This window comes from Flexivirga endophytica, from assembly GCF_014640635.1.
GTDB classification, from domain to species: Bacteria; Actinomycetota; Actinomycetes; order Actinomycetales; family Dermatophilaceae; genus Flexivirga; species Flexivirga endophytica.
In genome coordinates, this window is sequence record NZ_BMHI01000009.1 from 56,883 (window position 1) to 113,303 (window position 56,421).

Annotated in this window: 54 protein-coding genes, 2 tRNA genes and 1 pseudogene (1 of these 57 cut by a window edge); 36 read left to right on the plus strand and 21 right to left on the minus strand. The window is 67.8% G+C overall.

Going from position 1 to position 56,421, the window contains the following annotated elements:
- Positions 1-172, minus strand: partial view of a MarR family winged helix-turn-helix transcriptional regulator gene (locus tag IEX71_RS21930; protein ID WP_188839232.1) — the 5' end (the start) only. Its footprint begins 332 nt before the window's first position; 172 of the gene's 504 nt are visible here — the first part of the coding sequence; it begins with the start codon at positions 170-172; the stop codon falls past the left edge of the window.
- 86 nt (positions 173-258) lie between these two features.
- On the opposite strand from IEX71_RS21930, the gene IEX71_RS21935 reads away from it, so the two are divergent.
- Positions 259-1,113, plus strand: a complete 855-nt coding sequence (locus tag IEX71_RS21935; protein ID WP_188839233.1) for a methyltransferase domain-containing protein — start codon at positions 259-261, stop codon at positions 1,111-1,113.
- Between the two features lie 30 nt (positions 1,114-1,143).
- Positions 1,144-1,494, plus strand: coding sequence for a VOC family protein (locus IEX71_RS21940; RefSeq protein WP_229749950.1), 351 nt, complete (start codon positions 1,144-1,146; stop codon positions 1,492-1,494).
- Between the two features lie 51 nt (positions 1,495-1,545).
- Here the strand turns inward: IEX71_RS21940 and IEX71_RS21945 are convergent, their stop codons facing one another.
- On the minus strand, positions 1,546-2,169 hold the full coding sequence (locus tag IEX71_RS21945) for a TetR/AcrR family transcriptional regulator (RefSeq protein WP_188839234.1): 624 nt from the start codon (positions 2,167-2,169) through the stop codon (positions 1,546-1,548).
- A 124-nt stretch (positions 2,170-2,293) separates the two neighbouring features.
- Here IEX71_RS21945 and IEX71_RS21950 point away from each other — a divergent pair.
- Together IEX71_RS21950 and IEX71_RS21955 are read left to right on the plus strand one after the other, a co-directional pair.
- Positions 2,294-2,372: transfer RNA gene (locus IEX71_RS21950), tRNA-Gln, on the plus strand.
- 66 nt (positions 2,373-2,438) lie between these two features.
- Positions 2,439-3,272 (plus strand): SRPBCC family protein, encoded by an 834-nt coding sequence (locus IEX71_RS21955; protein WP_188839235.1) that lies wholly within the window; start codon positions 2,439-2,441, stop codon positions 3,270-3,272.
- A gap of 9 nt (positions 3,273-3,281) precedes the next feature.
- On the opposite strand, the gene IEX71_RS21960 is transcribed toward IEX71_RS21955, so the two are convergent.
- The gene (locus tag IEX71_RS21960; RefSeq protein WP_188839236.1) at positions 3,282-4,424 is read right to left on the minus strand and encodes a sterol desaturase family protein; all 1,143 of its coding nucleotides are present in this window, start codon (positions 4,422-4,424) and stop codon (positions 3,282-3,284) included.
- A gap of 61 nt (positions 4,425-4,485) precedes the next feature.
- Between IEX71_RS21960 and IEX71_RS21965 the strand changes: the two genes are divergently transcribed.
- Positions 4,486-5,277 carry a GNAT family N-acetyltransferase gene (locus tag IEX71_RS21965; RefSeq protein WP_188839237.1) on the plus strand — a complete coding sequence of 264 codons (792 nt, stop codon included), beginning with the start codon at positions 4,486-4,488 and terminating at the stop codon, positions 5,275-5,277.
- A gap of 90 nt (positions 5,278-5,367) precedes the next feature.
- On the opposite strand, the gene IEX71_RS21970 is transcribed toward IEX71_RS21965, so the two are convergent.
- Positions 5,368-5,856, minus strand: a complete 489-nt coding sequence (locus IEX71_RS21970) for a hypothetical protein (protein ID WP_188839238.1) — start codon at positions 5,854-5,856, stop codon at positions 5,368-5,370.
- 376 nt (positions 5,857-6,232) lie between these two features.
- On the opposite strand from IEX71_RS21970, the gene IEX71_RS21975 reads away from it, so the two are divergent.
- Positions 6,233-6,721 carry a hypothetical protein gene (locus IEX71_RS21975; protein WP_188839239.1) on the plus strand — a complete coding sequence of 163 codons (489 nt, stop codon included), beginning with the start codon at positions 6,233-6,235 and terminating at the stop codon, positions 6,719-6,721.
- Positions 6,722-6,899: 178 nt separating this feature from the next.
- Here IEX71_RS21975 and IEX71_RS21980 read toward each other — a convergent pair whose 3' ends face one another.
- Positions 6,900-8,345 (minus strand): HNH endonuclease signature motif containing protein, encoded by a 1,446-nt coding sequence (locus IEX71_RS21980; protein WP_188839240.1) that lies wholly within the window; start codon positions 8,343-8,345, stop codon positions 6,900-6,902.
- 179 nt (positions 8,346-8,524) lie between these two features.
- Positions 8,525-8,983: a GNAT family N-acetyltransferase gene (locus tag IEX71_RS21985; RefSeq protein WP_188839241.1), complete on the minus strand. Its 459-nt coding sequence runs from the start codon at positions 8,981-8,983 to the stop codon at positions 8,525-8,527.
- 124 nt (positions 8,984-9,107) lie between these two features.
- Here IEX71_RS21985 and IEX71_RS21990 point away from each other — a divergent pair, with 124 nt between their 5' ends.
- From IEX71_RS21990 to IEX71_RS22050, 13 genes are all read left to right on the plus strand, one after another.
- Positions 9,108-10,052, plus strand: a complete 945-nt coding sequence (locus IEX71_RS21990) for a phosphotransferase family protein (protein ID WP_188839242.1) — start codon at positions 9,108-9,110, stop codon at positions 10,050-10,052.
- A gap of 126 nt (positions 10,053-10,178) precedes the next feature.
- Positions 10,179-10,535: a YciI family protein gene (locus IEX71_RS21995; RefSeq protein WP_188839243.1), complete on the plus strand. Its 357-nt coding sequence runs from the start codon at positions 10,179-10,181 to the stop codon at positions 10,533-10,535.
- Complete coding sequence (locus tag IEX71_RS22000) at positions 10,532-11,773, plus strand: RNA polymerase sigma factor (protein WP_188839244.1); 1,242 nt, start codon at positions 10,532-10,534, stop codon at positions 11,771-11,773. The genes IEX71_RS21995 and IEX71_RS22000 overlap by 4 nt, the downstream gene beginning before the upstream one ends.
- A gap of 112 nt (positions 11,774-11,885) precedes the next feature.
- Complete coding sequence (gene glmU, locus IEX71_RS22005) at positions 11,886-13,331, plus strand: bifunctional UDP-N-acetylglucosamine diphosphorylase/glucosamine-1-phosphate N-acetyltransferase GlmU (RefSeq protein WP_188839245.1); 1,446 nt, start codon at positions 11,886-11,888, stop codon at positions 13,329-13,331.
- Positions 13,328-14,305, plus strand: coding sequence for a ribose-phosphate diphosphokinase (locus IEX71_RS22010; protein WP_188839246.1), 978 nt, complete (start codon positions 13,328-13,330; stop codon positions 14,303-14,305). Before glmU ends, IEX71_RS22010 begins: the two co-directional genes overlap by 4 nt.
- Positions 14,306-14,545: 240 nt before the next feature.
- Positions 14,546-15,214 carry a 50S ribosomal protein L25/general stress protein Ctc gene (locus IEX71_RS22015; RefSeq protein ID WP_188839283.1) on the plus strand — a complete coding sequence of 223 codons (669 nt, stop codon included), beginning with the start codon at positions 14,546-14,548 and terminating at the stop codon, positions 15,212-15,214.
- Between the two features lie 347 nt (positions 15,215-15,561).
- On the plus strand, positions 15,562-16,146 hold the full coding sequence (gene pth / locus IEX71_RS22020; protein WP_373284668.1) for an aminoacyl-tRNA hydrolase: 585 nt from the start codon (positions 15,562-15,564) through the stop codon (positions 16,144-16,146).
- 46 nt (positions 16,147-16,192) lie between these two features.
- A complete protein-coding gene (locus IEX71_RS22025; RefSeq protein WP_188839248.1) occupies positions 16,193-16,588 on the plus strand; it encodes a VOC family protein in 396 nt (131 codons plus the stop codon).
- A gap of 164 nt (positions 16,589-16,752) precedes the next feature.
- Entirely contained in the window at positions 16,753-20,307 is a 3,555-nt protein-coding gene (gene mfd, locus IEX71_RS22030; RefSeq protein ID WP_188839284.1) for a transcription-repair coupling factor, read from the plus strand.
- 97 nt (positions 20,308-20,404) lie between these two features.
- Positions 20,405-20,956, plus strand: coding sequence for a YgdI/YgdR family lipoprotein (locus tag IEX71_RS22035; RefSeq protein WP_188839249.1), 552 nt, complete (start codon positions 20,405-20,407; stop codon positions 20,954-20,956).
- Entirely contained in the window at positions 20,953-21,930 is a 978-nt protein-coding gene (locus IEX71_RS22040) for a nucleoside triphosphate pyrophosphohydrolase (RefSeq protein ID WP_229749952.1), read from the plus strand. Before IEX71_RS22035 ends, IEX71_RS22040 begins: the two co-directional genes overlap by 4 nt.
- Before the next feature lie 29 nt (positions 21,931-21,959).
- Positions 21,960-22,496 (plus strand): orotate phosphoribosyltransferase, encoded by a 537-nt coding sequence (gene pyrE, locus IEX71_RS22045; protein ID WP_188839250.1) that lies wholly within the window; start codon positions 21,960-21,962, stop codon positions 22,494-22,496.
- A gap of 36 nt (positions 22,497-22,532) precedes the next feature.
- Entirely contained in the window at positions 22,533-23,159 is a 627-nt protein-coding gene (locus IEX71_RS22050) for an FMN-binding negative transcriptional regulator (protein WP_188839251.1), read from the plus strand.
- 143 nt (positions 23,160-23,302) lie between these two features.
- On the opposite strand, the gene IEX71_RS22055 is transcribed toward IEX71_RS22050, so the two are convergent.
- The 5 genes from IEX71_RS22055 to IEX71_RS22075 form a co-directional block, all read right to left on the minus strand.
- On the minus strand, positions 23,303-23,893 hold the full coding sequence (locus IEX71_RS22055; RefSeq protein ID WP_188839252.1) for a GTP-binding protein: 591 nt from the start codon (positions 23,891-23,893) through the stop codon (positions 23,303-23,305).
- Positions 23,874-24,275, minus strand: coding sequence for a DUF742 domain-containing protein (locus IEX71_RS22060; RefSeq protein ID WP_188839253.1), 402 nt, complete (start codon positions 24,273-24,275; stop codon positions 23,874-23,876). Before IEX71_RS22060 ends, IEX71_RS22055 begins: the two co-directional genes overlap by 20 nt.
- Before the next feature lie 9 nt (positions 24,276-24,284).
- Positions 24,285-24,695: a roadblock/LC7 domain-containing protein gene (locus tag IEX71_RS22065; RefSeq protein WP_188839254.1), complete on the minus strand. Its 411-nt coding sequence runs from the start codon at positions 24,693-24,695 to the stop codon at positions 24,285-24,287.
- Complete coding sequence (locus IEX71_RS22070) at positions 24,689-27,430, minus strand: sensor histidine kinase (RefSeq protein ID WP_188839255.1); 2,742 nt, start codon at positions 27,428-27,430, stop codon at positions 24,689-24,691. The genes IEX71_RS22065 and IEX71_RS22070 overlap by 7 nt, the downstream gene beginning before the upstream one ends.
- A 288-nt stretch (positions 27,431-27,718) precedes the next feature.
- Positions 27,719-28,609 carry a LysR family transcriptional regulator gene (locus IEX71_RS22075; protein ID WP_188839256.1) on the minus strand — a complete coding sequence of 297 codons (891 nt, stop codon included), beginning with the start codon at positions 28,607-28,609 and terminating at the stop codon, positions 27,719-27,721.
- Between the two features lie 85 nt (positions 28,610-28,694).
- Between IEX71_RS22075 and IEX71_RS22080 the strand changes: the two genes are divergently transcribed.
- The 6 genes and pseudogenes from IEX71_RS22080 to IEX71_RS22105 form a co-directional block, all read left to right on the plus strand.
- Entirely contained in the window at positions 28,695-29,657 is a 963-nt protein-coding gene (locus IEX71_RS22080; protein ID WP_188839257.1) for a threonine ammonia-lyase, read from the plus strand.
- A 145-nt stretch (positions 29,658-29,802) separates the two neighbouring features.
- On the plus strand, positions 29,803-31,083 hold the full coding sequence (gene eno, locus IEX71_RS22085) for a phosphopyruvate hydratase (RefSeq protein ID WP_188839258.1): 1,281 nt from the start codon (positions 29,803-29,805) through the stop codon (positions 31,081-31,083).
- Between the two features lie 108 nt (positions 31,084-31,191).
- Complete coding sequence (locus IEX71_RS22090; protein ID WP_188839259.1) at positions 31,192-31,737, plus strand: FtsB family cell division protein; 546 nt, start codon at positions 31,192-31,194, stop codon at positions 31,735-31,737.
- Between the two features lie 7 nt (positions 31,738-31,744).
- The gene (locus IEX71_RS22095) at positions 31,745-32,278 is read left to right on the plus strand and encodes a DUF501 domain-containing protein (protein ID WP_188839260.1); all 534 of its coding nucleotides are present in this window, start codon (positions 31,745-31,747) and stop codon (positions 32,276-32,278) included.
- Complete coding sequence (locus IEX71_RS22100) at positions 32,275-33,210, plus strand: Ppx/GppA phosphatase family protein (RefSeq protein ID WP_188839261.1); 936 nt, start codon at positions 32,275-32,277, stop codon at positions 33,208-33,210. Before IEX71_RS22095 ends, IEX71_RS22100 begins: the two co-directional genes overlap by 4 nt.
- Before the next feature lie 148 nt (positions 33,211-33,358).
- Positions 33,359-33,607 (plus strand): annotated as a pseudogene (locus IEX71_RS22105) (WhiB family transcriptional regulator); the annotation flags it as partial.
- A gap of 58 nt (positions 33,608-33,665) precedes the next feature.
- Here the strand turns inward: IEX71_RS22105 and IEX71_RS22110 are convergent.
- Positions 33,666-34,370, minus strand: coding sequence for a helix-turn-helix transcriptional regulator (locus IEX71_RS22110; protein ID WP_188839263.1), 705 nt, complete (start codon positions 34,368-34,370; stop codon positions 33,666-33,668).
- 163 nt (positions 34,371-34,533) lie between these two features.
- Between IEX71_RS22110 and IEX71_RS22115 the strand changes: the two genes are divergently transcribed.
- Positions 34,534-34,607 (plus strand) — tRNA-Leu (locus tag IEX71_RS22115).
- Between the two features lie 116 nt (positions 34,608-34,723).
- On the opposite strand, the gene IEX71_RS22120 is transcribed toward IEX71_RS22115, so the two are convergent.
- The 4 genes from IEX71_RS22120 to uxaC form a co-directional block, all read right to left on the minus strand.
- A complete protein-coding gene (locus tag IEX71_RS22120; RefSeq protein WP_188839264.1) occupies positions 34,724-35,800 on the minus strand; it encodes a ScyD/ScyE family protein in 1,077 nt (358 codons plus the stop codon).
- Between the two features lie 170 nt (positions 35,801-35,970).
- Positions 35,971-37,497, minus strand: coding sequence for a UxaA family hydrolase (locus tag IEX71_RS22125; RefSeq protein WP_188839265.1), 1,527 nt, complete (start codon positions 37,495-37,497; stop codon positions 35,971-35,973).
- Positions 37,494-38,720 carry a D-mannonate dehydratase ManD gene (gene manD / locus IEX71_RS22130; RefSeq protein ID WP_188839266.1) on the minus strand — a complete coding sequence of 409 codons (1,227 nt, stop codon included), beginning with the start codon at positions 38,718-38,720 and terminating at the stop codon, positions 37,494-37,496. Before manD ends, IEX71_RS22125 begins: the two co-directional genes overlap by 4 nt.
- Before the next feature lie 15 nt (positions 38,721-38,735).
- The gene (gene uxaC, locus IEX71_RS22135) at positions 38,736-40,172 is read right to left on the minus strand and encodes a glucuronate isomerase (RefSeq protein ID WP_188839267.1); all 1,437 of its coding nucleotides are present in this window, start codon (positions 40,170-40,172) and stop codon (positions 38,736-38,738) included.
- A 228-nt stretch (positions 40,173-40,400) separates the two neighbouring features.
- Here uxaC and IEX71_RS22140 point away from each other — a divergent pair, with 228 nt between their 5' ends.
- From IEX71_RS22140 to IEX71_RS22175, 8 genes are all read left to right on the plus strand, one after another.
- Complete coding sequence (locus IEX71_RS22140) at positions 40,401-41,399, plus strand: LacI family DNA-binding transcriptional regulator (RefSeq protein WP_188839268.1); 999 nt, start codon at positions 40,401-40,403, stop codon at positions 41,397-41,399.
- 58 nt (positions 41,400-41,457) lie between these two features.
- Positions 41,458-42,681, plus strand: a complete 1,224-nt coding sequence (locus tag IEX71_RS22145; protein ID WP_188839269.1) for an extracellular solute-binding protein — start codon at positions 41,458-41,460, stop codon at positions 42,679-42,681.
- Positions 42,678-43,823, plus strand: a complete 1,146-nt coding sequence (locus tag IEX71_RS22150) for an ABC transporter ATP-binding protein (protein WP_188839270.1) — start codon at positions 42,678-42,680, stop codon at positions 43,821-43,823. The genes IEX71_RS22145 and IEX71_RS22150 overlap by 4 nt, the downstream gene beginning before the upstream one ends.
- Positions 43,820-44,749 carry an ABC transporter permease gene (locus IEX71_RS22155; RefSeq protein ID WP_188839271.1) on the plus strand — a complete coding sequence of 310 codons (930 nt, stop codon included), beginning with the start codon at positions 43,820-43,822 and terminating at the stop codon, positions 44,747-44,749. The genes IEX71_RS22150 and IEX71_RS22155 overlap by 4 nt, the downstream gene beginning before the upstream one ends.
- On the plus strand, positions 44,749-45,624 hold the full coding sequence (locus IEX71_RS22160) for an ABC transporter permease (RefSeq protein WP_188839272.1): 876 nt from the start codon (positions 44,749-44,751) through the stop codon (positions 45,622-45,624). Before IEX71_RS22155 ends, IEX71_RS22160 begins: the two co-directional genes overlap by 1 nt.
- 3 nt (positions 45,625-45,627) lie before the next feature.
- Entirely contained in the window at positions 45,628-47,100 is a 1,473-nt protein-coding gene (locus IEX71_RS22165; protein WP_229749953.1) for a mannitol dehydrogenase family protein, read from the plus strand.
- A 125-nt stretch (positions 47,101-47,225) separates the two neighbouring features.
- Positions 47,226-48,125 carry a Bax inhibitor-1/YccA family protein gene (locus IEX71_RS22170; RefSeq protein ID WP_188839273.1) on the plus strand — a complete coding sequence of 300 codons (900 nt, stop codon included), beginning with the start codon at positions 47,226-47,228 and terminating at the stop codon, positions 48,123-48,125.
- Positions 48,126-48,178: 53 nt separating this feature from the next.
- A complete protein-coding gene (locus IEX71_RS22175) occupies positions 48,179-48,964 on the plus strand; it encodes an aminoglycoside phosphotransferase (RefSeq protein WP_229749954.1) in 786 nt (261 codons plus the stop codon).
- Positions 48,965-48,974: 10 nt separating this feature from the next.
- Here IEX71_RS22175 and IEX71_RS22180 read toward each other — a convergent pair whose 3' ends face one another.
- Entirely contained in the window at positions 48,975-49,253 is a 279-nt protein-coding gene (locus IEX71_RS22180) for a hypothetical protein (RefSeq protein WP_188839274.1), read from the minus strand.
- Positions 49,254-49,353: 100 nt separating this feature from the next.
- On the opposite strand from IEX71_RS22180, the gene IEX71_RS22185 reads away from it, so the two are divergent.
- Positions 49,354-51,348, plus strand: a complete 1,995-nt coding sequence (locus tag IEX71_RS22185) for an OPT family oligopeptide transporter (protein ID WP_188839275.1) — start codon at positions 49,354-49,356, stop codon at positions 51,346-51,348.
- Positions 51,349-51,422: 74 nt separating this feature from the next.
- Here the strand turns inward: IEX71_RS22185 and IEX71_RS22190 are convergent, their stop codons facing one another.
- From IEX71_RS22190 to IEX71_RS22200, 3 genes are all read right to left on the minus strand, one after another.
- Positions 51,423-52,646 carry an acetyl-CoA C-acetyltransferase gene (locus IEX71_RS22190; protein WP_188839276.1) on the minus strand — a complete coding sequence of 408 codons (1,224 nt, stop codon included), beginning with the start codon at positions 52,644-52,646 and terminating at the stop codon, positions 51,423-51,425.
- A gap of 156 nt (positions 52,647-52,802) precedes the next feature.
- Positions 52,803-53,216 (minus strand): HIT family protein, encoded by a 414-nt coding sequence (locus IEX71_RS22195; RefSeq protein ID WP_188839277.1) that lies wholly within the window; start codon positions 53,214-53,216, stop codon positions 52,803-52,805.
- A gap of 41 nt (positions 53,217-53,257) precedes the next feature.
- Entirely contained in the window at positions 53,258-54,415 is a 1,158-nt protein-coding gene (locus IEX71_RS22200) for an SGNH/GDSL hydrolase family protein (protein WP_188839278.1), read from the minus strand.
- Between the two features lie 201 nt (positions 54,416-54,616).
- On the opposite strand from IEX71_RS22200, the gene IEX71_RS22205 reads away from it, so the two are divergent.
- The gene (locus IEX71_RS22205; protein WP_188839279.1) at positions 54,617-55,996 is read left to right on the plus strand and encodes a cystathionine beta-synthase; all 1,380 of its coding nucleotides are present in this window, start codon (positions 54,617-54,619) and stop codon (positions 55,994-55,996) included.
- 113 nt (positions 55,997-56,109) lie between these two features.
- Here the strand turns inward: IEX71_RS22205 and IEX71_RS22645 are convergent.
- On the minus strand, positions 56,110-56,421 hold a 312-nt coding region (locus IEX71_RS22645; protein ID WP_229749955.1), incomplete at its 5' end, for a hypothetical protein.

Here is a 56,421-nt window from a genome sequence, read left to right on the forward strand (position 1 = left end):
CGAACTCCCAGCCGTCCAGGCCGTGATCGGTGAACGCCCTCCCGCGCGCCTGGTCCAGCAGCCTGGCGAGCCGGGAAACGCGGGAAAGGACTTGTAGTGGCTCGACATCCAGGTCGACACGTTCGCGACGCCAGGCATCGACGATCTGGTCGACCTCATCGCGCTGCACCATGAAGTCAGTCTACTCTCGAGTTTCTTGACATCGAGACATCTCGGAGTATCTTGACATCAAGATAAACTCAGAATGGGGTGGCTGGTATGGCGACATGGGATCCGCAGCAGTACGAACGCTTCTCCGACCTGCGCAACCGGCCGTTCGGGGACCTCATCGCTCGAGTCGGGGCCGTGGCGCCGGAGCGGGTGGTAGATCTCGGATGCGGCAACGGGCCGCTCACCCTGAGCTTGGCGGACCGCTGGCCGCGGGCGCAGATCACCGGTGTCGACTCCTCGGATTCGATGCTCGAGCGGGCTGCTGCGCTCGACGTGGAGCACCGAGTGCATTGGGAGCTCGCCGACGTCAACGGCTGGGAGCCGGACTCCGAGCCGGAGGTGCTCGTCACCAACGCCACCCTGCAGTGGGTGCCGGGACATCTCACGCTGATCGACCGCTGGCTGTCCCGGCTGCCCGACGGCGGCTGGTTCGCGATGCAGGTCCCGGGCAACTTCGACGCACCGTCGCACCGGATCATCCGCGAGGTCGCCCGAGCGCATGACCGGGCGGCCGACCGTGCTGGGGTCCCCGCGAAGTATCGGAGCGAGGAACGAGCGGAGAACTTCGTGGGGTGGCTCGAAGGAGCGTTGCGGGATGCGCCGGTCGAGTCACCGGAGCGATATGCCGAGGCGCTGGCGGCACACTGTGGGCACGTCGACGTGTGGGAGACGACATACCTGCAGGTGCTGGATCCGCAAGGAGCACAACGAAGTCCGGTGCTTGAGTGGGTCAAGGGGACGGCGCTCAGGCCGCTGTTGGACGTGCTCGACGACTCCGAGCGTGCGGCATTGCTCGAAGAGCTGGTCACGCGCTTCGATGTGGCGTATCCGCGGGCGCCATACGGCACGCCGATGCCGTTCCGCCGGATCTTCGCAGTCGGCCGGAAGGGCGCGTCGGTATGACGGCGCGTCGCGGTCACCGGGCTGCATCACGTGCAGATCGCCTGTCCGGCCGGTTCGGAGGATCGGCTACGCGAGTTCTACGGCGGGGTGCTCGGTCTGCCGGAGATCCCCAAGCCGCTGGTCCTCGCCGCGCGGGGCGGCTGCTGGTTCGCGGTCGGCACGACACACGAATTGCACTGTGGCGTCGAGGAATCCTTCACTCCTGCGCGCAAGGCGCACCCGTGCCTGCTGGTCGCGGACGTCGATGCCGCGGCCGACGCAGTGGCGACAGCCGGGGGCGTGGTGCGGTGGGACGACGCGATCCCGGGCATCCGCCGATTCCACACCGACGACCCGGTCGGCAACCGGGTGGAGCTCCAGCAGGCTGATCCTGCGGGTTGAGCGCCGCCCCGAGTTGCCGGGAGCTTGCGGAGGCGTATCGAAAGCGCCGGGTCAGAGCGTCTTGAGCTTCGGGTCCTTCTCGATGCCGCCCAGGCCGTACCAAGCCAGGTTGACCATGTGCGCCGCCACGGTGTCGCGCGGGAGCGACGAGCCGGACTCGATCCACCACTCGCCGGTGAAACCGATCATCCCGACCAGCATCTGCGCATAGATGGGCACGACCTCGACGTCGAGGTTGTTGCGCTTGAACACCTCGATGACGAGATCCTCGACCTGCCCGGCGACTGCCGACATGATGCTTGCGGCGGAGCCATTGCCGTGCCAGGTGGGCGAGTCGCGCAGCAGCACCCGGAACGCGGCCGGCTGCTCCTCGATGTAGCTGAGCAGTGCGACGGCGCCTCGTTCGAGGATCTCGCGTGAACTCCCGCCCGATGTCAACGAGCCGACGAGGTGGTCGAGCAGCTGGCGCATGGCGCGGTCGACGACTACGGCATACAGTCCCTCCTTGCCGCCGAAGTGCTCGTAGATCAACGGCTTGGTCACGCCGGCCGCCGTGGCGACGTCCTCGACGGTCGTCGGCTGCACCCCGTGCTCGGCGAAGAGTTTCTCCGCGACCGAGATCAGTTGTTCCCGCCGGTCGGCGGCGGAGAGGCGAGCGCGTTTCTTGGGAGGCATGCCCCCATTCAAGGGGATAGCGCCGACTCGCGTGTGCGCCGCTGCGAGATTGTTGTGAAGCGTCGACCCGATATGCCATCCGAATCGATCTGGCCTACCCTTGTCCGGTCCCCTTCGGGGGCGTTCCCCGGTTGCTCTGCTGGTAGGGGCCGCCTGACTTTGAATCAGGATTAGCGACGTTGGTTCGATTCCAACCCGGGGAGCCGTTTGTTCGTGACTTCGCCTCGCGCTCGTCCGGACAGACATAGAGTCGGCTGCAGGGGGTTCTGATGGCCGGCACCGAGTTGCAGAACACACAGTTGCGGCAGATCGACGGGGGAGCCGTGCTGCTGTTCAGCCGAGCCGTTGAGGCGCAGATCGAGCGTGTATGGCGTGCCGTCAGCAAGCCGGACCAGATCGGTGCCTGGTTCGTGCCGACCGGTCCATGGGTGCCGGTCCGGGAACTCGACACGTTGCTCGGCAGCCCTGTCGGTCAGGCAACGGTCGGCGAGGCGCCATACGAGATCTGTTGGGTGAAGGACGACGATCGCTACGATTTCCGGCTGGCCGCCCGCGGTCCGCACACCCTCGTGGAACTGAGCGTTCCGGTCGACGAGCCGGAGGACGCGCCGGCTGCGGCGGACTTCGTCGATTCGTACCTCGATCGGCTGGCGCCATACCTCGCCGGTGAGGACCTGGCGCACCTCGCAAGCGTCGACCTCGACGAGACGCAGCGTCGCATCGTGGCCTACGCACGACGGTTCGGCGTCGATCCGGCTCGAGGACTCGAAATGGTGGCCGGCATCCGTGCGGCCATCGAGAAGTCGGCGCACGCGCAGCCGTGGCATTTCGAGCCGAGCCAGGAAGCAGCCGACGCGTTCGAGGTGCGTATGACGGCATACGTGCGGGAGCACAAGGAAGCGTTGGACGCAGCGATGACGCGCCACGGTGACGACGATTCCGCGCTGATGACAGCTCTCGACGAGTGGATCCTCCCTACGGCCACGTCCGTCGAGCAGGTCGGGGCACGGCACCTGTTCGTGCTCGACCGCTATTTGGCCGACGAGTCGATCGCTATATCCGACCTCGAATCCGCTTGGCGACAAACCCATTCGGACCGGTAGCGCAGGCAGTCAGGCGGCCGGGGTGAGCCGAGCTTTCTGGCGGCCGTAGGCCCAGCCAGGTGTGCGCAGCAAGTACGACCAGCGGTCGTTCCAGGAGTCGGCACTCGCGACGTCCTTGAACATGTCGACCCACTCGTGACCGGCGATCTTCACCGGGTTGAACGTGTCGATGTTGGTGGTCAATCCGTAGACCGGCTGGGCGTTTTCGGGCTCGAACGTGCCGAAGAGCTTGTCCCAGACGATCAGGATGCTGCCGTGGTTGCGGTCGAGATATTCGCTGTTGGTGCCGTGGTGCACGCGGTGGTGTGACGGCGTGTTGAGCAGTCGCTCCAACCAGCCGATGGAGCGGACTGCCTCGGTGTGGATCCAGAACTGATAGATCAGGTTGATCGCGCGAGCGTTCATGATGTGTGCCGGTCGCACACCGAGCAGGGCGAGCAGGCTGTAGGGAATGTAGAGCGTCATCGTGTCGCCCCACGGCTGCCGCAACGCCGTCGAGAGGTTGTAGTGCTCACTGGAGTGGTGCACCTCGTGCATCGCCCACATCCAGCGCACCTCGTGATCGAACCGGTGGTTCCAGTAGTAGATAAAGTCCCAGCCGAGCACGGCCAGGGTCGCGACGACCGCGCCGTCGCCGAGGTCCAGTGGACTCCGGGCGAAAAACTTCTCGCCCGTCGTGCGGGCGCCCCACTCGGTGGCGACCACCAGCACCGTCGATGCGACCGCGATCGCCGCGACGCCGCCGGTGACGCGCCGCAGGACCGGCTGCACCGGTGTGGTGTCGCCGGCGGATTGCGTCGTCCGGTTGAGCTCGCGAGTGTCCCAGCCGGCCACACCCGCCTGCCCGAAGTCGTCGCTGCGCAGCTTGCGGACGACATCGAGCGCGGTGGTCGTCGCCGTTGCGGCGACTGCGACCGTCATCGCAGTCTTGGCGGCCTTGCCGTGCTTGGCAAGCGGCCCGAGCAGCGCTTTGGAGACGTATGGCGCCACGAGGCTGCCCAGCCCCATCGACAGGCTGGCCATGGTGTCCTTGAACTCGTAGTCCCCGGCACGCGTCCCGGGATCGACGGGATGCTTGCGTTGCCAGGCGTATTCAGCGGCCATCGCGCCGACGAACGCCGGGATGGCCATCACCGTCAGATCGAGCTTCATCGGGTCAGTGTCGCTGATATTCGGCGGCGCGGCCGGTGATTGGGGCGTACTTTCGGTGCTCATGCGCACTCGTCTCTCGCCGGGTCGGCGGACCGATCTCGGCATCCTGCAGCTCCAAGGGGCCGACATCGCCGACCGCGGCGATCACCTCGTCGTCCGGTCGCCGCGGAATCCGTTGTTCCACTGGGGCAACTTCGTGCTGGTCACCAGCGGTGATCCGTCCGACGCGGATCGGTGGCTTTCGGTCTTCGCCGCCGAGTTCCCCGAGGCCGAGCACATCGCGATCGATCTGCCGGAGTTGCCCGACGACGTGGCGGCATACGCGGCACACGGCGTCGGGATCGACACCGACGATGTGCTGACGAGCACGAATCTGCCGCAGCTGCGTCCACTGCCCGACGGGTATGCCGTGCATCAGCTGCTCTCCGATGACGATTGGGAGCAGGTGGTCGGCAGAAACGTTGCCGAGAACAACGCGACCGGGGAGCACGAGCCGGTCGGGTATGAGCGCTTCTCCCGTGACCAGGCGGCGCACCGTCGAGCGCTCGTCGCCGACGGCGACGCCGCGTTCTTCGGAGCGTTCGCCGGCGCCGAACTCGTCGCTGATCTGGGCATCGTGCTGCTCGACGACGGGGCGCGCTACCAGTCCGTCGGCACCGCGGCCGAGCACCGCCGTAAGGGTCTCGCTGGTCACCTGCTCGGTGTCGCGGCGCGATGGGCAGGTGAACGCGGCGCCGGCGAATGGGTCATCGTCACGGAATCGACCAACCCCGCCGGCCGGCTCTATCGGTCACTCGGCTTCGCCGGGGCCGCACAGAACGTGCGGGCGTACAGGTCCACTCGCCCACGCTGAGTTCCTTCTCGCCGGCTGCGCCCGATCGCTGAGGATCACGAGAAGTGCGGGCTCCCAACGGAGCCCGCACTTCTCGTCATCGTTGCGACGTCACCACCAGGTGGTGAGGTTCATCCACCAGCCGGTCGAGGTCCGGATGCCGCCGGCAGCCCGAATCCGGAAACTCGAATAGTTGGACGTGCGCACCGCCGTCGACCAGATGTTGGTCTCTGTGCCGCGAGCGTTCTTCGCGCCGCACGGCCCGACGTGGGTGTGACCACTGTTGTTGGTGACATCCAGCCAGACTCGATCACCCTTCCGCAGGTGACCTCCGTTGGCGTTGCTGATGCGTGCCCAGCCGTATTGGTGCCCGTGCAGATTGCCGTAGCGCACTTCGATCTTGAGCGTGTGTCCGTACTTCGTCACGTAGGACGTGCGAGCGGTGTGGACACCCGTCGCCGACGCGGGGTTGACGGTGCCGCACCGGGCCGGCGGAACGGCTGCGTGGGCCGGTGCCGTGCCGGCGACCGCGCCCACGGTCGTGACTGCGGCCAGCGCGACACCTATCGCGGCCAGTCGTTTGCTGCGTGTGATTTCCATCTGATGTATTCCCCTGTTTCATCGAATCGGCGAATCCTCCCGAATCGCCGGCACCGCGAACGGCGCATACTCCCTGTGGCGAATCCCCTGAATCACCAGCGCCCTTCGGGCGCGTCCGGTGCCGTGGTCGACGCGACGTCCGAACCGGAACCCATGAAAAATACACCCGGATACAAGTGTTGCCAAGGGATTCCGAACATTCCGGTGCCGATGGTGCGGATGTGAAAGTCGAGAGTTGTGCTCGTGGCGACCGGTCGGCGGAAGAAGTTCGAGGGCGTCTGTTCATCTGCCGCACGTAGGCCGCGCCACCGACGTGCACGATGGAAGGCCGTCAGCCGAGGGCATGGAGCGCACGGACGCAGCTACGTTGGTATACGTGAGCTATGGCTGGCGCGACTTCGGCACGGGTCATCTCGACGAGGTTTGTGACGAATGTGGATTCGACAGTAGGTGTGCGGAATTCGACGTCGATCTGCGCACCGCCATCGCTGCTTTGTGTCATCTCGCGGGAGACTCACGGGCAGGTTCACGGCCCGAGCCCGGGACGTGGTCGGCCGACGAGTACGTGGCTCATTGTCTCGACCAGGTGGGAGAGGCCATCTCCGTGATCGACAACGGTCGCCCCGAGCCGAAGGCAGTGGTTTCCGGTTTGGAAGATGCCGACCACCAGGTGAAGTCGCTTCTTTCTCGAGTCGCTGGCACCGATAGCCATCGGCAGATTGATGTCGGCGGGCCTTTTCCAGCTTCACCGGCATGGATGCTGGCTCATCTCCTTCACGACCTTGAGCATCACGTGCTCGACATTCGCCGTGGTTACGCAAAACTCGGCCTGGAGCGTGTGGCGGGCCGAACCATCGAACGATGACGCGCTGAGGGATTACGTATCGTCGGGTGAATCGGCAGCCTTGTTCTGGGAGAACTGGCATTCGCGGTCGTGGCCGTTCGTGTGCCGAACAGTGTGCATGTGCACGGCTCGCCGACGTAGCGCGGAGCAGCGACGCGTCGCCGAATGTCTTGCCGGCAACGGGATTTCGAGGCTGGGCTCAGGCTGCTGCGGTCTGGTGGCCTGCCATCAGTCCGGGTGTGAGGTCCCAGTGCACGTGGTCGGGTTGTATGTCGGCGGTGTAGCCCTTGCGGTGCACGGTTTGGTGGTGTCGGCCGCAGAGCATGGCCGAGTTGGTGAGGGAGGTTTCGCCGCCTGCCCACCACGGTCGGACATGGTGCACTTCGCAGAAACCCGGTGGCCGGCCACAACCAGGGAAGCTGCACCCACCATCACGCAGGATGACCGCGGCCCGGATCGCTTTGGTAGCCAACCGTTCTCGCCGGCCCACATCCAACGGTGCGCTGGGTCCGCCGAGCACGGCCGGGATCAGATCCGCCGTGCACGCGAACCGGCGAGCAGCACCCGCGTCGACCGTGTCACCGGTGGTCGTGGACGCCGCACCCACACCCTTGGTGAGGGTTTCCAGGCCCATCGTCAGCAACACGGTCGCCGCACTGGATTGGGTGCCTTCCCCGGTCGCCGCGCGGGCGCCGGCACCAACCAAATCAAGTAGGGCGTCCAGGCGTCGCTTGCCGGGCGACCGCTCATCGCGCACGGATTCAGAGCTCTCGGCCGTGTTGTCGGGACTGAGGCCGAATGCTGCACCCGACCCTGTGCCGCGGCCAGCCTTACCAATGTCGTCAGGGTCGGTAGCCCGAGCTGTGCTGGTGTCGTTGTCGGTCTGCTCGTCGGTCGTGTCGTGAGTGTTGTCAGCAAGTTTCGCGGGGTCGGGTGCGGACTTGGCGTTGATCGCGTCTTTGAGGATCGCCGCGTTCGCCGGCGACAACTCCGCCACCAACCGCGTCATCCCCGTCGGGGTCGTCGACCAGGTCAACGACTCGGTCCGCTCCAACTTCTCATCGCCCTGGGAGAGTTTGTCGGGGTCGAACCGAGCGATGATCTGCCGCGTCAACTGCGTCAACCCCGCACACCTGAGGGCCGGGTCGAGCTGCAGGTACCAGCCCAAGATCTCCTCACGCTCCGCGGTCGGAATCACCGGTGCCACCTTGTCCGCCTGCGTCAGCGCGGTCCGTGCCGATTCCACCGAACACGAACCGTCCCGCAACGCGGCCGTGATGACCGCGTTCTTCCGGTCCCGGCACGCATCAGCCACCGACGCCACCACCCGCAGCGTCCGCGGTTCCACCGGGACATCGCGGACCTGCCCGCCCAACCACTGCGCCGTAGTCGCAGCATCGGAACCAACCAGCACGCCACGAGTCACCGCATCCGAAGCCACCAACGTCACGACCTGCGCGGACCGGCCCAGCAACCGCAACAACACCGACACCAACTCGGCCTCCTGCTCCTGGCCCAGTTGGTGCACCGCGCCGGGAACCTCGTCCAACAACTGCTCCGCCGCCTGCAACCCGGCAAGCACTTCCGGCCCCCGCCCCGGCTCCGCGACCGGGACACCATCCAGCACGGATTGATCACCGATCATGACGTGAATCCCCTTCCCCTGTAAGCATTTTCGCTTACCTACAGGATACCGCGCGGCACCGTCGATCGCCAGACATGAATCGAACAAACTTCGGGACGTTCTCATACGGGGTTCCGAGATCGGGAAGCCGTGATGCAGCGCACGGCCCGACGTCCGAAGCCAGCCAGGTGCGGCGGCCTTTACAGCGGAAGAGTCATCTGGAGCTCCCCGTCGTTGTTGGTTCCCATCACTGTGAAGCCCGCGGACTCGTAGAGCGCGATCGCAGATGCGTTGTCGGGATCGACAGTGAGACGCAGCGCCCGGCAGCGCTGATCGTGCCGGCCGAGTTCGACAAGGCGGCGCACAGTTGCTCGGCCGAGACCCTGCCGCTGATGATGTCGGTCGATCAGGAGATGAAAGATTCCCAGCGATCCATCGTGTGAACGCCGATCGGCGACAGTTACCACCCCGACGACCTGCACCCCTTCGCGAATGAGGAACGGCCACCAGTCGACGCCGCCGGCACGCACAGCCGACTTGGCCAGTATCACGAGCAGGACGGGCTCGTAGCCGGCCACGTACCGCGCCTGTGGCGCGGTAGCTCTCACGTTGAGTCCTTCGCGCCAGTTGGCATCGGTGACGGTTTCGAGCTGAATCATCTGCGTCACTGTGCCGTATCCGTGTGAACCACGCTGAGAACCAACCTGATTGCGGTATCGCACGGGCACTGAAGGAGCGCGAAAGCCAGCATTGCCGATTGCCCCGACGAATAGGCTCGCAGTCATGTCCGACGACGACTGGAGAGAAGGCGCGTTCACGAAGCGCCGACCGTCGCCGGCGACACTCGCCTGGGTTGCGACGTCGATGGGCCGCGGCAGCCGCGTCGTTGGGTGTCGCCGAATGACCGGAGGCGTCTCTTCCGCCATACATCGGGTGACCGTCGAGCGACGTGGAGTGCGAACGTTCGTCGTGCTGCGGCAGTACCCGAAGGGGCTCTGCCTGGAAGGGACTTTGCGGAAGGAGATCGCCAACCTCGAACTGGTGGCGGGCAGTGGGCTTCCGGTCCCGAGCATCTTGAGTGCCGACGTTTCAGGGGCCTCGACCGAGGGCGAGCCCTCGCTGCTGATGACCCGGTTGCCCGGTCACGTCGACCTCAACCCGACCAAAACGAGCTCGTGGATGACGAGGATCGCGGAACTCGCCGTGTTGCTCCATTCCCTCGATCTACCCGCGAAGACGTTCAGGCCCTGGACGGATTCTTGGATCGCCCCAATGGGGGCGCTACAGGTGCCGTCCGGTGCACGAAAGCCGGCTGTCTGGAAGGCAGCGTTCGACGTCATCGCGTCCACGCCACCGACCGACACCGCCGCCTTCCTGCACGGCGACTTCCTGCCGGTCAACATGCTGTGGTCGCGCGGGAAGATCACCGGCCTGATCGATTGGAACGGAGTCCATCGAGGGTCGCGCGCGATCGACGTCGGCCTCTGCCGGCTATACCTGGCTGCGCTCTACTCGCCCGAGTGGGCGGAGCAGCTTCGGGCGCGCTACGAATCGGTCGCCGGAGTGAGCCTCGATCCCTGGTGGGATCTGTATGCGCTGCTCCACCACAGCGACGACCAGTCGAAGTGGATCCAACGACAGGTCGCCGGCTGCCGGCCCGTCGACCTGCCCGGCATGACCCCCCGGGTCGAGGCCGTTGTCGAGACGGCGATTGGACGCCTCGGCTGACTGCCATGACCCACGCGACAACGTGCGAATAACAACGTTGCGGCCGATGTCGATTCGCTCACCCGCCGTTCGTGTAGTTGGTGAGACGCTGGCACGAGGTCGGCGTACGAACCCAAGGAGAACGCCATGGCTCAGTACCTGCTCAAGATGATCCAGCCCGTTGGCGAAGTGCCGGACCAGTCCGTCCTCGGACCGGTGATGGAGAAGCTCGGCGCCATACAACAGGAGCTGGCGGCACAGGATTCGTGGGTCTTCGGCGGGGGACTGCACCAGCCCGAGACCGCGTCGATGGTGCGCCCCGGCGACAGCGGCCCCGTGGTCACCGACGGACCGTTCGCCGAAGGTGCCGAATTCGTCGGCGGCGTGACGATCATCGATGTCGAGGACCTCGACGAAGCGTTGCGTTGGGCCCGTCGGTATGTCGAAGCCACCGGCCTGGCGACGGAGGTCGCGCCGTTCATCGCCGGTATGCCGAGGGCATGACTCCCGACTCTGGTGGGGTAAACGTCGGTGCTGTCTTCCGCAGCGAATACGGCCGCGCGGTGTCCGTGCTGACCGGCGTCCTCGGCGACATCGACCTCGCCGAGGACGCCGTGCAGGCGGCGTTCGAGATCGCCATACAGCGGTGGCCGCAGGACGGAGCGCCACCGAGCCCCGCAGGCTGGATCATCACCACCGCCCGACGGCAGGCGATCGATCGGATTCGGCGCGAACAGAAGCGGGACGACAAGGAATCGGCCGCCCAGCAGCTGATCGAACAACAGCAACCCGAGCCGGAGGAGGTGCACGCCGTGCGTGACGACCGACTGCGGATGTTCTTCACCTGCTGCCACCCCGCGCTCGCGCCCGCAGCGCAGACGGCGCTGACCCTGCGCATTCTCGGCGGCCTCAGCACCGCCGAGATCGCGCGCTCCTTCATCACGTCAGAACCGACCATCGCACAGCGAATCGTCAGAGCCAAAGCCAAGATTCGCGACGCGCGCATCCCGTTCCGCATCCCGGACGACGCCGAGCTGCCCGACCGGCTGGACGGTGTGCTGCGGGCGGTCTACCTGATCTTCACCGAAGCGCATCTCGCGACAGCCGGCGACGAAGCCATGCGCGACGGCCTTGCGGCCGAGGCGATCCGGCTGGCGCGGCTGCTGCGCGAATTGATGCCGGACGAACCGGAAGTGACCGGCCTTCTCGCGCTCCTGTTGCTGACCCACGCGCGCCGGCCCGCGCGGCTGGACGAGGCCGGCGAGCTCGTCCCTCTCGACCAGCAGGACCGAGCGTTGTGGGACCAGGACCTCATCGCCGAGGGACACGACCTCGTCCGAGCCTGTCTGCGGCGCAATCACCCCGGCAGCTATCAGATCCAGGCGGCGATCGCGGCCGTGCACACGGACGCGCCGGCCTTCACCGAGACGGACTGGTCGCAGATCGTCGCCCTCCATGACCAGTTGGCCGCGAGAGACCGCAGCCCGGTCGTCGCACTGCACCGGGCGATCGCGATCGGTGAGCGCGACGGCGCCGTAGCCGGACTGGCGGCGCTCGAGCCGCTTGCGGACGACCGCACGATGCAGCGGTATGCCGTCTTCCACGCCGCCCGCGCGAGGCTGCTGACACTGCTCGGCCGTATGGCGGAGGCCGACGCGTCATACGAACGCGCCATCGGACTGACCGGCAACTCCGCCGAGCGCCGCGCACTGCAGCGCCGCCGGTCGGAGGGCATGCCCTGAGTCCCGACGCCGGAGCCGACGACCGGAGCACCACCGACAGACCGGTAACATCGCCGCGGGTCCGCACGCGCACCACGGTCCCGCCATCCCGCGCCATCAGGAGTCGAATCCCGTGACCGCAACACCCGCAGCCGTCATCGTCCTGTCCGCAGGGGACGGCACCCGGATGAAGTCGCGCCGCAACAAAGCACTGCACGCCATCGGCGGTCGAACCCTCGTCGGGCACTCGGTGAGTGCGGCCGTCGGCACCGGCGCGCAGTATGTCGCCGTCGTGGTCCGCGCTCAAAAGGAGTCCGTCGCTGCCGCCGCGCGGGAGGTCTCCGAGGACATCGTCGTCGCCGAGCAGGACGACGTCTACGGCACCGGCCGTGCGGCCGAGTGCGGACTGCTCGCCCTGCCGGAGGACCTGTCCGGCACCGTCCTGGTCACCACCGGCGACACCCCGCTACTGACCGCCGAGACCCTCCAGCAGCTGACTGAGGAGCACGAGCGCGCGGCCTGCGCGGTCACCGTGCTGACGGGTGTCCTTCCGGACGCAGCCGGTTACGGACGGATCGTGCGGGACGAGCAGGGCAGTGTGCAGGCCATCGTCGAGCACAAGCAGGCCACCCCCGAGCAGCGGAAGATCGGCGAATTCAACTCTGGCATCTTCGCTTTCGACGCTGCGGTGCTGCGCGACGCGCTCGCCGAGGTCGGCGTGCACGCGGAGGCCGGCGAGAAGTACCTCACCGACGTCGTCGAGATCGCGGTTCGTCGCGGACTGCGGGTCAGCGGCCACGTGCTAGGGGACCTGTGGCAGACCGAGGGCGTCAACGACAAGGCACAGCTCGCCCGACTCGGCAAGGAACTCAACCGTCGCACCCTGGACGCGCTGATGCGCGAGAGCGGCGCGATCGTCATCGACCCCGACACCACCTGGGTGGACGTCGGTGTGAGCGTCGGTCAGGACACCGTCATACATCCGGGGTGTCAGCTGCACGGCGCCACGTCCATCGGCGCCGACTGCACCATCGGCCCCGACACCACGCTGACCGACACCGAGGTGCGCGACGGTGCGAGCGTCATTCGCACTGTGGCGCAGCTGGCGCTGATCGGTGACGAGGCGACGGTCGGTCCGTTCTCCTACCTGCGCCCGGGCACCGAACTCGGCCGCGGAGGCAAGATCGGCGGCTTCGTCGAGACCAAGAACGCCCAGATCGGCGACGGTGCGAAGGTGCCGCACCTGACCTACTGCGGCGACGCCACGATAGGCGAGGGCAGCAACATCGGGGCGGGCACGATCTTCGCCAACTACGACGGCGTGGCCAAGAGCCGCACGACCATCGGCAAGCACAGCTTCGTCGGCAGCAACTCGGTGATCGTCGCGCCGGTGCACATCGCCGACGGTGCGTATGTCGCAGCCGGCTCGACCGTCATCAAGGACGTCGCCCCGGGGGAGTTGGGGATCTCGCGCGCGGAGCAGCGCAACGTCGCCGGCTGGGTCGGCCGCAAGCGCGAAGGCACCGCATCCGCGGATGCAGCACATCGGGCACAGCAGGAAGGTTCTTCCAACCAATGAGCACAGGCATGAAGCGCACCACGGAGAAGAACCTGATGGTCTTCTCCGGTCGCGCGCACCAGGAGTTGGCCGAATCGGTCGCTGAAGACCTCGGCACCCAGCTGGTGCCGACCGAGTTGCGCGACTTCGCGAACACCGAGATGTACGTGCGATTCGACGAATCCGTACGCGGCTGCGACGCCTTCGTCCTCCAGAGCCACACCGCGCCGATCAACAAGTGGATCATGGAGCACCTGCTCATGGTCGACGCGCTGAAGCGCGCCAGCGCCAAGCGCATCACCGTCGTGACGCCCTTCTACGGCTACGCCCGACAGGACAAGAAGTCGCGCGGTCGCGAGCCGATCAGCGCCCGGCTGATGGCCGACATGTTCAAGACCGCCGGCGCCGACCGGTTGATGACGGTCGACCTGCACACCGACCAGATCCAAGGCTTCTTCGACGGTCCGGTCGATCATCTGCAGGCACTGCCGATCCTGACCGGCTACGTCAAGGACAACTACGGCGCCGAGGAACTCACCGTCGTCTCGCCGGACGCCGGCCGCATCAAGGTCGCCGAGCAGTGGTCCAAGCGCCTCGACGGCGCCCCGCTGGCCTTCATACACAAGACGCGAGACGTCACCCGCTCGAACGCCAGCGTCGCCAACCGCGTCATCGGCCACGTCGAGGGCCGCACCTGCATCCTGGTCGACGACATGATCGATTCCGGCGGCACGATCTGCCACGCCGCCGACGCGCTGATGGCGGACGGGGCGGCGAGTGTCGTCATCGCCGCCACGCACGCGATCTTCTCCGACCCGGCAGTGCAGCGACTGCAGGACTCGGTGGCCCGCGAGGTGATCGTGACCGACACCCTGCCGATCACACCGCAGAAGCAGTTCGACAAGCTCACCCCGCTGTCGATCGCACCGTTGCTGGGCAAGGCCATTCGCGAGGTCTTCGAGGACGGCTCGGTCACCTCCATGTTCACCCCCTGACCTCGGGCGGCGTGTAGCGCCCGATTTGGGGCGGCGCCGTCCTGCGGCATACGATGTGTGCCGCCAGCCTCGGCGAGGGACGATTCACGATCGGTCGTCCGTGATCGACAAGGTGTGCACCGCGAGCATTTCCGTATGCCGCTTCCGCGCGCACCGACCCCGGTCACTCACCGCTCGCGCCGCGTCCCGCGTCGAGGCAGCCACATCCATCAACTGCTGCTCGACGAAGCGAGGAAACTCATGGCTCTGAAAGAGATCCGTCTGGACGCCGAAGTCCGTACCGAGTTCGGCAAGGGTGCGGCCCGCCGCATCCGTCGTGACCACAAGATTCCGGCCGTGCTCTACGGCCACGGCACCGAGCCGGTGCACCTGACCCTCCCCGGCCACGAGTCGATGCTCGCGCTCAAGCACGCCAACGCGATCCTCACGCTGAACTTCGACGGCAAGCAGGAGCTGGCCCTGGCCAAGGACGTCCAGCGTGACGCCATCAAGCCGGTCATCGAGCACATCGACCTGGTCATCGTGAAGCGCGGCGAGAAGGTCACCGTCGACGTCGGCGTGCACGTCGAGGGCGAAGCCGCACCGGAGACCAACGTCGTCGTCGAGAACAGCTCGCTGACCGTCGAGGCCGACGTCATCGCCATCCCCGAGTCCTTCACCGTCTCGGTCGAGGGCCTCGAGGCCGGCAGCCAGGTCCTGGCCAAGGACGTCGAGCTGCCCGAGGGCGTCTCGCTGGTCTCCGACGAGGAGTTGCTCGTCGTCAATGTCAGCCAGCAGATCTCCGCCGAGGAGCTCGAGGAGGAGCTGGCTGAGGCAGAGGACGAGGCCGGCATCGAGAAGGACGAGTCCGAGGACGAGGCCGCCGAGGCCTCCGAGGGCGACTCCGAGGACGAGGGCGACAAGGCCTGAGGCACTTCCACGAAGTCGATGCGGCCCCGGTCCGAGATGGATCGGGGCCGCATTTGTCACCCCACGAAGTTCTCCCCCGCTGCGTCACCCCACGAAGTTCTCCCCCGCTGCGTCACCCCACGAAGTTCTCCCCCGCTTCGCTCCTCCGATACTTCGCGGGGACCCCGACTCGCTCCTCCGATACTTCGCGGGGACCCCGACTCGCTCCTCCGATACCTCGCGGGGACCCCGACTCGCTCCTCCGATACTTCGCGGGGACCCCGACTCTCTTCCCCAGATGTTCCACCAGGCTCCGGAGCGCGGTCCGGAATGCGTTATCTTCAAAGCGTTTCCGCGAGCTGATTGGGATCCACGTGACTGACGAAGCACCCTGGTTGATCGTCGGTCTCGGCAACCCCGGCCCCAAATACGCCGGCAACCGACACAACGTCGGAGCCATGGTGGTCGAGCGTATGGCGGCCGACGCCGGGGCCTCCCTGCGCGCGCACAAGGCCGGTGCGCTCGCGGCACAGGTCCGGGTGGCCGGCCAGGCGGCGATCATCGCCATACCCACGAGCTACATGAACGAGTCCGGTGGACCGGTCGCCGGGCTGATGCGCTTCTTCAAGGTGCCACTCGAGCACCTGATCGTGATCCACGACGAGCTCGACATCGACTTCGCGACGCTGCGGCTCAAGCGTGGCGGCGGCGAGGGCGGCCACAACGGGCTCAGGTCGATCAGCAAGTCGACCGGCAGCAAGGACTACCTGCGGGTGCGGGTCGGCATCGGTCGTCCGCCGGGGCGGATGGACGCCGCGTCATACGTGCTGAGGGACTTCAACGGCACCGAGCGCAAGGAACTGGACTTCCTGGTCCCAGACACGGTCGAGGCCGTGGAACTGCTGCTCACCAAGGGTCTGACCGACGCGCAGAACGTCATCCACGCCCGCTGAGCAGAACCGCTGTCAACGATCGGTGGGCGACGGTAGCGTCAGTCCCATGCATCGCAGCCGCATCGGAGTCGTCCTCATCGACCATCCGCCGGAGTCGTATGCCGCCGCGGCCGCCTTCTGGACCACCGCGCGGGGAAGTGATCGGGAGGCGACCGGCAGCACGACGCCGGAGGATCGTTTCGAGGGCTTGGACAGTTTGCCCGGCGGCGTCATGATCGCCATGCAACGCTTGGACGACGGGCGGCCACGCGTGCACCTCGACATCGAGACCGATGACGTCGACGCAGAAGTCGACCGGCTGGTCGCCGCCGGCGCGACGGTCGCCGAGCGCCACGACGAGGAGCACTACGCGATCCTCACCGACCCCGGCGGGCTGATCTTCTGCGTCGTGCCGGTGCAGAGCCGGGAGGGCTTCGCGGAGCACGCCGTCGTCTGGGAGTGACACCGGAGCGCATTAGAATTGACCACGTCAACCCCGTCTCGCCCGCGAACGGGGCCCTTTTGCGTGTCTGCGGCTGCAGGTGCGATGTGTGAAGGAGCTGCTCACCCGTGAGCCTGCAACCCGTGCTCGATCTGCTGGCGCGCGACGAAGCCGTCGCGCGGCTGATGTCGCACGTCGGCACGGCAAACGTCGTCGACATCGCGTGTGCGCCCGGTGTCCGTGGCCCGATCACCTCACTGGTGGCGCAGGGGGCGAAGGGGCGGCAGGCACGCACGGTCCTGGCGGTGACCGCGACCGGACGTGAGGCGCAGGATCTGGCCGCGTGCCTCCGCGGCTTCCTACCGGCCGAGCGCGTCGTGGAGTTCCCCAGCTGGGAGACCTTGCCGCACGAGCGGCTCAGCCCGCGCAGCGATACGGTCGGCCGCCGGTTGGCCGTGCTGCGCAGGCTGGCGCACCCCGACACCGCCGACGAGACGTATGGCGAGATCGGTGTCGTCATCGCCAGCGTCCGCGCACTCATGCAGCCCATCGCCAAAGGACTGGGCGATCTCAGCCCGGTGTCGCTGCGTGTCGGCGAGGAGGCGGCGCTGCCGGACGTGGTCGAAGCGCTTGCCGCGGCGGCATACACCCGCACCGATCTGGTCGAGCGACGTGGCGAATTCGCCGTACGCGGAGGCATTCTCGATGTTTTCCCGCCCACCGAGGAGCACCCGGTCCGGGTCGACTTCTGGGGCGACACCGTCGAGGAGATCCGCTGGTTCAAGGTGGCCGACCAGCGCAGCCTGGAGGTCGCCGAGCACGGGCTGTGGGCGCCGCCGTGCCGCGAGTTGCTGCTCACCGAGGACGTCCGGCAGCGCGCGGCCACGCTGGCCACGCAACTGCCGGGTGTGCAGGACATGCTGCTGAAGGTGGCCGAAGGCATCGCGGTCGAGGGCATGGAATCACTGGCGCCGATCCTGCTGGCCGGTGGCACCGCGGGCGGCATGGAGACGCTGCTGGACGTCATGCCCGACGGCACGCACGTGCTGGTCTGCGACCCGGAGCGGGTGCGGACCCGCGCACACGACCTGGTCGCGACCAGTGCGGAATTCCTCGGCGCCAGCTGGGCCAACGCCGCGGCCGGCAACGCCGTGCCGGTCGACCTGCAGTCGGTGCTCGGCACCGCGTCGTACTGGTCGCTGGCCGAGCTGCGCGACCACGCCCTGTCCAACGACCTTGCCTGGTGGGCGTTCTCGTCATTCGCCAGTGACACCGAGCTCGCGCAGTTCCAGGAGGACGACACCCTCGCCGGCGAGCAGGTCACCATCGGCACGGCCGAGGTACCGCTCTACCGCGGCAACACCGAGGAGGCGGTCGGTGACATCCGCGATTGGACGCGCGACGGCAAGCGCGTCCTCATCGTCACCGAGGGCCCCGGTCTCGGGCACCGCATTGGCGAGGTGCTGCGTGACCACGACGTGGCATCGCGACGCATCGAGCGCCTCGACGCCGGTGCCGTCGAGCTCGCAACCGGTGTCCTGGGCCATGGATTCACCCTCGAATCAAGCAATTTCGTCCTCCTCACCGAGAGCGACCTGACCGGCTCGTCGACGCACAGTGGCGGCAGCACCAAGGACATGCGCAAGATGCCGTCCCGGCGGCGCAACGTCGTCGACCCGTTGCAGTTGCACCCGGGCGACTTCGTGGTGCACGAACAGCACGGGGTCGGGCGCTTCGCCAAGATGATGCAGCGCACCGTCGGCGGAGCCACCCGCGAGTACCTGGTGATCGACTACGCGCCGGCCAAGAAGGGCCAGCCCGCCGACCAGCTCTACGTGCCGACCGACCAGCTGGACCAGGTCACCCGGTATGTCGGTGGTGAGCAGCCGTCGCTCAACAAGATGGGCGGATCCGACTGGCAGACAACCAAATCCCGTGCCCGCCGGCATGTGCGACAGATCGCCGCGGAGCTCATCCAGCTCTACTCCGCCCGGATGGCGACCGAGGGACACGCGTTCGGACCGGACACCCCGTGGCAGCGCGAGCTCGAGGACGCCTTCGCGTTCGTCGAGACCCCCGATCAGGCCAGCAGCATCGACGAGGTCAAGGCCGACATGGAGAAGTCCGTGCCGATGGACCGACTCATCTGCGGCGACGTCGGCTACGGCAAGACCGAGATCGCGATCCGCGCGGCGTTCAAGGCGATCCAGGACGGCAAGCAGGTCGCCGTGCTGGTGCCGACGACGCTGCTGGTCAAGCAGCACCACCAGACCTTCACCGAGCGCTATGCCGGTTTCCCGGTGGTCGTGAAGGCGCTGTCGCGATTCCAGAGCGACAGCGAGGCCCGCGAGGTGATCGACGGATTGCGTTCCGGTGCAGTCGATCTGGTCATCGGCACGCACCGGCTGCTGGGCAACGAGGTGAAGTTCAAGGACCTCGGGCTCGCCGTCATCGATGAGGAGCAGCGCTTCGGTGTCGAGCACAAGGAGCAGCTCAAGCAGATGCGCACCGCGGTCGACGTGCTCGCAATGTCCGCGACGCCGATCCCGCGCACCCTGGAGATGGCCGTGACCGGCATCCGCGAGATGTCCACCCTGGCCACACCACCGGAGGAGCGGCACCCCGTGCTCACCTTCGTGGGCGGCTACGAGGAGAAGCAGATCGGTGCCGCCATACGCCGTGAGCTGATGCGCGAGGGTCAGGTCTTCTTCGTGCACAACAAGGTCAGCAGCATCGAGAAGGTCGCGTCGCGCCTGCGGGAGCTCGTGCCCGAGGCGCGGGTCGCGACCGCGCACGGCAAGATGTCCGAGCACCGGCTGGAGGACGTCGTCACGTCGTTCTGGGACCGCGAGTCCGACGTGCTGGTCTGCACGACGATCATCGAGACCGGTCTCGACATCTCCAACGCCAACACCCTCATCGTCGACCGAGCCGACCGGCTCGGCCTCTCCCAGCTGCACCAGTTGCGCGGCCGCGTGGGACGTGGCCGCGAGCGGGCCTACTCCTACTTCCTGTTCCCGCCGGAGACGCCACTGACCGACACGGCACACGACCGGTTGCAGACGATCGCCAGCCACACCGACCTCGGCGCCGGCATGCAGGTGGCGATGAAGGACCTGGAGATCCGCGGCGCCGGCAACCTGCTCGGTGGCGAGCAGTCCGGTCACATCGCAGGCGTCGGTTTCGACCTCTACGTCCGCATGGTCGGCGAGGCGGTCGCCGACTTCCGCGGCGACGGCACCTCGACCGCGCCGACCGAGGTCAAGATCGAGCTGCCGGTCGACGCGCACCTGCCGCACGATTACGTGCCGGGGGAGCGGCTGCGACTCGAGGCATACAAGAAGCTGGCGACGGTCGAGGACGAGGCCGGGCTCGGCGAGATCGAGGCCGAGCTGCGCGATCGGTATGGCGCACCGCCCGAGCCCGTGCAGCACCTCTTCGAGGTCGCGCGACTGCGAGTCATCGCGCGGCAGGCCGGCATCGGCGACATCGCGGTCCAGGGCCGGATGATCCGCTTCGGACCGGTCGACCTGCGCGAGAGTCAGCAGTTGCGGCTGGAGCGGATCTACAAGGGCACGATGGTCAAGCCCGGTGTCCATCAGATCCTCGTCCCGCAGCCCAAGACCGCGCCCGTCGGCGGCAAGCCGCTGCGCAACACCGAGGTGTTGCGCTGGGCCGCGCAACTGATCAAGGCAGTGCTGCTGGACGACATCGGCGCCGCCGCCGGCGCGGCATCATGACCGGGCATCGCCCGGCACAGAGCGGGCTGGCATGATGCATCTGGTGTGGCGTCGCTCCACGCCCCACAGACTTCGTACAGGAGAAAGGCCAACCCGCATGCCGAGCCTCAGTCACGGTCGATTCGCCCTGGGTGCAGCAGCATCGCTGTGCACCCTCGCGCTGGCAGGGTGTGGCAGTGGCGGTGTGATGCACAACGGCAAAACGGCCCTGACCTATGACGGCAAGACGGTCAGCAACACGCAGTTGCAGACCGCGACCAAGGACATCTCGGCCTTCGTCGGTGCGCCGATCGAGCCGGGCGTCGTGGCCGGCCGGCTGGCGATCGGCCCGCAGATCGAGAAGTATGCCGCCAAGAAGGGCCAGACCCCGATCAGCGACAGCCAGATCCAGGCCCAGAAACCGAAGGTCAAGCTCTCCGACACCGCGCTCGAGGCGCTGCGCATCGACGCCCTGATCAGCAGCATGGCCAACAACGGCGACATCACCAATCAGAGCCTGCAGGCGCTGACCAAGAAGAGCGACGTCACGCTCAATCCCCGCTACGGCGCCTGGGAGAAGGGCAAGGGGATCGTCGCGGGATCGCACCCGTGGATCAGCGAGAAGCCGACCCCATCCGCCGCTGCGGCCCGGGGTCAAGCCCAAGGGTGAGTGACACCGCCGCGTTGCTGACGGTCCTGGTCACCAGCCCTCGGATGCCGGCCGGGCTGATGTCCCGGGACGCCTGGACGGCCCTGGAACACGCTGACCGGGTGCTGGCCGCCGACATCGAGGACCCCTTGCCGGCCGCGATAGCAGCGTCCGGCATCGAGGTCACCGCAATGCCGTTCGACTCGGCCGCTGCCGCGGCGCGGACGCTGGTCGGGTCAGCGGCGTCCGGTTCCGTGCTGTGGGTCGGCTCACCGGACGCCGACCCCGGCCTCACCGACGCGCTCGCCGAAGAACTCACCCGGCTGGACGAGCCGCCGCAGATCGAGGTGCTCGTCGGCTCCTGGGACCTGCCGGGCGCACGCCTACTGGACGCGGTCGCCGTGATGGACGCGCTGCGGTCTCCCGGCGGCTGCCCGTGGGACGCCGAGCAGACCCACCGGTCGCTGGCCAAATACCTCCTCGAGGAGGCCCACGAGACGGTCGAGGCGATCGAGACCGACGACGCAGAGCACATCGCGGAGGAGCTCGGCGACGTGTTGCTGCAGGTGCTCTTCCACGCCCGCATCGCCGCCGACGAGGATCCCGGCTACGACATCGACGACGTCGCAGCAGGTTTGGTGGAGAAGCTGATTCGACGGCACCCGCACGTGTTCGCCGACGGTGCGGCGAGCACGCCGGAGGAGGTCGAGCAGTCCTGGGAGCAGATCAAGGCCGCCGAGAAGACCGATCGCGACGAGGACGACCTGCTGGCCGGCATCCCCGCTTCGCTGTCGCCGCTGCTGATCGCGGAGAAGCTTCTCACCCGGGCGCACCGGCGCGGCATACACCTGTCGTTTGGAGACGGCACCGACGACAAGGCCGACCTCGGCGGACGACTGCTGGCGTTGGTCGCGGAGGCCCGTGCTGCCGGCTCCTCGGCCGACGCGGTGCTGCGCGCGACGCTGCGTGACCTCGCTCGCCCGCCGGCGGAGTAACCGCCGCACGGCATGGCAGGCTGCCGGGTATGACGAACTCCGCGCTCGCGTCGGCGATCGACGCACGGTGCCGGCTGCACGGGGAATTCACCCTGCGGTCGGGCCAGGTGGCCGACGAATACTTCGACAAATACCTCTTCGAGGGCGACCCGCAACTGATCCGTCGGGTCGCCGAGGAGATGCAGCCACTGCTGCCCGCTGACACCCTCGTGCTCGGCGGTCTGGAGCTCGGTGGTGTGCCGATCGCCGCCGTGCTCGGCCAGATCGCAGATCTGCCAACGGTTTTCGTGCGCAAGAAGGCTAAGGGCTACGGCACTCGCAAGCTCGCCGAAGGCGGCGCGGTCGAGGGCCGGCACGTCGTCCTGGTCGAGGACGTGATCACCACTGGCGGTGCCGTCATCGCGGCCGCGAATGCGCTGCGCGAGCTCGGTGCTCGTGTCGAGCTGGTGGTCTGTGCGATCGATCGGCGCCCGCCGGAGGCGACCGGCCTGGACGACGCCGCCATCGAAGTGCGGTCGGTGTTCACCCGTGCCGATCTGGACACGGCCCGCGCCGCCCATCGATGACTCGGCGCGCACTGGCCCGGTGCGATGATGGGCGCCATGGTCTATCTGCCCGCCCATGACGAGGCGACCTCCGCGGCCGACGTTGCAGAGCTGATCGCCGTCAACCCGTTCGCAACGTTGATCACCACGGACGGAACAGCGCTCGTCGCCAACCACATTCCGCTGTTGCTGGAGAGTGGTGCGGACGGAGAGAAGCTCATCGGGCACGTCGCACGCGCCAACGACGTATGGCGCGAGGGCAACCACGAGGGGGAGACTCTCGTGGTGTTCAGCGGGGCCCACCACTACGTCTCACCGACGTGGTACCCGTCCAAGCAGGAGCACCACCAGGTCGTGCCGACCTGGAACTACTTGGTGGCGCACGTGTATGGCGAGCTCGTCATACACGATGACCTGCGGTGGACCAGGGGAGCCGTCGCGAAGCTCACCGGCGTGATGGAGCACGGGCGTGCCGACGCGTGGCACATGGGCCAGGCGCCGGCCGACTATGTCGCCGGCCAGCTCGAGAAGATCGTCGGGATCGAGTTGCGGATCTCGCGCATCGTGGGGAAGTTCAAGGTCAGCGCACACCGCAGCAGTGCCGACCGCGGCGGTGCGGCCGACGGGATCGAAACCGACTCCGGCCCGTCGCCGCTGGTCGACGCGATGCGTGCCGTCGACTAGTCCGTCCATAAGTGGCAACGGTCGCCGGTTGGAGTGGCGCAATGGCCCGCATCCGGTGCATAAGTGGCAACGGTCGCCCTCAAGATGCGGTCATGCCCGCGAGTGGCGTGATTTGAGGACGACGGTCGCGAAGAAGGCGCGCCTCAGCTCGGCTGCGGAGCAACGCCATGATGCTGCAGCGCGAACTCCGTCACGCGCACCAGCGCAGTCTTGGCCGATTCGCGATCGCGGGCGTCGACCCGGATCAACGGGATGGTCGGAGAGATCGCCAGCGCGTCGGCGATCTCCTGCTCGGAGTGGACGCGCGTGCCGTCGAACTGGTTGACCGCGACGATGAACGGCAGCCCTTTGGCCTCGAAGTAGTCGATCGCGGAGAACGCGTCACCGAGCCGGGCGGTGTCGACCAGCACGATGGCGCCGATCGCGCCACGCACCAGGTCGTCCCACATGAACCAGAAGCGCCGCTGCCCGGGCGTCCCGAAGAGGTAGAGCACCAGATCGTCGGCCAGGGTGATCCGGCCGAAGTCCATCGCCACGGTGGTGGTGTTCTTGTTCGGCGTCGACGTGAGGTTGTCGGTGCCCTCAGACAGCTGCGTCACGGTCGCCTCGGTCGTGAGCGGGACGATCTCGGAGACCGCGCCGACGAGCGTTGTCTTACCGACACCGAATCCGCCCGCGACGACAATCTTTGTCGACGTCGTACGACGGCTCGGGTCAGAGGTCGCGGAGTCCACGCAAAGTCCTTTCGATCAAGTTGATGCGCTCGGCACTGGAGGTGCTGTCGGTGAGAGTGTTCTGCAACTGCACGTAACCGTGGGTGACCAGGTCACCGACGAGCACGCGGGCGACGCCGATCGCGAGTCCGGCACGGGATGCGATCTCGGCGACCGAAAGGCGTTCTGCGGCACACAGATTGGCGATCCGACTGCTCGGATCATGTGGCTGCCACCGTCGGTCGTGTCCGGCTTGGGTGAGCTCGACACTGGCTTCCATCGGCACGTCGACCGCGCTGGCGGTGCGGCCCGCGGTCAACGTGTAGGGCCGCACGACACTCGCGGCCGGCTCGTCGTCCTGGTCGACGGAACCGTCCCAGCCGTCCGGGTCGATGTCAGTCATGCCCGGTCATCACATTCTCGGCGCCGCATCCACGGCGCGGCCCACCCGCTCGACCATGATCGCCATCTCATAACCGATCTGGCCGATGTCGGCGGTCGCGGAGGTCAGCACGGCAAGGTGTGAGCCGTCGCCGACACTCATCAACAGCACGTAGCCGTGCTGCATCTCGATGATCGACTGCAGCACCGCACCGCCGTCGAAGAGACCGGCCGCACCCGTTGCGAGACTTGCCAGGCCGGACGACACCGCAGCCATCTGCTCGGCACGGTCGACCGGCAACTCGGCATTGCGGGCGATCACCAGACCATCGACGGACACGAGGACCGCGTGGGTCACCCCGGCCGTGTCCTGCACGAATCGCGTGACGAGCCAGTCGTATTGACCGTTGTCGCCTGCAGTCGTGGAGTAGTCGGTCACCATGGCCTCGATCCGTTGTCAGTGTCGTTGTCGTTGGTGCTCTGCCGGGCGCGTTCGACGCCCGCCTTGTAGCGGCTCAGCTTGGCGCGCAGCTCCTCCGGGTCACGCGTCGGTCGCGTGCCGGACTGCTCGACGCTGCCCGGGACGATGAATCGTCCTGGCTGCCGCTGAGGGAGTGCGCCTTCCTCGCTCGAGTGGTCCTCGGTCGCCACCTGCGCGGCCTCCCATGCCTGGTCCGTCGGTCCGCTGGACCACGTCGCGAACGGCTCACCGTCCGGAGTGAGCCAGCGCGAGCTGATCTGCTGGAAGATCGGAGTGTCCTCCTGCCGTGCAGGTGTATGGCGCACCGGCTCCTCCCGCTGCACGGCTGCCTGCTCCGCCGACGGGGCACTTGCTCCCGGGGCCTCGGTCCTCGGATGCCGTTGCGGCAGACCGGAGGTCGTCGTGGCCGACTGCGGCGGGCGATCGTCGGTTGCGACGGCCCGGCGGGCGGAGAAGAACGCCGAGGCGTTGCTCGCCCGCTCCGGGTCCGCCGTCGGCGCGGTGCCGATCGGGGAGACCCAGTTGCCGTTGCGTTCGGCTGTCGGAGAGACCCCTGCCGCCGCCGCTCGGGTTCCGAGCGACGCGGTGCCGCTCAACGAGGTCACGCCGGTCGCACCCGGGCGGCGACGAGGCAGCTCCGTGGTCTCGGTGACGTCGTCATCGCGGGCGTCGGCCGCCGCAGTCGACTCCCGCGTCGCAGCCGACGATTCCGACGCGCCCAACGACTCCGCCATGGCCGAGGACGACGGCTCGCTGGACGACCCCACGGACACCAGCGATGCGGGTGCGGTCACGGCATCCGCCTCCGGGCGGGCGTAGACGTCGGTGCGGTCCTCGTCGGCGGTCGCGAGCTCGGACGTCAGCGCCTGGACGGGCACGTGCACGGCGGCGATCGTGCCCCGCTGCAGCCGGGAGCGCAGCCGGACGTCGATGCCGTGGCCGTCACTGAGCCGGGCGACCACGAACAGACCCATGTGCCGGGTGGTCCCGAGGCCGAATCGACCACCCGCGGTGATGTCGTTGTTGAGCTCTTTCAGCTCGTCCTTGTCGATGCCGAGACCGTGGTCCTCGATCTCCAGCAGCACGCCGCCGTCGATGGCTCGTGCACCGCTGATCTCGACACGGGAGTCCGGCGGTGAGTAGGCCAGGGCGTTGTCGACCAGCTCGGCGATGAGGTGGACGAGGTCGGTGGCGACCTCCTTGTCGACGACGTGATCCGGTAGTCCGCCGACGTTGACCCGCTGGTAGTCCTGCACCTCGGAGACCGCGGCGCCGACGACCTGGGCGAGCGGCAGCGGCCGGGCGCGCCCGCTGCCGGCATCGTTGCCCGCGAGCACCATGAGGCTCTGACCGTTCCGCCGCATCCGGGCGGCCATGTGGTCCAGCCGGAAGAGGCTGTCCAGTCGGGTCGGGTCGTCCTCGGTGCGTTCGAGTTGCTCCAGGAGGTTGAGCTGCTGATTGACCAGTGACGTGCTGCGTCGGGACAGCGTCTCGAACATCTCGGTCATCTGCCGGCGCAGGGTCGCCTGTTCGGAAGCGAGTCGGATCGCCCGGTTCTGCATGTCGTCGACCGCGCGCGAGAGCTGGCCCGTCTCCTCGCGGCTGCTCAGGGCGACGCTCTGGATCCGGCCGACGCCCTGACCGGTCCGAACCCGCTCGATCGCCGCCGGAAGGTGCTTCTGGGAGGCGTCGATCGTGCTGCGCCGCAGGGCGGCGATCGGCCGCACGAGCAGCGCTCGGGACAGGAAGTAGACGGCCAGCGCGGTCAGAATGAGCAGCGCCAGGATGAGCGCGATCTGCAGCAGCGCCGAGCGGCGGGCGTCGTCGGCCTGCTTCTCGACCCGCTTCGTCGCTTCGCTCGCGGCGGACTGGTATGCCGGTTGGTAGGACTTGGTCACCGCACGGGTGACACTCATCACCTGGTCCAGGGTGCCGTCGGTCGTGAAGGCCAGCCGGCTGACGGTGTCCGACTGCAGTCCGGACACGTCCACAGCCGGCAGGTGCTCGGCCTGCACACGCTCGAGCGCGTCCCGCTCACCACCGACATCGGCCGCCAACTGCGTGCGCAGCGCGTTGCTGAAGTCCGTCCCGGCAGCCAGCTCCAACCGCTGGTCGGCGAGGTGGCTCTGCGCGGTGACCAGGTCGTGGAGCACGTTCAGCGTCGGGTCCGGGTGCACAGCGTCGAGGTCGTCCAGGAAGCCCAGCACGTCCGAGCTGATGGTCCCCGGCGCGAGCGTCGTGGAACCGGAGGTGGCGTTCGCGGCGGTGTCGAGGTTCTTGCCGGTGCTGACCGCGTCGTTGAGCAGGCTGGACTGGTGGCCGTTCAGGTCGGCCGACTTCATCGCGGACCGCAGCGTCCCCCGTGCCTGCTGGAACTGCGCACGGGCCGCACCCACGGTCTTGTCGGTGGCATTCGGACTCACCAGTTGCGTGGCGAGGTCCTGGCTGCTGGCGAGGTAATCGATCGCCGGCTCCAGCGCCTGGTAGCGGGTCTTCGCCTGCGACGCCGCCTGCGCGTCGGACCAGGCCCCGGCCACCCGTATGCCGACCAGGACGGTCGCGAAGACCAGCGGCAACGCGAGACAGGCGACCACTTTGCGGCGTACCGACCAGTCGCTCGGCGGCCAGAGGGTTCGGGTGACCGGTTTCATCTCGGTCGCGGGAGCCGTCGTCGCACCGCGGCGTGATTCGGGCATCGTGATGATTCTCTTCCAGGTCGATGACGCGGGCAGCGGGGTTGCCGCGTTGCCTCACGGGTGGTGCGCGGTCGGCGCCGTTGACGACCTGCACACGATCTTGTGCCGACGTTGCCGCCGGCTCCGCAGCGACCGGCATTCCGGTCGGGCGCGGGCGACTTCATCGACGCCCACCGAGACAGAATGCCGCATATGAGCCGTTCGCGAGGCAGGAATGGCGCAGACTGCCGCCGCAGTCGCAGCCATTCTGACAGGTCGTTATCGGCCGGGAGGGCAGGTTCGGCAAACTCACCGTGGTAGCGACACGTCCCGTGCCGCTACGACGATCGCGTCGGCCACCGCGTTCACCGTCCGCGGGCGCGGCGGTGCGCCATAGGTGACGACCTGGACCTGCCGGGTGGCCGGTAGCCGCGTGACACGGACCCCTGGATGTTGGTGCACCGCGAGTGCCAGCCCGGGCAGGATGCTCACCAACGCGCCCTGCGCGACCAGGGCCTGCACGGCGAGGTAGTCGTCGGTGGCGAAACTGATCTCCGGCTCGTAGCCGCTGGCGGCACACAACTCGACCAGCTGCGCGCGGCAACGCTCGCACCCCGCGACCCAGGCCGTATGGCGATGTGCGCGCAACGCCCGTCCGGCCGTGCGGGCGCGTTCGGCCGCGGGCTCCACGAGGTAGAGGTGATCGGTCAGGACGGTGTCGGCGCTGAGCAGGTCGGCCTCGGTGTCGTCATACGTGAAGGTGATCGCGAGATCGACCCGTCCGGCGCGCAACGATTCAATGGCGTCGGGCGGCTCGGCCTCGACGAGCTCGATGGCGACGCCCGGCGCAGACTCGCGCAGGGCGGCCAGAGCCGGCGGCACCAGGGTCGCGGCGGCCGATGGGAACGCCGCGAGTCGGACACGCCCGGCACGCAGTCCGGCGGTCAGCTCCAGCTCCTCCTCGGCACGCCGGCTGAGCGCCAGGATCTCCTCGGCGCGATGCGCCAGCGCCATACCTTCCGCAGTCAGTCGCACCCCACGACCGACCCGCTGGAGGAGGACGGTTCGGGTCTCCGCCTCGAGCCGGCGCAGGTGGTGGGAGATGGTGGGTTGTCCGTAGTGCAGCTCATCGGCCGCCGCAGACACCGATCCGGTGCGCGCGACGGCGACGAGCGCCTGCAGGCGGCGGAGGTCGAGCATGTGGCAAACATATCGATGTCATCGTTGATATTGCCAGAAAAGATCTATTGGACCGATGTAATGCCGACGGCCCACACTGGCCGGTATGACGACACTGACCTTCGCCGGAGTCCTGCACGCAGCTGACGTGATCGCGCCCGAGCTGCCGCCGACGCCGTCCTGGAACTACCCGGCGCTCGACGAGGCCGTCGGGACACACGTGATCGTCAAGCACGAAAACGTCCAGCCGACAGGGGCGTTCAAGGTTCGGGGTGGAGTGTCCCTGGCTGCCGGACTGACCGAGTCGGAGCGTCGCGCCGGGTTGATCAGCGCGTCGACCGGCAATCACGCGCAGAGCTTGGCGTATGCCGGACGGCTCGCCCAGGCGCCGACCATCGTCGTGATGCCGTTGAGCGCGCCCGAGGAGAAGGCGCATGCCACACGGCTGCTCGGTGCCGAGGTGATCCGGCACGGAGCGACGATGGGGGAATCCTGCGACTACGCCGGACGACTGGCGACCGAGCGCGGGATGCGCTTCGTCAGCCCCGGCGACGACCCGGCCATCGTGCACGGCCACGCCACGATCTATCTGGAGCTGTTGCAGCGCCATCCGGACCTCGAGGCGATCTACGTGCCGGTCGGCAGCGGGTCCGGCGCTGCCGGTGCATGTGTGGTGCGTGACGAGCTGGCGCCCGACTGCAGGATCATTGGCGTGCAGAGCGCGGCGGCGCCGGCGGCATACAACTCCTGGCGCAGTGGTCAGGTCGAGCAGGCGGCGTGCGACACCAGGTTCAGCGGCGTTGCCACGTCACGCGGTTCGCAGTTGCCGCTGTCGGTGATGCACGGGCGGATGGACGACTTCCTGCTGGTGTCCGACGAGCAGATCCTGGACGCGATGCGGTTGTTCAGCACCGCCGCGCACACGCTCGCGGAGGGTGCCGGGGCCGCCGCGCTCGCAGGTCTGGTGCAGCACTCCGAGCGACCGCGGCGTTGCGCCGTCGTGTGCTCCGGCGGCAACGCGGACGCCGGCGAGATCGCCGACATCGGAGCTGTCGCCGCGGTGGCCTGAAGCGACCGGTCACACCGCGGGAGCGGGGCTGCGTGCGGGTCCTCCCGGACCGACCGGTGCTTCGGCGATAGTCTGGTCGCGCAGACAGCGACGCGGGCACTGTGCCTGCCGGACTCCACGACGACGCGCCAGGAGACTCACCAACGTGGCCACGATTGACGCCCTGCTCGCACGCGAGATCCTCGACTCCCGAGGCAACCCGACCGTCGAGGTCGAGGTCGCACTCGACGACGGCACCGTGGGTCGCGCCGCGGTTCCCTCCGGTGCCAGCACCGGCCAGTTCGAAGCGGCCGAGCGTCGCGACGGTGACAAGAAGCGCTACGGCGGCAAGGGTGTTCAGGACGCGGTCGATGCCGTCGGCGAGGAGATCGCACCGCACGTGCTCGGGTATGACGCGACCGAGCAGCGCCTCGTCGACCAGGAGATGATCGGCCTGGACGGCACCGACAACAAGGCCCGCATCGGCGCCAACGCGATCCTCGGTGTCAGCCTCGCAGTCGCGCAGGCCGCGGCCGAGTCGGCCGACCTGCCACTGTTCCGCTACGTCGGCGGACCCAACGCCCACGTGCTGCCCGTGCCGATGATGAACATCCTCAACGGCGGCGCCCACGCCGACTCCAACGTCGACATCCAGGAGTTCATGATCGCCCCGATCGGCGCGGGATCGTTCCGCGAGGCACTCCGCTGGGGCGCCGAGGTCTACCACTCGCTCAAGGGCGTCCTCAAGGAGCGAGGGCTGTCGACCGGCCTCGGGGACGAGGGTGGTTTCGCGCCCAACCTCGACTCCAACCGCGCCGCACTCGACCTGATCCTCGACGCCATCAAGGCCGCCGGTTACACGCCCGGCAAGGACATCGCGCTCGCGATGGACGCTGCGGCGAGCGAGTTCTTCGAGGAAGGTTCCTACACCTTCGAGGGCTCGAAGAAGTCGGCCACCGAGATGACCGCCTACTACGCGGACCTGGTGGCGTCATACCCGCTGGTCTCGATCGAGGACCCGCTGGACGAGGAGGACTGGGAGGGTTGGAAGACCCTCACCGACGAACTCGGCGACAAGGTCCAGATCGTCGGCGACGACCTCTTCGTCACCAACCCGACCCGGCTGTCCCGCGGCATCGAGGGCGGCAACGCCAACGCGCTGCTGGTCAAGGTCAACCAGATCGGCACCCTGACCGAGGCGCTCGACGCCGTGTCCCTCGCGCAGAGCAATGGTTTCCGCTGCATGATGAGCCACCGCTCCGGCGAGACCGAGGACACCGTGATCGCCGACCTCGCAGTCGCCACCAACTGTGGTCAGATCAAGACCGGCGCGCCCGCGCGATCCGACCGCGTCGCGAAATACAACCAGCTGCTGCGCATCGAGGAAGAGTTGGACGACGCTGCCCTCTATGCCGGCGCGGGTGCGTTCCCGCGCTTCAATGCCTGAGCCGGTTTCAACAAGCACGGGAGGTTGGAGATGTGGTGCCGACGCAAAGAGCTTGCGACCCTCAGCGGCAGCGCAGCCTAAACCTCAAGGGCGACGAAAGGCCTTCCAGTGACACGCGATTCGCGTAAGACGACCACCACAGGTCGGTCACGCGAGACGTCGCGCCCTGCGACGGGACGTCGGCGGACCGGCCCGGCGCGCAGCACCACGGTGCGCAGTGCGTCGAGTCGGCCGGCGGCGTCCGGCGGCAAGGACCGGACCGGGGCCGGGCGTGCGGTGCGCAAGCAGCGTTCGCCGCGCTCGATGCGCCGGCTGGCCGTCGTCGGCGCGTTGATCGTCTTCCTCGCGGTCGTGATCGCACCCACCGTGCGCTCCTATGTGTCCGAGCGCCAGCACGTGTCGCGGCTGCAGGCCCAGGTGGCCGCGCAACAGCAGGACATCACCTCGCTCAAGGAGACCAAGCGCAAGTGGGCCGACCCCGACTACGTCGCCGCGCAGGCCGGCAAGCGCCTCGGCTTCGCCAAGCCCGGCAAGACCCTGACGGTCTACGTCACCGACGAGAAGTCCAAGCGAGTGGCAGCGGCGAAGTCCCAGGAGAAGCAGACGTGGTACGGCACCATCTGGAAGTCCGTCGTCGCATCCGGCGAGCACTGATCCGTCGATGACTGATCCGTCGATGGCCGAGAGCCCTTTGCCCCCAGTCGATCCCGCAGATCTTGCCGTCGTCGAGCGACAGCTCGGCCGGCTGCCGCGCGGAGTTGTCGAAGTTGCGGCACGCTGTCCCTGCGGTTGCCCGGCGGTCGTGCGCACGCTGCCCCGGTTGCCCGACGGCACGCCGTTCCCCACCAGTTTCTATGCCACCTGCCCACGGTTGACGCGTGCGATCGGCACGCTGGAGTCGCAGGGCATGATGCGTGACATGTCCGATCGGCTGGCGGCCGACCCGGAGCTGGCTGCGGCGTACCGAGGAGCCCACGAGGACTACCTGCGCCGGCGTGCGGAGCTGGGTGACGTCCCCGAGATCAACGGCATCTCCGCCGGCGGGATGCCCGACCGGGTGAAGTGCCTGCACGTGCTCGTCGCGCACTCGATGGCGGTCGGCCCGGGCGTCAATCCGCTGGGGGACGAAGCACTTTCGGCGCTGCCCGCCTGGTGGGAGGGCGGCTGCTGCGATGCCGTCCCCGAGAGCAGATGACACGCGTCGCCGCCGTCGACTGCGGCACCAACTCCATCCGGTTGCTCATCGCCGACACCGACGGCCGGTCGCTGACCGACGTCGTGCGCACCATGGAGATCGTCCGGCTCGGCCAGGGCGTCGACGTCACCGGCCACATTGCGCCGGAGGCGATGGAGCGCACCCTTCGGGTCGCGAAGCTGTATGCCGAGCAGTGCACCGCGGCCGGTGTCGAACGCGTGCGTTTCGTGGCGACCTCGGCCTCACGGGACGCCAGCAACTCCGCGGAGTTCACCACCGGCATCGCCGGAGCGTTCGCCGCCTTCGACATCGTGCCCGAGGTCGTGACCGGCGATGAGGAGGCGGCCCTCAGTTTCCGCGGCGCGACGAGCGTTGCCCGGGCGGAGACGCCCCCGCCATACCTCGTGGTGGACCTGGGTGGGGGTTCCACGGAGTTCGTTCTCGGTACTGCCACGGTCGACGCCGCGCTCTCCACCAACATCGGCTGTGTCCGGCTGACCGAGCGTCACCTGCACAGTGACCCGCCCACGGCGGCGGAGATCCACGCCGCGGTGGTCGACATCAACGCGGCGATCGACGACGCCGCCGCGATCGTCCCGTTCGACCGGGCCGGTTCGCTCATCGGGCTGGCCGGGTCGGTGACCACGATCACCGCGCACGCCCTCGGCCTCACCGCGTATGACGCCGAGCGCATCCACGGCACCGAGTTGCCGGTCCGGACCGTCGAGGCGTCGTGCGAGGCGCTGATCCACGCCACCCGCGACGAGCGCGCGGCGCTCGGCTACATGCATCCGGGCCGGGTGGACGTCATCGGTTCCGGCGCGTTGATCTGGCGCACCATCGTCCGCCGCGTCGCCGACGTCGCCGGCATCGAGACGGTGCTCACCAGCGAGCACGACATCCTCGACGGCATCGCTCTCGGCCTGGCCTGATCCGGCCGGTCACCGTTCCTGCCGTTCGTTCCGCGTGGTGCATCTCATGCAGTCTGTGCTGCTCCAGGTCTTCCGATGGGTAATAAAACCATTTAGACTTGTAAAAATTATCCCTGGTATCTGTTCTCGAGGGCGAGTGGAGCAGCACATGGTGGTGAACGACTGGCGTGAGCGGGCGGCCTGCCGTGAGGAGAACCCGGAGCTGTTCTTCCCGGTGGGCACGACCGGGCCGGCCTTGGATCAGATCGAGCAGGCCAAGGACATATGCCGGCACTGCCCGGTCCTCGCGCAATGCCTGGCGACGGCGCTCGACAACGGCGAGGACGCCGGCATCTGGGGCGGGACGACGCCCGAGGAGCGGCGGATGATGCGCTGGTCGCGCGCCAAGCGAGTGGCCGGCCTCGACGCCGTGCGACGTGAATTGGCAGCAGCGGACGCGGACGCGCCCGCTCGGATCAGGTAGCCCGTGGCGGACGCTTCACGTCGGCCAACCGGGTCACACACAGGCTGCGATCGACGAACGGCTCGAGTGCAGTCGCCTCGATCGGCGCGTTGAGCTCGGACAGCACGCCACGCATGAGTCCGAGATGCACGGAGCAGACCACATCGGCGTGATCCTCGGCAACCTCCCGAAACGGGCACTGGTGCAACAAGATTCGTCGGTCGTGACTGGTGCCCACCGACTCGGGGGCGAAGCCGACCTCCTCGAGGATTTCGACGAGTTCGCGCATCGCGGCGCTCGCGTCGACGGCACGGAACGGTGCGGGCCGCTCGGTGAGGAAACGGCCCCACTCCTCGCCGGCGCGCTCGGCGGCTTCACCGGGTCGCGCGGATTGGGTGGCGAGGTAGCTGGCCAGGATCTGTGCGAGCAATCGGTAGCTGCGCCGGCCGGTACGCGTGCTGTCCTCGCTCGCGCGATAGAGGGCGCGCGGTCGACCGGGGGCGTCGCGCTGCTCGGTCTCGCGCTCGGCCAGACCCTGCTCGACCAGCCCGTCCAGGTGGAAGCGTGCGGTGTTGGGGTGTAGTCCGACCCGCTCGGCGATGTCGGCCACCGACACCGGCTTCACCACGGCCTGCAGGGCTCCCAACACTTGGGCGCGGCTGTCGCCGAGCGGCGGTGCGTCCGAGGGATCCGGACGGGTCAAGTCCTGGCGTTCCACACCTGATGATCCCACATGGGCCGAGGCGGATTGTATTTACCACTCCGCCTGTGACAATCGGCCGAGGCTCGCGCCGGACCCCGCGTACCCGAACCGTGCGGCGACGTGCCGCACGCGGCACCAGGGCGGATCCGCCGGCACTGCCACGGATACGCTGACTCTCGCCCTCGTAGCCCAATTGGCAGAGGCAGGCGACTTAAAATCGCTCGAGTGCGGGTTCGAGTCCCGTCGGGGGCACTCGACATGAAGCAGCGCTCGGTCACGATGCCGGCGACCGCAGAGGTGCCCGCCGGCATCGCGTGAAGGTGAGCCGGCAGGCGGTTCCAGGGAAGGCCGCCCACCGACCCACCGGCTCAGTGCGCGCGGGCCGGTCCCGTGGCAATCTTCACGATCGTTCCCGGGTGGGACTCGTCCATGCCCATCGTCCCGGCATACACCGTCCCGTTGGCGGAGGTCTCGACCGAGACCACGCCGGGCACGTTCGCCAGTGTCGACACCCCGCGTGAGTTGACCACGGAGATCTTGCCGCCGAACAACTCGGCGACATAGATGTCTCCGTGCTTGCCGATAGCCAGGTTGGTCGCGCCGGCGAAACCGGTCGCGATCCGGGTGACCGAGTGCGTCGACGGGTTGACCTTCCAGAGCGAGCCGCGGGCACCCAGCTCGGGACCCTCCGGGCCGCCGGGCAGCGTTGTGACGTAGATCGAACCGCCGGGTCCGACCTCGACGTCGGTCGGCACCGGTTCGAAGTCGACGGTGACGCCGACCACGCACGCCGGCGCCTTCAATGCGTCTGCCATCTCCTGGGTGATCGTCGTGGGCTGCGCCGGGAACGTCGCGACCGTGCTGACCTGCCCACTGTCGCTCACCGACAGCAGATCGTTCGCACCGGCGTCGGCCACCAGCCAACCGTTGCCGCGGCTAGCCACGGAGTACGCGTGCGAGTCCAGGAGTCCGGTGTACTTGGGACCGGCCACCGCCTGGACGCACGGGTCGTCGCTGTGCGGGCCGTACTGCGTCATACCGTCCGGGTTGTGTTGCGCCTCGTATGCCGTCAGGTCGGCGTAGACCGTGCCGCCATCGGGGTTGCGCACGTGCAGTCCGGAAGCGGAGTTCTCGTGGGTGTTCTCGTCGCTGACCGTGGAGGTGTAGGCGAGCCAGGCTCCGCGGGTCGCGACGCCGGACGCGCCAGGAACGCCGGTCACGACCGGGGCGATCGATCCATCGGACTGCAGGCTGCCGACCAGGCCCGGACCGCCGTCCGCGACCAGGACCCGGGGGCCGTCGACCTCCAGGTTGAACGGTGCTCCGACGGCACCGGACAGGGTGACGGGTGGTGTGGGCCTGGGGCTCGCCGCAGCGATGCCCGGGACGGTGACGGCGAGGCCGGCAGCAGCGCAGCCGACGGCGAATGAGCGCGCAGGACGCATGGATACTCCGATCCGACCCGTCGGAGGACCGCCGGGTCTGTTCCGCTCCGGCGGCTGGTCTCTCCCGGTACCGCCGACCGAAGACCTGTGGACCGCCGGGGCAGCGGTCCTGTCGTCATTCTGCGTGGCGTATGGCGGTGGGGCTGACTAATTGCAGCCCTGTTCGCGGCTCAGGTCACCGCGCCGAGCTGCCACGGAACGAATTCCTCCTGGCCGAGGTCGAGTTCCTCGCTGACGGTCTGCCGGCCGGACGCGACGGCGAGAATCTGCTCGAACACCGTGTCGCCGACCTCCTCCAGAGTGTCCGTGCCGTCGACGATGGTGCCGCAGTTGATGTCGATGTCCTCCGGCATCCGTTCGTAGAGCTCGGTGCTCGTGCCGAGCTTGATGCTGGGCACCGGCTTGCACCCGAAGACCGAACCCCTGCCGGTGGTGAAGCACACGACGTTGGCTCCGCCCGCGACGATGCCCGTGACCGAGACCGGGTCGTAGCCGGGGGTGTCCATGAAGATCAGGCCAGGCACGCGCGGCCGCTCGGCATACTCCACGACCTCGGCGAGGTCGGCGTGACCGCCCTTGGCCACGGCGCCGAGCGACTTCTCCAGGATCGTGGTCAGCCCACCTGCCTTGTTGCCCGGTGACGGGTTGTTGTCCATCGTCCCGCCGCCCGCCGCGGTGTAGTCCCGCCACCAGTCGAGGCGATCGAGCAGCTTGCGGCCCACGGCTTCGGAGACCGCCCGTCGGGTCAGCAGGCCCTCGGCGCCGTGCACTTCCGGCGTCTCGGCCAGGATCGACGTGCCGCCGTAGGAGACCAACCGGTCGGAGGCGACGCCGAGTGCGGGATTGGCGGTGATGCCCGAATATCCATCGGAGCCACCGCAATTGAGCCCGAGCACGAGCTTGGAGACGTCGCACGGCTCGCGCTGGAGCGCGTTGATCGGCTCCAGCATGCGGTTGACCGCCTCGACTCCGGCGCGCACCGTGCGCCGTATGCCGCCCTCGTCCTGGATGACCAGTTGCTCGATCAGGGTGGACGACGGGATGTCAGCACTGTCGACGATGCGGGACGACTGCAGCATCTCGCAGCCCAGACCAAGGACCAGCAGTCCGGCGATGTTGGGGTGTGCGGCATACCCCCGCAGGGTGCGCATGAGGACACGGGCGCCCTCGCTCTCGGTGACGAGACCGCAGCCGCTGCGGTGGGTGAGGGCCACGACGCCGTCGACGTTCGGATAGGCGTCGAGCACCTGACCACGGAACTGGTCGACGATCATCCGGGCAGTGCTCGCCGAGCAGTTGACCGACGTCAGGATGCCGATGTAGTTGCGGGTGCCCACTCTGCCGTCCGCGCGGGGATAGCCGAGGAAGGTCGGCCTGTCGCCCGGCGGCGGTGTCAGCGTGTGCCGGTCGGTGCCGAACTCGTGCGGCTGGTCGGCCTCGGTGATCTCGAGGTTGTGCACGTGGACGTGCTCGCCCACGCCGATGGCCGCGGTGGCCCGGCCGATGGTCGCGCCGTACTTGCGGACCGGCTCCCCGGCCGAGCGCGCGACGACCGCGACCTTGTGCCCGCGCGGCACCGACGATCGGACCGTCAACGGCTCGCCGGTGGGCAACGGGATGACCTCGCCCGCGGTCAGCGCACGCGTGGCAACGGCGACCTCGTCGCCGGCCGCCAGCAGGAGCAGTCCGTCGCTCACCAGTCGTGCACCGTGCCGTCGAGCCGGCGGTTGACCGGCAGATAGGCCGGCGTGTAGTTGAACGCCTCGGCCGCCTTGTCGTCGTATTCGACTCCCAGGCCTGGGTTTTCGCCCGGATCGAGTAGCCCGTCGGTGAAGGTGTAGCTGGTGCGGAAGACCTCGAGCGTGTCGGGTGAGTGCTTCATGTACTCCTGGATCCCGAAATTGTGCAGTGCGATGCCAAGGTGGAGGTGGGCAGCCTGTCCGACGGGGGAGATGTCGGTCGGCCCGTGGAAGCCGGACCGGATCCCGTAGACCGCCGCGAAGTCCATCAACTTCTTCAGCGCGGTGATGCCGCCGGTGTGGGTCACCGCGGATCGCACGTAGTCGATGAGTTGCTCGGTGATCAGCGTCTGGTAGTCGAAGACCGAGTTGAAGACCTCACCGATGGCCAGTGGCGTGGTGGTCTGTGAGCGGACCCGGCGCAGCGCCTCCTGGTTCTCACCCGGAGTGCAGTCCTCGAGCCAGAAGAGGTCGTAGGGCTCCAGGGACTTGCCCAGGATTGCAGCTTCGTTCGGCGTCATCCGGTGGTGCCCGTCGTGCAACAGCGGCAGCTCGAGTCCGAACTCGCTCCGCACAGCCTCGAAAACCGTTGGCACGTGGCGCAAATAGGCACGCGTGTCCCACGTCTCCTCAGCCGGTAGAGCCTGCCGCTTGGCCGGCTCGTAGTCGTAGCGCTGGCCCGGTGCCTGGTCGGAGGCGACGCCGTAGACCTGGCCGAGTCCGGGGACGCCGGTCTGCACCCGGATCGCTGCGAACCCCTGCTCCAGGTGGTTGCGGATCGAGGTGAAGAGTGCGTCGGTGGTGCTGCCGGAGGCGTGTCCGTAGGCCAGGCAGCCGCTGCGCGAACGCCCGCCGAGCAGCTGGTATAGCGGCATACCGGCGACCTTGGCCTTGATGTCCCACAGCGCCATGTCGACCGCGGCGATCGACGCCATGGTGACGGGCCCGCGTCGCCAGTAGGCGCCCCGATAGAGGTACTGCCAGGTGTCCTCGATCTGAGCCTCGTCGCGGCCGATGAGCAACGGCGCCACGTGGTCGCGCAGGTAGGAAGCGGCCGCGAGCTCGCGGCCGTTGAGCGTCGCGTCGCCGAGCCCGGTGACGCCGTCGTCCGTCGTGATGCGCAGCGTGACGAAGTTGCGTCCGGGGCTGGTCACCAGCACCTCGGCCGATCTGATGGTCATGTCTCTCCTTCGGGGTCAGTCGTGAGGGGCGGCGTATGCCGTCAGGGCGAGTCGGTGGGCCAGATCGACCATCGTGTCCATCGCCTCGTCCATCCCGAGGCGCGCCTCGGCGACCAGCTTGGCGAGGTAGCCCGCGTCGATGCGGCGGGAGAGGTCGTGACGTGCCGGGATGGACGCGAATGCCCTTGTGTCATCGACGAATCCGCTGGTGTTGTAGAAGCCTGCGGTCTCAACGGCCGACTCGCGGAAGCGGCGCATCTGCTCCGGGCTGTCCAGGAACCACCACGGTGCGCCCAGGCGCACGGACGGGTACGCGCCGGCCAGTGGCGCGAGCTCGCGGGAGTAGACGGTCTCGTCGGTCGTGAAGAGGATGCACCGGAACCGGTCGCTCAGCCCGAACTTCTCCAGCAGCGGCCGAAGGCTGCGAGTGAACTCCACGCGCACCGGCACGTCGAAACCCTGGTCGGGACCGTGCTGTCGATAGATCTCGCCGCTGTGGTTGCGCAGGACGCCGGGGTGCAGCTGCATCACGAGGCCGTCCTCGGCGGACATCTCGGCCATCTGGAAGAGCATGTGTGCGGCGAACGCCTCGGTGTCGGCGGGCGACACGTTGCCGGCCAAGGCGTCGCGGTAGATGCGCTCGGCGCTCGCGGTGGGCAGGGGAGTCGTGTCGGCGGTGAGATGGCCGTGGTCGGTGGCGCGGGCGCCCGCGTCGATGAAGGCGCGGCGCCGCTGGCGCAGCGCCGCCAGGAAGCCCTGATAGTCACCGGTGTCGACGCCGGAGACCTCGGCGAGCCGGTCGACCTCGGCGGTCCAGGCATGGTGCCCCACGTGCACGAGCGAGTCCGGCCGGAAGGTCGGCACGATCCGGGCGGGACCGAGCTGGCGCGCGAGCCGGCCGTGCGATGAGAGGTCGGACAGGGCTGAGTCGGTCGTTGCGAGGATCTGGACGTTCATCCGATCCAGCAGCGCGAGTGGCCGGAAGTCCGCCCGCTGCAGTGTCTCGGCGAGCTGGTCGTAGAGCACGTCCGCGTTCTTCGCCGACGGTGGCGCCGGCAGTTCGAAGATCTCCGCGAGCTCGTGCTCGAGCCAGTAGCGGGTCGGCGTCCCACGGAAGAGGTGCCAGTTCTCGCAGAACCGTCGCCAGATCGCGCGCGGGTCCCGCTCGACGGGGTCGCCGCCGGAGTCGCGGTCGCGGTGAGGGACCCCGAGTTCGGCGTGCCGGTAACCCTGTGACACCAGCATGCGCACCAGGTAGTGGTCCGGGGTGATGAGCAGCTCGGCAGGATCTCCGAAGGCCTGGTTGTCGGCGAAGAGATCGACATCGACATGCCCGTGCATCGACACGAGCGGCAGCGTCGCAGCGTGCCGGTAGATCGTGCGAGCAAGGTCCCGCGTCGTCGGATCGGCGGGGAGCGCTCGGTCGGGATCAAGCTGCCACTGCTCAGTCATTGCACCCTTTCATGGAATCTTTGCAAGCGATTGCAGAACTCACTATGCCTGCAGTGGGGCGATCGTTCAAGGGGCAATTTACATATATGGCAGACAGATTCGGTGCAACCGGAGTCATGTGTGTACGGCGCACTACAGCGTTGGTAACGGTTTGATAACGACGATTGACAGCATTGTGGGAACGATTGCAGGGTGTGTGACACACCGCACAACGAAGGAGGTGGGCCGGTGGCGACATCCATCACCGTGCACGACGTGGCCAAAGCCGCCGGCGTGTCCGCGTCAACCGTGTCGCGCGCGCTCTCGGGCAACACCGCCGTCGCGGCCGAGACTCGCGACCGGGTGGTCGAGGCGGCTCGGCAGCTGGGTTATCGACCCAACCTCGCGGCGCGCGGCCTGATCACCGGCACGACACACAACATCGGGCTGGTGGTCCCGGACCTGGAGAACCCCTACTTCGCGTCCATCACCAAGAGCGTGCAGAGTCGCGCTCTCGCTGCGGGCTATTCGGTGTTCATCGCCGACTCCGACGAGGACATCCGGACCGAGCTCGAGCTGGTGCACCAGCTGTCCAAACAGGTCGACGGTCTGATCCTCTGCTCGCCACGTATGGCGGCCTCCGACATCGCCGCGGTCGCCGGGCAGACGATGATGGTTCTGATCAACCGCGAGTGGGAGGGACTGACCTCCGTCGTAGTCGACGACGCGGAGATCATCCGGCTCGCGCTCGAGCACCTGCACGCCCTCGGGCACCGCCACATCGCCTACGTCGGTGGACCCGAGAAGTCCTGGTCGAACCAGAAGCGCTGGGCGGCCATCGAGCGGATCGCGCCGACTTTCGATGATCTCGAGGTCGGCAAGGTCGGCTCCTACGCACCCAACTTCGACGGCGGGCAGTCCGCCGCCGACGTCGTCGTCGCCTCGGGAGCGACGGCCGCGCTGGCCTACAACGACCTGGTGGGTCTCGGCATACTCGCCCGCCTCACCACGCGGGGGATCCGGGTGCCCGAGGACCTGTCCGTCATGGGCATCGACGACGTCAACGTCGCCACGCTCGTCTCGCCCGGCCTCACCACGGTGCGTTCGCCGTTGAAGAAGGTCGGCCGCAGTGCCGTCAACAGCCTGGTCGACCTTATGAACCCGACCGATCGGCACAGCGCGCCCGAGGACCTACCGGTTCAACTCGTGGTCCGTCAGTCGACCTCGGTGCCGCAGCAACACAGCTGAAGTCTCCCTCGCACAGAACGTGAGCATCGCGCTCGCAAGGATCAAGGAGCGAAAACGTATGCGTTTCAACAAATTTGGAGCAGTTGCCGCAATTGCGGCGGCAGGCCTCGCCATGACCGCGTGCGGGACACCGGGTGGTGGCGGAGGCTCCGATCCGTCCAAGGCACTGAAGGCGTCCGCCGTGCCGACCAAACCGTCGAAGGCCGTCACCCTCAACATCCTGGACGTCGCCGGCAACAAGCAGCTGACCGGCTCGATCTTCGCGTCGTTCGCGAAGGCCCACCCGGACGTCATCTCCAAGGTGACCTGGCAGACCGCCGGGGCTCCGGACATGGCGGGCAAGGTGAAGGCTCAGCAGGACGCCGGGAACCTGCACATCGACCTGGTGCTCACCGGCACCGACGGCCTGTCCGCCGGCATCGAGCAGGGTCTCTTCGTCAACATGAAGAAGTTCTCGGACCGGCTGCCGAACATGGCGAACTACCAGACGCCGGCCGCCAACATGCAGAAGCTCGCCCAGGACCAGGCAGTCGCGCTCGTCTACTACCCGTCCGGCCCGTTGCTCGAATACAACCCCGACAAGGTGAAGAACCCGCCCAAGACCGCGGACGAACTGCTCGCGTGGGCGAAGGCGCACCCCGGCAAGTTCGGCTACGCCCAGCCGGCGAACTCCGGTCCCGGCCGGACCTGGCTGATGGGACTTCCCTACATCCTCAAGGACAAGGATCCGAAGGACCCGATCAACGGCTGGCCGAAGACCTGGAAGTACCTGCAGAACCTGGGCAAGTACATCAAGACCTACCCCACGGGCACGAGCGTCACGATGAACAACCTGAAGACCGGCGCCTGGGACATGGCACTGACGACGACCGGCTGGGACATCAATCCGCGTGCGCTCAACCAGGTGCCGAAGAACTTCAAGGTCACCTCGCTCGACGGCTTCAAGTGGGTGTCCGACGCGCAGTACGCGGCGGTGCCGAGCGGTGTCTCCTCCGACAAGATGTCGGCGATCCTGCAGGTGCTCAACTACGCACTGGAGAAGAAGCAGCAGGCCAAGACCTTCGATGACGGCTACTTCTACCCGGGGCCGGCCGTCAAGGGCGTGACCATCGACATGGCGCCGCCCAAGAGCCAGCAGGTCATCAAGGAATACGGCCGTCCGGAGTATGCCGACCTGATCAAGTCCCACCCGGTCGTGACGCCGATCGATGCACCCAAGCTCGTGAAGGCCTTCAGCATGTGGGACAAGAAGGTCGGCGGCGGGAAGGCGAAGAGTCAGTGACGGGTCTCAAGGAGGATTTCCACAGTCTTCATCTGGACGGTCTGACCCGCAGGTTCGGCGGGCAGACGGCACTGAACGGACTGGACCTGACGATCGAGCGGGGCGAGTTCATCGCGCTGCTCGGACCGTCCGGGTGCGGCAAGTCGACGGCGCTCAACTGCGTTGCCGGGCTGCTGCCGCTGACCGCGGGCCGGATCATGCTGGACGACCAGCAGGTCGACCAGTTGCCACCCGAGAAGCGTGGTTTCGGAATGGTTTTCCAGAACTACGCACTGTTCCCGCATCTGTCGGTGCAGAAGAACATCGCGTTCGGGCTGCAGATGCGCAAAGTGCCTCGCGCCGAGATCAAGCGGCGGGTGGCCGAGGCGATCGACCTGGTCCAACTCGGCCCACACGCCAAGAAGCTGCCCGGTCAGATGTCGGGTGGCCAGCAACAACGGGTCGCCATCGCTCGGGCCGTAGTGCTCCGGCCACCGTTGGTGCTCATGGACGAACCGCTGTCGAACCTCGATGCGAAGCTGCGCCTCGAGATGCGCACCGAGATCCGCCGGTTGCACCAGTCGCTCGGCCTGACCACCATCTACGTCACGCACGACCAGGAGGAGGCGCTCTCGCTCGCCGACCGGTTGGTCGTGTTGCGCGGCGGAGAGGTGCAGCAGGTGGGCACGCCGCAGGAGCTGCACGAGACACCGACGAACGCGCACGTCGCCGACTTCATGGGCTACCGCAACCTGTTCGACGGTGTCGTCGAGCGGGTGGACGGCGAGCACGCCACTGTCGGTCTGCTGGGCACGACGGCCGACGGCGCGGCCGCGGGAGCCCTCGCTACCCGGGATCGGGTGCGGGTCGGCATCCGACCGGAGGACCTGGTCATCGGTGCCCCGGGAGCCACCGACGCGCTCACCCTCGACGCGACGGTCGACGTCGTCGAGTACCAGGGTCGCGAGTTCGCCGTCGAGGCACATCTCGCCACGGGCGAAGCCGTGCACGTTCGCACCAGCGAGCGGCCGACGGAGGGCAGCACGATCCGGCTGACCGCCGAGGCGCACCGGATCCTGGTCTTCCCGAGCGCTGCCGAGCCCGACGACAGCGGAGCGGCCGGCGCGTCAGCGCCGCTCGAAACCGCAGGTTCTCCGGCATGAGTGCACCTGTCGTCGACGCGAAACGGCATACACCACAGGGCGATCCGTCGCAGAAACCGTCCCTGGTGCACCGGCTCGCCGAGCACGGCATCGACCGCACCCTGTGGCTGCTGGTGCCGGGACTGCTCTTCGTCATCGTGCTGTTCGTCTATCCGTTCCTCTACGGCCTCAACCTGTCACTGCACCCCAACAAGGGCGGCATGTTCGGCGCCTACAAGGCCTTCTTCACCGACCCCGACATGCGCGGCTGGGACTCCCTGTGGATCACCCTGAAGCTCTCGCTGCCGGCGGCCCTGATCAACGTCATCGCGGCGATTCCGTTGGCCTACATGATGCGCGGCAACTTCCGCGGCAAGCGGTTGCTGACGACGATCCTCGTCGTACCCATCACGCTCGGCACCGTGCTGACGGCGGAAGGACTGTTGAACTTCTTCGGCCCGCGCGGCTGGTTCAACCGGTTCCTGGGCCTGTTCGACCTCGGACCGGTGCAACTGGTGCAGAACTACTGGGGCGTCCTGTGGTCGTTGATCATCTCGGGCTTCCCCTTCGCGTTCCTGCTGATCCTGTCCTACATGTCCGGCATCGACCCGTCGCTGGAGGCAGCGGCGAAAACCCTTGGGGCTGACTGGAAACAGCGGTTCCGGCGGATCATCATGCCCTTGCTCGCACCCGGTCTGGCGACGACGTTCTGCCTGACCTTCGTGCTGGCCTTCAGCGTCTTCCCGTCCGCGATCCTCGTCGGCGACCCGTCCGGGTCGACCCGGGTGGTGGCGTATGTCGCCTACAACGCCTGGGGCCAGATGTTCGACTACCCGCTCGCGTCGGCGTCAGCCATCGTGATGGGTGTGGTCGAGATGATCGTGATCGGAGTGGTGTTGATGTTGCGATCGACCATGTACAAGGGATCCACGGGAGGTAAGGGCTGATGAGCGCTCTCGTCGAAGGGCCGGCACCCAGGGCCACCGCGCGTCGGCGCCGCCTCGTCGCCTCACCCGGGAAGTTCCTGACCTGGGGCGGTATGGCGATCTTCCTGATCCTGCTCTTCGGAGTGATCGCGTCGGTCGTCGTCAACTCGTTCGCGGGCAAATGGTTCGACAGCTGGTTGCCGACCAGTTACTCGGGCTCCTGGTACGGCACGGCGTGGTCGCAGTACGACCTGACGCAGGTGGTGCTCACCACTCTCATCGTGGCCGTCGTGGTCGTGGCGCTCTCGGTGCTGATCGGCGTGCCCGCGTCATACGTGCTGGCACGCAAGAAGTTCCCCGGGTCGAAGTTCGTGATGCTGCTGTTCCTGTTGCCGATCATGATGCCGCCGATCACCTACGGCATCCCGCTGGCGACGCTCCTCAACTACTACCACCTGGCGCCCGGGCTGACCGGGGTCATCCTGGCCAACCTGGTGCCGTCGGTGCCGTTCGTGGTGTTGACGATGACGCCGTTCATCGAGCAGATCAACCCGTCGATCGAGTCGGCCGCGCGGATGTGCGGTGCGTCGACGTCGAAGTTGTTCCTGCGCATCCTCGCCCCGCTGCTGATCCCGGGCATGCTGGCCGCCGCGGTGCTCGTGCTGGTGCGCACCGTCGGGATGTTCGAGCTCACCTTCCTCACCTCGGACTCCAGCTCCAACACCCTGGTGGTGGCGCTCTTCACGGCCATGACCGGTGCCGGCATACGAGCCCAGCAGTCCGTGGACGCGATGGCGGTGATCTACATGCTGTCGATGCTGGTGCTGCTGGTGATCGCGCTGCGGTTCGTCAACCCCACCCAACTGGTCGCCCGCGTCGACGACTCGAAGGACTGAGGCGTGCAGCGGCTTTCGCTCGGCACTCTGCCGGCGGCCTCCGGCGAGGTCACACTGCCGGAGCTCGACCCGCGAAGTCTGCCAACAGGCCTGGTACATCTCGGGATCGGCGCCTTCCACCGGGCACACCAGGCGGTCTACACCGAGCTGGCGAGTGCGGCCGGCGGCGACCACCGGTGGGGCACGTTCGCAGTCACCGGGCGGTCCGCGAACGTCGTCGAGCAACTGGCGCCGCAGGACTGTCTGTATGGCGTGCTCACCAAGTCCGCCGACCGCACCTCGCTGCGGGTGGTGGGCGGCATCCGGGACGTCGTCAGCGGAGGTGCGCAGCAAGGCGCGGCGATGACCGCCATCGCCCGGCCGGGCGTGCACGTGGTGACGTTGACCATCACCGAGAAGGGCTACCCCCGCACCGCAGACGGGGCACTGGCACTCGGCACCGAGCCGGTCACCGCCGATCTCGCCGTGGTCGCGTCGGTGCTCGCCGGCCGGCCCGCGCCGCATCCGACCGGCACCTCGCTCGGCCTGCTCGCGGCGGGTCTGGCGAGACGGTTCGCCGGCGGAGCCGAGCCTCTCAGCGTGGTCAGCTGCGACAACCTGCCCGGCAACGGTGCACAGCTGGAGCGTCTCGTGCACGAACTCGCCGCCTCCGCTGGCGGGGACGGGTTCGGCACCTGGCTACGGGAGCGCGTGACCTTCCCGTCGACGATGGTCGACCGCATCGTGCCGGCCACCACCGATCGGGACCGGGCCGAGGCGGCCGACCTGCTGCACTTGCGGGACCACGGACTGGTCGTCGCAGAGCCGTTCGGGCAATGGGTCATCGAGGACCGGTTCGCCGCGGATCGGCCGGCGTGGGAGGACGTCGGTGCGACGCTCGCGACGGAGGTGGCGCCATACGAGAAGGCGAAGTTGCGGATGCTCAACGGCACCCACTCGCTGCTGGCCTACCTCGGCGCGCTGCACGGGCACCGGACGATCGCCGAGGCCGTCGCCGACGACACGTTGTATGGCGCCGCCCGCGGCCTGCAGCAGCAGGACGCGATCCCGACGCTCGAGGCGCCGCCCGGTGTGGACCTCGCGGAGTACGGCGAGCAGATCCTCGAGCGGTTCGGCAATCCGCACCTGCGGCACACCACGGTCCAGGTGGCCATGGACGGCTCACAGAAACTGCCGATCCGCATCCTCGACACCGCCCGGGACCGGCTGCGCGCCGGGGCGGTGCCGCGGCACTGCGCACTGGCGGTCGCCGCGTGGATCGTCTACGTCCATCGCGGTCGGGACACCACCGGTCGAGAGTTGCCGCTGAACGATCCGCTCGCAGCGGTCCTGCGGGAGCGCGCCGCCGGACCGACGGACGGTCTGGTCGAGCGGATGCTGCAGATCCGGGAGATCTTCGACCCGGAGATCGCCGGCCAGGACGTCTTCCGGGACGCGGTCCGGGCCGAAGTCGCGCCCCTGCTGCAATTGCAGTGATGGCGCCGCCCGGAACACCGGGCCTGCTCGCCGACGTTGAGACAGATGTGGGGATCGGCCCGGTCGCATAGACTGCGCCCAGGCAACATCTGTCACAGTCGTTCGAGCAAACGTTAGGGACTGCCATGGCATCAAATCCGGTGTTCAACCGGTTCAACGACGACCTGTCCAAGGGGCGGGTCACCGGAGCTGCCCAGCCGCAGTACGGCCAGTTCAGCAGCCCCGAGCAGCAGCAGCAGGCCCGCTACGGCCAGCAGGGTGGCTACCCCGGTTTCCCGCAGCAGCCGGGTCAGTCGATGCCCGACCTCGAGAAGGCGTATGACGCGCCGGCGGCGACCGGCCGCCAGGCCGGGCGGATGACGCTGGACGACGTCGTCACCAAGACGCTCGGGCTGTTCGGTGTGCTGCTGGTCTTCGCAGCCATCGGTTGGTTCGTCGGCAAGGAGAACCAATCCGCCGGTATGGCGCTGTGGCTCGGCGGTATGTTCGTCGGCCTCGCGCTCGGCTTCGTGATCTCCTTCAAGCGCGTCATCTCGGTCCCGCTGATCCTGCTGTATGCCGTCTGTGAGGGACTCTTCGTCGGAGCGGCCAGCGGCTTCTTCAACCGGGTCTACCCCGGCGTCGTCGCCGAGGCCGTCCTCGCGACGCTGTGCGTCTTCGCCGGTATGTTCGCCGGCTGGAAGTTCGGCCTGATCCGGGTCACCGAGCGCTCCCGCAAGATCTTCGGCCTGATGGCGATGGGTTACCTGCTCTTCGCCCTGGTCAACGTGGCGCTGGTCTGGACCGGTGTGCTGGACAACCCGTTCGGCGTCGGTGGCAACGGCCCCCTCGGCATCATCATCAGCATCTTCGCGGTCGGCCTCGCGTCATACTCGCTCGCGGTCGACTTCGACTCGATCCAGCGCGGCGTCGCCGCGCAGCTGCCGGAGAAGTACTCCTGGCTGATGGCCCACGGCCTGCTCGTCTCGGTCGTCTGGCTCTACATCGAGCTGCTGCGGCTCTTCGCCCGCATCCAGAGCCGATAACCCTGGCTACCAAAAGCGCGACACAGGTCGAGCACACCCTCCCTTCGGAGCGGGTGCTCGACCTGTTCGCTGTGCCGGACGATCTGCAGGCACTGCCCGGTGGGCAGGGGCAGAGCGTGCTGGCCGGCGACCTGGTGCTCAGCCCCGGGCGCGATCGGCTGATCACGGATCTGCTCAATCCGCGACTGGCCCGGCTGGCGGTGGACCTGGACACCCGTCCCCGACGGGATGTCCGCATCGCGATGCCGATCCCGTCCCGCGAGGGCACCTGGGTGGTCGACGGTTGGTCCGCGAGCCGCTACGAGACGGGCAGTCGCACCTGCACGGACGTGGCCGTCGTGCGTGCCACCGGCGCACTGCTGCATGCCGAGCTCGCGCTCGCGGTCCGGGAGTGGCCGCTGGCCACGCAGCCGCCGCGTAGTAGGTGGGATCGCGCCGAGCGGGTCGCCTTCGGCGACCAGCCTCTCGAGCCTGCCGAATTCACCGGCGAACAGGCCGGATTCGCCCGCGAGCTGCTGAACCTGCGCACCGACCGGTCATTCGGTGCCGATCAGCTCGTCCACGGTGACCTGGCCGGCAACGTGCTGCTGGACGCTGCCGACGTCCCGGTGGTCATCGACCTCGCGCCCTACTGGCGGCCGGTGCGCTGGTCGGATGCTGTGACCGTGCTCGACCTCGTGCTGTGGTCCGACGCCGACCCACACCTGCTGGACGACTGGTCCGCCGGGGCCGCGCGGCAGGCGATGCTGCGTGCCGCGATCTTCCGGGTGCTGTCCGACGTCGAGCCGGACACGGAGCACATCGTCCGCTACCGTCGCGCGCTGGCGCCCCTGCTCTGAGGCAGCCGCCTCAGGGCAGGGTGCGACGCAACTCCGTAAGGCCTTGCAACGCCTGCGGATCGAGGCCGGCGCGGCACGCGTCATACACCATCACCGTCAGTTGGTCGGCCAGCACTGCATCCCCGAGATCAGGTATGGCGAGTGGCTCCAACCCCTGCGCGCGACGCGTCCGATCGGCCAGTTGCTGCGCGAGATCCCGCATCAGTGAAGCGTTTTCGCTCATCTGGTCAGGTGTCAGCTGTTGCCACCGCCGGGTCACTCGGCGCAGTTCGGTCGTGACGTCGTCCACGGGCACAGCGTATGCCGCGTGCCCCGACACGATTCGGGCGTGCGCGTCGGCACGTTTAGGGTGGGTGGGTTCTTTTGCCTATCAGGGAGGTTCCTGACTCATGTCCGCTGCGAGTCCTGCGGAACGGTCAGTCGTACGAGAGTTGACCATCCGCGGTGTCGTCATCGGCGGTCTGATCACTCTGGTGTTCACGGCGGCCAATGTCTATCTCGGACTGAAGGTCGGGCTGACGTTCGCCACCTCGATCCCAGCCGCGGTCATCTCGATGGCCGTGCTGCGTTACTTCGCCGACCACTCGGTCGTCGAGAACAACATCGTGCAGACCATCGCATCCGCCGCGGGCACCCTGTCCGCGATCATCTTCGTGCTACCCGGGCTGGTGATCGTCGGCTGGTGGACCGGATTCCCCTACTGGACGACGATGGCCGTCTGCCTCATCGGCGGCATCCTCGGTGTCGCCTACTCCATCCCACTGCGCCGAGCGTTGGTGACCGGCTCCGATCTGCCCTATCCCGAGGGGGTGGCCGGTGCGGAGGTCCTGCGGGTCGGCGACAGCACCGAGGGCGCCGAGGAGAACCGCCGCGGGTTGCGCGTCATCATCGCGGGTTCTGTTGCGGCGGCAGGATATTCGTTGCTGGCTGCGCTCAAGGTCGTGGCCGGATCGCTGCAGAAGGTGTTCCACCTCGGAGGTGGCGGCACCATGGTCGGCTCCAGCCTCTCGCTCGCGCTGATCGGTGTCGGGCACCTCGTCGGTCTGAGCGTCGGCATCGCGATGGTCGTCGGCCTGCTGATCTCGTTCGGCGTGCTGCTGCCGATCAAATCCTCCGGTCACCTGCCGGCGCACGGTGACATCACCGACGCGGTCAGCGGGATCTTCGCGACCGACGTGCGCTTCATCGGCGCCGGAGCGATCGCCGTCGCGGCCATCTGGACGCTGCTGAAAATCATCGGCCCGATCATTCGCGGCATCAAGGAATCCATGGTGTCCAACCGGGCGCGGCAGAGCGGCGCCGAGATCGAGATGACCGAGCGGGACATGCCGATCACGGTCGTCGTCTCGATCGTGCTGCTGTCGCTGATCCCGATCGGGTTGCTGCTGTGGGGTTTCGCGCACGACACCGAGTTGCAGGGCAGCCTGACCGGCATCCTCGTGCTCAGCCTCATCTTCGTGCTGGTCATCGGCCTGGTCGTGGCCGCGGTCTGCGGCTACATGGCCGGTCTCATCGGTTCATCCAACAGCCCGATCTCCGGCGTCGGCATCCTGGTCGTCCTGGCGGCGGCGCTGCTGATCAAGGCGGTCCATGGCGGTGGCAGCGGCGCGGACGCGGAAGCGTTGGTCGCCTACACGATCTTCACCGCAGCGATCGTCTTCGGCGTCGCGACCATCTCCAACGACAACCTGCAGGATCTCAAGACCGGTCAACTGGTGGGTTCCACGCCGTGGAAGCAGCAGGTCGCGCTGGTCATCGGCGTCGTGTTCGGCTCGCTCGTCATACCGCCGATCATGGATCTGATGAACAACAGCTTCGGCTTCCTCGGCGCGCCCGGCGCCGGCAAGGACGCCCTGGCCGCTCCACAGGCATCGTTGATCTCATCGCTCGCCAAGGGTGTCTTCGGTGACTCGCTGGACTGGGGCCTGATCGGCCTCGGCGCCGCCATCGGCGTCGTCGTGATCATCGTGGACGAGGTCCTGGGGAGGACGACCGGCAAGCTCCGACTGCCGCCGCTCGCAGTGGGAATGGGCATGTACCTCCCGATCTCGCTCACCCTGATGATCCCGATCGGTGCCGTCATCGGCATGTTCTACGACCGGTGGGCCGATCGCAGCACCACGAACCCCGAACGCGTCAAGCGGCTGGGCATCCTGGTCGCGACCGGCTTCATCGTCGGGGAGAGTCTCTTCGGGGTGCTGCTCGCGGCGATCGTCGCCGGGACCGGCAACGACGAACCGCTGGCGGTCGTCGGTGACGGGTTCCTGCACTGGTCCGAGGGGCTCGGCGCGATCCTGTTCGTGCTGCTGATCGGGGCGGTCTACCAGTGGACCCGCAAGATCTCCACCTCCGGCGACCGCGTCGCCACCGACATCAAAAGCTGACCCGCGTCAGAAAAACGACTCGGCCCCCGACCGCAGCTGCGGTCGGGGGCCGAATCATTTTGTGCGAGAGGGAGTTACGACAGGCGCTCGTAGATGACCGCCATACCCTGACCGCCACCGACACACATGGTCTCCAGACCGAAGGTGCCGTCGGCCTCCTGCAGGCCGTTGAGCAACGTCGTGGTGATGCGGGCGCCGGTCGAGCCGAACGGGTGGCCGAGCGCGATCGCACCGCCGTGCACGTTGAGCTTGTCCAGGTCCATGCCCAGGTCGTCGGCGGACGGCAGGACCTGCGCGGCGAACGCCTCGTTGATCTCGTAGAGGTCGAGGTCGCCGATCGTCATACCAGCGCGCTTCAGCGCTTGACGGGACGCCTCGACCGGGCCGAGGCCCATGACCTCGGGGGAGAGTGCGGAGACTCCGGTCGACACCACGCGGGCCAGCGGGGTGAGACCCAGTTCCTTGGCCTTGGTGTCACTCATGACGACCACGGCGGCGGCGCCGTCGTTGAGCGGGCAGCAGTTGCCGGCCGTGACGGTGCCGTTCTCGCGGAAGACCGGCTGCAACGCGCTGACCTTCTCCAGCGTCACACCGGCGCGGGGTCCGTCGTCGGTGCTGACGACGGTGCCGTCGGGCAGCGTCACCGGCGCGATCTCGCGGGCGAAGAAGCCGTCCGCGATGGCCTTCTCGGCGCGGTTCTGGCTGCTCACGCCCCACTCGTCCTGGCGCTCGCGGCTGATACCGCGCAGCGTCGCGACGTTCTCGGCGGTCTGGCCCATCGAGATGTAGACGTCCGGCAGATTGCCGTCCTCGCGCGGGTCGGTCCAGGTCGGGTTGTCCTTCGCGATCTGCTCGGTGCGGGCCTTGGCGTCCTCGAACTTCGAGTTCTGCCAGGTGACATTGCTGCCGCCGGCGCCGGAGAAGTCGGCATACCGGGAGACGCACTCCACACCGGCGGACAGGAAGATGTCGCCCTCACCGGCCTTGATCGCGTGCGCGGCCATCCGCGTGGTCTGCACCGAGGAGGAGCAGAAGCGGTTGACGGTCGCACCGGGCAGGTGGTCCCAGCCACCCAGCACTGCCACGACGCGAGCCATGTTGCTGCCGTGTTCGGCCCAGGGCTCGGCGCAGCCGAGGTAGAGGTCCTCGATGAGGGTGGGGTCCAGGTCGGGCACCTTGGCCAGCGCGGCCTGGATGACCTGCACACTCAGGTCATCGGGCCGGATGTCCTTCAGGGACCCCTTGAAAGCGCGGCCGATCGGCGTACGCGCGGTGGAAACGATGACAGCTTCGGGCATGCGGTCCTCCGTCATTGAAGTTTGTGCTGAGCAGGCTCATTGCAGGAACAGGGACAGGTCGTGGATGGATGTTCGCGGATGTTACTCACGGGTAATACCGCCCACGAGTGTATGGCGTGAGCCGCCTCGCGTGTGCGGCGACTCACGCCGGATCGCTCACTCGCGCAGCAGCGCCGCGGTCTCGGCGATCTCATCCGGCTCACCCGGAGCGGGGATCCACGGCAACTGCAGCGGGTCGTCGACGTAGCGCGGCACGACGTGCAGATGGAAGTGGAAGACGGTCTGCCACGCCTCGGAGCCGCAACAGTTGAGCAGGTTGATCCCGTCGGCGCCCAAGCGTTCCACGGCGCGGCGAGCGACCGCCTGCCCCGCTTGCGTGACCGCGGCGAGCTCGTCGGGCGCGATCTCCAGGAGGTCCTTGGTGTGGTTCTTGGGGATGACCAGCGCGTGGCCGCGCGTGCCCGGGTTGACGTCCATGAAGGCGACGGTGCGTTCGTCCTCGTGGATCTTCTCGGCGGGGATGTCGCCCGCCACGATCTTGCAGAAGATGCATTCAGAGTCGGTCGTCATGATCCGACTCTAATCCCGCGCCGATGCGGCCCGGGCGTGAGTCAGGAGCCGGCGGTCGGCTCGGCATCCGTCGCCGGTGCGGAGCCGGTGTCGGCCGACTCGCCGGTGGTCGTCGTGACGTCGGTGGGCCCGTCGGTCGTTGTGCCGTCGATCGGCTCCGCACCAGTGGTGCGACCGCGCTCGTCGACCGGCTCCGCGTCGTGCTCGTCCTCGCCGGGAGGCGGCAGCGGGCGCCGATGACGACGCAGTAACACGGCCCACGGGCCACGCACGTTGCGCGCGACGCCCTCGACCTCGGTGCCGGTGACCTCGGTGCCGGGGTCGCGCGCGGCGCGGCGCGCAGCCGAGGCGACCGGGCGAACGGCCTCCCCGCGCAACCGATCCGGCTGACGGCCGGTGTCGGCCGAGACCTCGCCGAGCGCGTCCAACACGCTGGGCAACAGGGCGGACGCGGCCCGTGCATAACCGGCGGACGACGGGTGGAAGCGGTCCTTGGAGAACATCACCGTCGGACTGTCGGAGAACTCGTGTCCGAGCAGGTCGCCCAGCGACACGGTCCGGCCGCCCATCTCGACGACGGTCCGGGTCTGCGCGGCGGCCAGGTGGCGGGACCAGCGCCGCGCGAGCTGACGCAGCGGCGGCGGGACCGGTTTGATGATGCCCAGGTCCGGACAGGTGCCGACGACGACCGGGCTGCCGGCGTCTCGCAGGCGGCGGACGGTCTCGGCCAGGTGCTCGACCGCATCGGTCTGCGACAGCCGGCTGGTGACGTCGTTGGCGCCGATCATGATGAGGGTGACGGCGGGGTGTGGCACCTGCGACAGTGCGAGGTCCAGTTGGCCACCGAGGTCCGGAGAAGTGGCGCCTACGACGGCGACGTTGGTCAGGCGCACCGGCCGGCCGGCGAGGGCCGCGACCGCGGCGGCGATGATCGCGCCGACCGTCTGGCTCGCGTCGTCGGCGCCCATGCCCTTGGCAGTGGAGTCGCCGAGGACCAGGAGTTCGATCGGGTCGCCGGGGGCGGCGCCATACACGCCGTTGTCGTCGGGCGCTCCGTCGAAGGGCTGGCCGACGACGCGTCGCGCGATCGCGGCCTCACCTTTGAGAACTCCCCAACCGCTGAGGAAACCGGCGGCGCTGACACCCGCGGTGCCGGCGGCATAGGTCGCCACCTTGCGAGCCATCGATGCCCGACTCATCGCTGGTCCACCCGCCCTCCACTGACATTGATCCTGAGCAAGCACAAGAGGCTTCGCAGAATAAGCCACGGTGCGCTCAGTTGCTGATCTGCAGTTGCCCAATGGTCTCACTCGCGGCGTTGCTGTCGGCTTTCGGGTGACTCCGGGGGAGCGCGAGGCGATGCGTGCCCGTGCGCATCCGCCATCTGAGACGATCGGTGCATGAAGTTCGCTGAGCACATCGCCGATCTGGTGGGCGACACGCCCCTCGTCAAGTTGTCCAACGTCACCGAGGGCATCGCCTGCACGGTCCTTGCCAAGGTCGAGTACGTCAATCCGGGAGGCTCGGTCAAGGACCGGATCGCGCTGCGGATGATCGAGGCGGCCGAGGCTTCCGGGGCCCTGCAACCCGGCGGCACGATCGTCGAGCCCACCTCGGGCAACACCGGTGTCGGTCTCGCCCTGGTCGGGCAGCGCAAGGGCTACAAGTGCATCTTCGTGTGCCCCGACAAGGTGAGCGAGGACAAGCGCAACGTGCTCAAGGCGTATGGCGCGCAGGTCGTCGTCACGCCGTCGTCCGTCCCGCCCGAGCACCCGGACTCCTACTACAGCGTCTCGGATCGCATCGCCGCAGAGACGCCCGGTGGCTGGAAGCCGGACCAGTACTCCAACCCGGAGGGCCCCAACTCGCACTACCACTCCACGGGCCCCGAGATCTGGGCCGACACCGACGGCGAGCTGACCTCGTTCGTGGCCGGCATCGGCACCGGCGGCACGATCACCGGGACCGGCCGTTTCCTGCGTGAGGTGTCGGCGGATCGAGCGGGCGGACGCGTCAAGATCATCGGCGCCGACCCGGAGGGCTCGGTCTACTCCGGCGGCAGTGGCCGCCCCTACCTGGTGGAGGGCGTCGGGGAGGACATGTGGCCACGGGCCTACGACCCGGCGGTCGTCGACGACGTGATCGCGGTGACGGACGCCGAGTCGTTCGCGATGACCCGGCGACTGGCGCGTGAGGAGGGCCTGCTGGTCGGTGGCTCGTGCGGTATGGCGGTCGTGGCCGCGCTCCGGCACGCGGCGACGCTGCCGGCGGACGCGACGGTCGTCGTGCTGCTGCCGGACTCGGGACGCGGCTACATGTCGAAGATCTTCGACGACGGCTGGATGGGCAGTTACGGCTTCCTCCCGGAGCAGGCGGAGGAGCAGACCGTCGGCAGCGTGCTCGCCGCGAAGGAGGGCTCGATGCCGGCTCTGGTGCACACGCACCCCAACGAGACCATCCGGGACGCCATCAAGATCCTCCGCGAATACGACGTCTCCCAGATGCCGGTGGTCAACGCGGAACCACCGGTGATGGCCGGCGAGGTCGCCGGCTCGGTGAGCGAACGCGAGCTGCTCGAGGCGCTGTATGCCGGTGCCGCACATCTGGCGGACCCGGTGGCCAAGCACATGGAGGCTGCGTTGCCGATGATCGGAGCGGGGGAGCGCGCGTCCGGCGCACGCGACCTGCTCACCAAGCACGACGCACTCATGGTCGTGCAGGACGGCAAGCCAGTGGGCGTCCTGACCCGTGCGGACCTGCTCAGCCTGCTGATCGACTGATCGGGTCGTTGGTGGTGCGTCCGCGGGCCTGACTCGCGGACGCACGCCCGCCGAAAACCGCGGAATGGCCCCGATTTGGTACTTCCCGCATCGTTGGTCTACTGTTCTTCTTGTCAGCCCAACGGGGCGGCGAAGCGAAGAGCGAAAGCCCTCCGCAAGTGCCCACGGAAGACTGGCCGATCGGATTTTGTGCCGGTCAGACGGTCTGCTAGGCTGACAACGTCGCTCGGAGCCAAGTGCGCGAGAGTCGAGATCATCAAGATCTTCGACTTGCCGCCCAAGAGTCGAGTGGACATCAACCAAAGTAAGACACAGTTCTTGCTGATGTGTGGCGCTTGCTGCACGGAGGTGAGTGTCTGGTCGTTTTTTGAGAACTCAACAGCGTGTCGAATGATTGATGCCAATTGTTTGTTGGTTTGATCGTT

What these genes read in the sequence shown, in the direction of transcription:
- manD (WP_188839266.1), bottom strand. Translation starts at nt 38,720, where the DNA reads ATGACCATCAGATCGGCCGAGGTGCTGGTGACCAGCCCCGGACGCAAC.
- IEX71_RS22120 (WP_188839264.1), bottom strand. Translation starts at nt 35,800, where the DNA reads ATGCGTCCTGCGCGCTCATTCGCCGTCGGCTGCGCTGCTGCCGGCCTC.
- IEX71_RS22195 (WP_188839277.1), bottom strand. Translation starts at nt 53,216, where the DNA reads ATGACGACCGACTCTGAATGCATCTTCTGCAAGATCGTGGCGGGCGAC.
- IEX71_RS22190 (WP_188839276.1), bottom strand. Translation starts at nt 52,646, where the DNA reads ATGCCCGAAGCTGTCATCGTTTCCACCGCGCGTACGCCGATCGGCCGC.
- IEX71_RS22075 (WP_188839256.1), bottom strand. Translation starts at nt 28,609, where the DNA reads ATGCTCGACCTCCGCCGCCTGCAGGCGCTCGTCGCCGTCGCGCGCACC.
- IEX71_RS22160 (WP_188839272.1), top strand. Translation starts at nt 44,749, where the DNA reads ATGAGCGCTCTCGTCGAAGGGCCGGCACCCAGGGCCACCGCGCGTCGG.
- IEX71_RS22100 (WP_188839261.1), top strand. Translation starts at nt 32,275, where the DNA reads ATGACACGCGTCGCCGCCGTCGACTGCGGCACCAACTCCATCCGGTTG.
- IEX71_RS22050 (WP_188839251.1), top strand. Translation starts at nt 22,533, where the DNA reads ATGGTCTATCTGCCCGCCCATGACGAGGCGACCTCCGCGGCCGACGTT.
- IEX71_RS22060 (WP_188839253.1), bottom strand. Translation starts at nt 24,275, where the DNA reads ATGACTGACATCGACCCGGACGGCTGGGACGGTTCCGTCGACCAGGAC.
- IEX71_RS22185 (WP_188839275.1), top strand. Translation starts at nt 49,354, where the DNA reads ATGTCCGCTGCGAGTCCTGCGGAACGGTCAGTCGTACGAGAGTTGACC.
- IEX71_RS22080 (WP_188839257.1), top strand. Translation starts at nt 28,695, where the DNA reads ATGACGACACTGACCTTCGCCGGAGTCCTGCACGCAGCTGACGTGATC.
- IEX71_RS22070 (WP_188839255.1), bottom strand. Translation starts at nt 27,430, where the DNA reads ATGCCCGAATCACGCCGCGGTGCGACGACGGCTCCCGCGACCGAGATG.
- IEX71_RS22155 (WP_188839271.1), top strand. Translation starts at nt 43,820, where the DNA reads ATGAGTGCACCTGTCGTCGACGCGAAACGGCATACACCACAGGGCGAT.
- IEX71_RS22025 (WP_188839248.1), top strand. Translation starts at nt 16,193, where the DNA reads ATGCATCGCAGCCGCATCGGAGTCGTCCTCATCGACCATCCGCCGGAG.
- mfd (WP_188839284.1), top strand. Translation starts at nt 16,753, where the DNA reads ATGTCGCACGTCGGCACGGCAAACGTCGTCGACATCGCGTGTGCGCCC.
- IEX71_RS22200 (WP_188839278.1), bottom strand. Translation starts at nt 54,415, where the DNA reads ATGAGTCGGGCATCGATGGCTCGCAAGGTGGCGACCTATGCCGCCGGC.
- IEX71_RS22095 (WP_188839260.1), top strand. Translation starts at nt 31,745, where the DNA reads ATGACTGATCCGTCGATGGCCGAGAGCCCTTTGCCCCCAGTCGATCCC.
- IEX71_RS22065 (WP_188839254.1), bottom strand. Translation starts at nt 24,695, where the DNA reads ATGGTGACCGACTACTCCACGACTGCAGGCGACAACGGTCAATACGAC.
- IEX71_RS21995 (WP_188839243.1), top strand. Translation starts at nt 10,179, where the DNA reads ATGGCTCAGTACCTGCTCAAGATGATCCAGCCCGTTGGCGAAGTGCCG.
- IEX71_RS21985 (WP_188839241.1), bottom strand. Translation starts at nt 8,983, where the DNA reads ATGATTCAGCTCGAAACCGTCACCGATGCCAACTGGCGCGAAGGACTC.
- IEX71_RS21955 (WP_188839235.1), top strand. Translation starts at nt 2,439, where the DNA reads ATGGCCGGCACCGAGTTGCAGAACACACAGTTGCGGCAGATCGACGGG.
- IEX71_RS22015 (WP_188839283.1), top strand. Translation starts at nt 14,546, where the DNA reads ATGGCTCTGAAAGAGATCCGTCTGGACGCCGAAGTCCGTACCGAGTTC.
- IEX71_RS21980 (WP_188839240.1), bottom strand. Translation starts at nt 8,345, where the DNA reads ATGATCGGTGATCAATCCGTGCTGGATGGTGTCCCGGTCGCGGAGCCG.
- IEX71_RS22170 (WP_188839273.1), top strand. Translation starts at nt 47,226, where the DNA reads ATGGCATCAAATCCGGTGTTCAACCGGTTCAACGACGACCTGTCCAAG.
- IEX71_RS22010 (WP_188839246.1), top strand. Translation starts at nt 13,328, where the DNA reads ATGAGCACAGGCATGAAGCGCACCACGGAGAAGAACCTGATGGTCTTC.
- IEX71_RS22205 (WP_188839279.1), top strand. Translation starts at nt 54,617, where the DNA reads ATGAAGTTCGCTGAGCACATCGCCGATCTGGTGGGCGACACGCCCCTC.
- IEX71_RS22035 (WP_188839249.1), top strand. Translation starts at nt 20,405, where the DNA reads ATGCCGAGCCTCAGTCACGGTCGATTCGCCCTGGGTGCAGCAGCATCG.
- pyrE (WP_188839250.1), top strand. Translation starts at nt 21,960, where the DNA reads ATGACGAACTCCGCGCTCGCGTCGGCGATCGACGCACGGTGCCGGCTG.
- IEX71_RS22000 (WP_188839244.1), top strand. Translation starts at nt 10,532, where the DNA reads ATGACTCCCGACTCTGGTGGGGTAAACGTCGGTGCTGTCTTCCGCAGC.
- uxaC (WP_188839267.1), bottom strand. Translation starts at nt 40,172, where the DNA reads ATGACTGAGCAGTGGCAGCTTGATCCCGACCGAGCGCTCCCCGCCGAT.
- IEX71_RS21960 (WP_188839236.1), bottom strand. Translation starts at nt 4,424, where the DNA reads ATGAAGCTCGATCTGACGGTGATGGCCATCCCGGCGTTCGTCGGCGCG.
- IEX71_RS22145 (WP_188839269.1), top strand. Translation starts at nt 41,458, where the DNA reads ATGCGTTTCAACAAATTTGGAGCAGTTGCCGCAATTGCGGCGGCAGGC.
- IEX71_RS21935 (WP_188839233.1), top strand. Translation starts at nt 259, where the DNA reads ATGGCGACATGGGATCCGCAGCAGTACGAACGCTTCTCCGACCTGCGC.
- IEX71_RS21970 (WP_188839238.1), bottom strand. Translation starts at nt 5,856, where the DNA reads ATGGAAATCACACGCAGCAAACGACTGGCCGCGATAGGTGTCGCGCTG.
- IEX71_RS21945 (WP_188839234.1), bottom strand. Translation starts at nt 2,169, where the DNA reads ATGCCTCCCAAGAAACGCGCTCGCCTCTCCGCCGCCGACCGGCGGGAA.
- IEX71_RS21965 (WP_188839237.1), top strand. Translation starts at nt 4,486, where the DNA reads ATGCGCACTCGTCTCTCGCCGGGTCGGCGGACCGATCTCGGCATCCTG.
- IEX71_RS21990 (WP_188839242.1), top strand. Translation starts at nt 9,108, where the DNA reads ATGTCCGACGACGACTGGAGAGAAGGCGCGTTCACGAAGCGCCGACCG.